Origin of the sequence: Flavobacterium sp. CECT 9288, from assembly GCF_918731615.1 — a bacterium.
Classification (GTDB): domain Bacteria; phylum Bacteroidota; class Bacteroidia; order Flavobacteriales; family Flavobacteriaceae; genus Flavobacterium.
Genome location: NZ_OU957226.1, coordinates 2162843 through 2220513, shown reverse-complemented (window position 1 = coordinate 2220513; position 57671 = coordinate 2162843). Strand labels below are relative to the sequence as shown.

Sequence of the window (57671 nt, the reverse complement as noted above, 5' to 3'; positions counted from 1 at the left end):
TTCGATTTTAATTCTGTTGTTAAATTAATTGTCGAGATGATTTTATACAAAAAATATAAAGGTCCGCTGAATAAATTTAGTTGATGACCAGTTGTGATAGTGAATGTATTTATATTATTTAAAGATTCAATATTTTGTTTGGTCAAAACAGAAGTTTCAACTTTTAAATATTGTTTTTGTAAAGTAGAAACTAAAATGGATCTGTTGCTATTGTCAAAGTTATTTTGCTTTTCAAGAATTTGCTCTTCAAAGTTTTCAAGATTTGGAAATCTGTTGTACAGAGTATTTAAATTGTTTTTTTGATCTAAATAATCGTTCATCAAAGTAGAGAAATATCCGGAATTTTGATAGCTGATACAGTCGGTTGGCATGTTTTGAGTTTCTAAATTTGTCGCTAAAGTAATAAAAAGTAAAGTTAGTTAATTTTGGTTTAAGATATGTTTAGGAAAAGTCTATTTTTAAATGACAAAGAATCCATTTTTAACCTTTATTTTTGTAACAAAACAATCTCTCTTTTGAAAACAAAACTTTTTCTAATCACGCCGCCTTTTACGCAATTGAATACTCCCTATCCGTCAACGGCTTATATCAACGGCTTATATCAACGGCTTTTTGAATACTAATTTTAGATTTCGATTTCAAGCTAAAAAGCATACATTTGCTAAATACAAAACATAGAATAATGTCATCAATTAAGATTAAAAATTTTGGACCAATAAAAGAAGGGTTTATTGATAATGATGGTTTCTTGCCAATCGATAAATTGATGATTTTTATAGGAGGGCAAGGTAGTGGTAAAAGTAGTATTGTTAAATTAATATCTACTTTGACTTGGATTGAGAAGGCATTGGCAAAGAGAACTATTTCTATTGATAATGTTGTTAAAGACGATGCCTTTATAACAGAATGGTGTAAATGGCAATCTATTCAAAATTATTTTAAGCCAGATTCTTATATTGAATATAGTGGGAAATATATTCATTTTAAATATGATACTGGTTCGGTAGAAGTAAATATAAAGGAGGTTGATAATTATGAAATTCCTAAAATAACTTATATTCCTGCTGAACGAAATTTCTTAAGTGTTTTAGAAGAGCTAGAGAATGTGAAGGGTCTACCAAAATCGTTAAGCTGGACTCTTGAAGAATATACAAAAGCGTGTCGGAGTTTGTCACGACCAATTTCAATTCATATTAATGACATAAAATTTGAATATAATAAATCAAATAAAATTTCATCTATTTCAGGAGAAGGATTTAATGATTTAAAGCTTTCAGAGGCTTCGAGTGGAATACAATCTGTAGTACCCATGATGCTTGTCTTGTACTATTTAAAGTACTTTATAAATAATCTAAAGACAAACAGTATAGATAATTTAAGTTTTGCCGAAAGAGAAGCATTGCGCTCTATGGAATCAAATCTAGCGTCAAATCCGAGTTTATCTCAAGAGGAATTTCAAATTGCTATGGATAACTTGCATAAGAAATTTTTACCACAAAACTTATTTTCGATTATCGAAGAAATTGAACAAAATTTATTTCCTGAAAGCCAAAAAAACATTCTATTTAAGTCTTTTGAATTTAATAATGATAAAGAAGATAATCATCTTATTTTGACTACTCACAGTCCTTATATTATTGCTTATACAACTCTTGCAATGAAAGCGTTCAAAATAAAAGAGAAAGTAAAGGGAAATACAGATTTATTAGAAAAAATAGAGTTGATTGTACCCGTGAAGTCTTCTGTAAATCCTGATTTGACTGGAATTTATCAAATTGACGATAAAGGGAAAGTTATTTCTATAAAATCTGAAAGAGGATTGATTTTAGATAATAATTTCTTGAATAATAGTTTAGAAGATACTAATGATTTATTTAATGAACTACTTGACATAGAAGAAGAATGCAGGAAATAAATTTTTTTAAAACAAATTGTGAATTTGAAACTACAAAAGTTAATGAATTTGGTATTCACGATGAACTTCATAATGATATTCCTGCCTACTTAGTCTTTGATGCTGAAAAAGCGAGTATGCTTCGAGTGTTAAATTCTACAGGAAAATCAATTAATTTTTACCCTATCGATAATTGCGTTAAAATTCACAAAGAAAATAGTAAAGACAAAGAAAGTATTTGCGATGGAATGTTGATTTACGATAATAATATTACATTCGTTGAATTAGCTGAAAGTCACCATAAAAGTGTAGAAGATTGTATAGGGCAAATTAAGTCTACTATTTTTCAATTTCAAAAATATCATCCTAATTTAGTTTTCGTTAAAAAGTATGCAATTGTTTCTAATTTAGCTAGACCAACGTCTACTATTTCTCACGAAAAATGTGAAAATTTTCGAGAAGAAAGCGGTTTTGGATTGTCTGTAAAAACGGTTTTAAAAATTAAATAAATTCCTTTGAAAACAAAACTTTTCCTAATCACTCCGCCATTTACGCAATTGAATACTCCGTATCCTGCAACAGCTTATATCAAAGGGTTTTTGAATACGAAAGGTATTGAATCTGTGCAGGCTGATTTAGGGATTGAAGTGATTTTGAAATTGTTTTCCAAAGAAGGTTTGCAAAGTTTGTTTCAGGTAGGAAGTCAAAAGTTTAAAGCTGGAGAGATCTCAGATAATTCTAAGCGAATTTATGCTTTGCAAGAAGAATATCTTAAAACAATTAATCCTGTTATTTCTTTTTTACAAGGAAAAAATCCAACATTAGCGCTTCAAATTTGTCAAGAAGATTTTCTGCCAGAGGCGTCACGATTTACACAGTTAGAAGAACTCGATTGGGCTTTTGGAACAATGGGAACACAAGATAAAGCAAAACATCTAGCCACCTTGTATCTCGAAGATATTTCGGATTTTATTGTGGAATGTGTTGATGCTAATTTTGGCTTCAGCCGCTATGCGGAACGTTTGGGTCGAAGTGCAAGTTCATTTGACGAGCTGTACGAAGCTTTACAAGGTGAGCCAACTTATATTGACGGAATCTTGCTTTCGATTCTAAAAGAGCGAATCGAAGCTATTCAACCTACCTTATTCCTGATTTCGGTACCGTTTCCTGGGAATTTATATGCTGCGTTCCGATCTGCGCAATGGGTGAAAAATAATTATCCCAATATTAAAATTTCAATGGGTGGTGGTTTTCCAAATACGGAATTACGTTCACTCTCGGATGCGCGTGTTTTTGAATTTTTTGATTTTATTACTTTGGATGATGGAGAAATGCCAATTGACGAGTTAATTCATTCTATTGAAAATCCAAATTACAATACCTACAAACGAACTTTTTTATTAGAAAACGGAAAAGTAGTTTATAAAAACAATTCTACAAAACCTGATTACAAGCAATCACAAGTAGGCACACCTGATTATTCAGATTTACTTTTGGATAAATACATTTCGGTTATTGAAATTGTGAATCCCATGCACCGTATGTGGAGTGATGGTCGCTGGAATAAACTGACCATGGCGCACGGATGTTATTGGGGAAAATGTACGTTTTGTGATATTTCATTAGATTATATCAAAATTTACGAACCCGTTGCTGCTAATTTATTATGTGATCGAATGGAGGAAATGATAGCCCAAACAGGGGAAACAGGTTTTCATTTCGTTGACGAAGCAGCTCCGCCAGCTTTAATGCGAGCCTTAGCTTTGGAAATCTTGCGTCGAAAATTAGCGGTCACTTGGTGGACTAATATTCGATTTGAAAAGAGTTTTACTGAGGATTTATGTTTGCTACTCAAAGCCTCTGGTTGTATTGCGGTATCTGGTGGTCTAGAAGTAGCCTCAGATAGATTATTAAAATTAATAGACAAAGGCGTAACGGTTGAACAAGTGGCTCGAGTAACCCGAAATTTCACCCAAGCCGGTGTCATGGTGCACGCCTATTTAATGTATGGTTACCCTACTCAAACCATTCAGGAAACTATTGATAGCTTAGAAATGGTGCGTCAATTATTTGAATTAGGTATTTTACAATCGGGATTTTGGCATCAGTTTGCCATGACAGCACACAGTCCTGTAGGTTTGTACCCGGAGCAATTTGGAGTTAAAAAAAACACAGAAAGCATAGGGACATTTGCTAACAATGATATTGATTATACCGATGCTACTGGAATAAATCACGACAAGTTTAGTTTTGGACTTAAAAAATCACTTTACAATTACATGCACGGAATTTGTTTTGAATACAATCTTCAGGATTGGTTTGAATTTAAGATTCCAAAAACAAAAATTCAATCTGATTTTATTGTTAATGCTTTAGAAGATGAAGAAACTTTCAATATAAAACCAACTGCCAAAATTGTTTGGCTAGGAGGAAAGCCGTTAGTGGATCATTTTACTAAAACTAAGAAAGGAAATTCATGGGAAATGACTACACTTACTTTTCATGATAAAAAAGAGCCTTATAGTATTCTTACCAATAAAAACGAGGGTGAATGGTTGGTGACAACTTTGGAGAAAATCTCCGTTTTGAATGTTAAAAATTATACTTTTCAGGAATTAAAAGCAGATTTTGAACTAAGTCTGGAAGATTTTGAATTGTTTTGGTACTCAAAGCCTATTAAAACATTAAGAGAATATAAGTTGTTAGTACTTTAAGTTTTTTTCAATAAACTATATCTAATTAGCATAAAACTTTTATTTTTCGATTACGAAAACGTTTTCTTTTACTTATTTTTACAACACTAAAATAAGAAGCAAATGAGTATTGATTATAAAGTTACTGTAAACGACACTTTTCATTTTGATTTGGATAGCGAGCGCGTTGCAAAAGTTGATGCTGTAAGTATCGAAAAAAAAAATTTTCATATTCTTCATGAAAATGTAGCCTTTAAAGCAGAAATTCTATCTGCTGATTTTCATCAAAAAAAATATACCGTAAAGGTAAATAGCAACACCTATACTGTTGCAATTTCTAGCCCGCTGGATAGTTTGATAAAAGAAATGGGTTTTGAAACAGGACTTTCAAAACAAGTTAATTTTATCAAGGCGCCTATGCCTGGTTTGATTTTAGAAATCAATGTAGTTGTAGGCCAAACAGTGAAAGAAAATGACAACTTGATTATTCTGGGTGCCATGAAAATGGAAAATAGCTTTCTTTCACCACGCGAAGGTGTTATTAAAAGTATTTCTGTGCAAACAGGTGATGCTGTAGATAAAGGTCAGTTGTTAATTGAATTTGAATAATAAAATACGGCTAGTTTGCAAATTGAAATTACAAGGTTGCATTACTCAATGCAATACATTTTAAGAAAGTAAAATTTGCGAATCTGCGGTTTAAAAGATATAAAAATGAAAAAAATATTAGTTGCTAATAGAGGTGAAATTGCTATTCGAGTGATGAAAACCGCTCAAAAGATGGGGATTAAAACAGTGGCGGTTTTTTCTACAGTTGATAGAAATGCGCCACATGTGAAATTTGCTGACGAAGCGGTTTGTATAGGAGAAGCACCTTCAAGTGAGTCGTATTTGCTTGGAAATAAAATAATTGAAGTTGCCAAAAACTTAAATGTAGATGCTATTCATCCTGGCTATGGATTTTTAAGTGAAAATGCTGATTTTGCCGAAGAGTGCGAAAAAAACAACATTATTTTTATTGGTCCAAAATCTAGAGCCATAAAAATTATGGGAAGTAAACTAGCAGCTAAAGAGGCTGTAAAACAGTACAATATTCCTATGGTTCCTGGTTTTGACGAGGCTATTACTGATGTTGAAAAAGCAAAATTAATAGCAAAGGAAGTTGGTTTTCCAATTCTAATTAAAGCATCTGCTGGAGGCGGAGGAAAAGGAATGCGTGTGGTAGAAAGCGAAGCTGATTTTGAATCTCAAATGGATCGCGCTATCAGTGAAGCAATTGCTGCTTTTGGTGACGGATCTGTATTTATTGAGAAATACGTGGGTTCTCCTAGACATATTGAAATTCAAGTAATGGCTGACAGTCATGGTAATGTGTTGTATTTGTTTGAAAGAGAATGTAGTATTCAACGCCGCCATCAAAAAGTAATCGAAGAGGCTCCTTCCTCAGTTTTAAGTCCTGAATTGCGACAAAAAATGGGTGAAGCTGCCGTATTAGTCGCAAAGTCTTGCGATTACCTAGGTGCGGGAACTGTCGAATTTTTATTGGATGAAAATAACAATTTTTATTTTCTCGAAATGAACACGCGCTTGCAAGTAGAACACCCTGTGACCGAGATTATAACGGGAACAGATCTTGTAGAATTACAAATAAGAGTTGCGAGGGGCGAAGCATTAGCCATGAAACAAGAAGATCTTAAAATAAAGGGTCATGCCGTAGAGTTGCGTGTCTATGCCGAAGACCCTATGAATGATTTTCTACCAAGTGTAGGGCATCTGGATGTGTATCAACTGTCTGTTGGCGAAGGTGTTCGTGTGGATAATGGTTTTGAACAAGGTATGGATATTCCTATTTATTACGATCCAATGTTGGCTAAATTAATTGCTTTTGGTGAAACTCGTGAAGAGGCAATTCAAATTATGATCAAGGCTATTGAAAACTATCATGTTGAGGGTGTTCAAACGACCTTAGCTTTCGGAAAATTTGTTTTTGAACATGAGGCTTTTCGTTCTGGGAATTTTGATACTCATTTTGTTAAGAAATATTACAATACTGAAGTTTTGAAACAACAAATGGAACAAGAAGCTAAAATTGCTGCTATGGTAGCTCTAAAGCACTATTTTGAAGACCAGAAAATCATACGCTTGTTGAATTAAACTATTTTTTATCCATTATTTAGAAATAGCTTAGTCAAGCCTTTTTTTAAGGGTGCTCAATTATTCTGGGGTCTTTAATAAAATTAGCGTTTAAAAAAAGAAAAACATGAAAGACAAAATAAATATATTAAACGAAAAAATTGCCGAAGCTCATTTGGGTGGAGGTAAAAATAGAATTGCAAAACAACATTCTAATAAAAAGCTTACGGCAAGAGAGCGAATAGAGTATTTGCTGGATGAAAATTCTTTTGAAGAAATAGGAATGTTAGTAACACATCGTACCAATGATTTCGGAATGGAAAAAGAACAGTATTATGGGGATGGAGTTATTACAGGCTACGGAACCATTAATGAAAGATTAGTATATGTTTTTGCTCAAGATTTTACGGTTTTTGGAGGTTCATTGTCTGAAACTCATGCCGAAAAAATATGCAAAGTAATGGACATGGCTGTTAAAATGGGTGCGCCTATGATAGGACTAAATGATTCAGGAGGTGCGCGTATACAAGAAGGAGTGAGATCATTAGGTGGATATGCCGATATTTTTTATAGAAACGTACAAGCAAGTGGTGTGATTCCTCAAATATCAGCTATTATGGGCCCTTGTGCTGGTGGAGCGGTATACTCGCCTGCGATGACCGACTTTACGATGATGGTTGAAGATACCAGTTACATGTTTGTTACAGGGCCTAATGTGGTTAAAACTGTGACAAATGAAACGGTAACTTCAGAGGAATTGGGAGGTGCAAGTTCACATTCAACCAAATCTGGTGTGGCTCATATTACATCAACAAATGATGTGGCGTGTTTAGATGATTTGAAACAATTATTAAGCTATTTGCCGCAGTGTAATAAAGAAAAAGCAGCTGATTTGCCTTATACACTTAATGACGAATATCGAGATAAATTGACCTCAATACTTCCTGATAATCCTAATAAACCGTATGATATGCACTCGGTTATAAGTGAAATTATAGATGAGGATTCTTTTTTTGAGATTCATAAAAATTATGCCGAAAATATAATTGTAGGATTTGCTAGGTTAGCGGGTCGTAGTATAGGTATTATTGCAAATCAACCTATGGTTCTTGCAGGCTGTCTGGATGTGAATAGTTCTAAAAAAGCAGCGCGTTTTACTCGTTTTTGTGATGCATTTAATATTCCGCTTTTAGTACTTGTTGATGTGCCTGGATTTTTACCAGGAACTGATCAAGAGTGGAACGGAATTATAGTTCATGGTGCAAAATTACTCTATGCATTAAGTGAAGCTACGGTTCCAAAAGTTACTGTTATTACTAGAAAAGCTTATGGAGGTGCCTATGATGTGATGAATTCTAAGCATATAGGAGCCGATATGAATTTTGCTTGGCCAACTGCCGAAATTGCTGTTATGGGAGCAAAAGGAGCTTCGGAAATTATTTTCAAAAAGGAAATCAATGAAGCTGATGATCAAGAAGCCAAACTGTTAGAAAAAGAAGCAGAATACGCAGATTTATTTGCAAATCCATACACAGCTGCACAACGAGGTTTTATTGACGAAGTGATTCTTCCACAAGATACCAGACGCAAATTGATAAAATCATATAGCATGCTTGAAAATAAGGTAAGTGTTACGCCAGTAAGAAAACACGGAAATATTCCTTTGTAATTTTCAATAAATTAAAAAAGTATTAACCACCAGAAATGGTGGTTTTTTTTGGACTTATTCTTTCAAAAGTTACTCTTTCAATTAATTGTGGCCTCTTTTTGATTTATTGACTTTCAGTTTTACTGTAAAAAGCACTCGATTTATAGATTTTACCGCAGCAATTATTTTTTTTTCCACAAAAAGCATTCAAAATAATTGTTTTTCCATGAAATACTTGAAACAATTATTGTTTTTAGAAAAGGAAAAGCTTTACCAGTATTTTACTATAGCCCACGTTTTCAGAAGTGTGCAACGTATTAATGTAGTTGTTTTTCAACTCTGGATGAATTATATCGCCTCCATAGGTTGAAACCGTTGGCTATAGTTTTGAGGAAAATGAACTGTTGAAATTCTTCTTTTTTTATAGCTTTACTCCGCTTTAAACCGAAACCCTATCCCGTGTAAATTCTCAATGGCTATTCCTTTTTCGTTTGCCAAAATTTTGCGCAAGCGGGAAATGAAAACATCGAGACTGCGTCCCATGAAATAATCATCGTCACCCCAAAGAGAGGTTAGAATTTGTTCCCGTTTTAGCACCACGTTTTTATTGTCGAGGAATAATTTTAAGAGATCGGCTTCGCGCTGGGTGAGTGGTATTTTTTCGGTTTCATTAAAAAGGATGAAATTTTTGGTGTCAAATTGGTATTTCCCAATTTCGTAGATTGATTTTTCAACCAAATTGTTTTTGCGGGAACGTCTTAGAAATATTTCAATTTTGAGGAGTAATTCTTCTATGCTAAAAGGCTTCACGAGATAATCATCGGCACCCAATCGAAGTCCTTTGAGGCGGTCTTCTTTTAAGGTTTTGGCCGACAGGAAAATAATGGGAACATCAACATCGAGTTTCCTGATTTCGGTGGCCAGTTCAAATCCATCCATTTTTGGCATCATTATATCTAGAATACAAATGTCAAAACTTCCTTTTTTGAATGCTTCAAAACCTGATTTTCCGTCTTCGCAATGTGTTACTTCATAGCGGTTTTGCTCCAAGTTGTCTTTGGTTAGGAATGCTAAGGTGGCATCGTCTTCGGTATACAATATTCGAACAGTACTCATTTAGTTTTGAGGAATTAATAATGAAAAAGTACAGCCTTTTTTTGGATTGCATTTTACGGTTATTTTCCAGTGGTGGAGGTCGCATACTTTCTTGGCATAGTACAATCCCAATCCAAAACCGGTGACTTCATTGCTTTTATGACTCGGAATTCTATAAAATTTATCAAATACAAAGGGAATGTTTTTGGAATCAATTCCAATGCCGTTATCTGTAAAATCGAATTGTAGATACTTTCCAACTTTTGCAATAGCGATACAAATTTCGGGTTTGTTTTCGCTATATTTTATCGCATTATCTAGCAAGTTGTAAACCAAATTGGTAAAGTGAAATTCGTCCGCTTCAATGGTTACGGTTGCTAAATCGGTTTTAATTTTAATTTGGGTTTCGGGATGTTTTAGGGTACTGTTTTCAATTACAGCTTTTAAAATTGGCAAGACATTCAGCGTTTTTTTATCCAATACCAAAGGAGCATTATCTGATTTTGCAACGCTTAGAATTTTCTCGATATGTTGATTCAGCTTGTTGCTTTGGTCAATAATAATGTGCGTGTATTTTTCCAGTTTTTCATCTTGCAGAATTGGATTTTGTTTGATGAGGTAATTGGAGGCAATTAATATGGAGGACAGCGGTGTTTTGAATTCGTGTGTCATATTATTGATGAAATCACGTTGCAAGTCAGAGTATTTCTTTTGCTGTAAAAGCGTAAAAATAGAATAGACATAAACCAGTAAAATGACAATTAAAGCAATCGAAAGCACAAACCAAAACCGTAAGGAACTGAACAAATAACTCGTTTCATTGGGAAACCGAATGGCAAAATAATAAACTAAATTTTTATGTTTGGGGAAACCTACAGAATGTTTGGTCCGTTTCTTTTCGGATAGCGAAATGTAGTTGCCATAGACCATTTCGTCGCTTTGGCAATTGTACATGGCATATTCAAAATCGGTGGTGATGTTCATTTTCTTGAACTCGGATATGAGATAAAACTCTAAAATTTCGGGTTCAAAATCATTATCAATATTCACAATATAATAATCATTGGAGATTTTCTGCACTGGATTTTTACCTGGAAGTTCTTGATTGGTTCCTTGATACAATTTTTTGGCAACTTCCAGTAAGGCAACATGTGCTCTTTGACTGAATTTTTTTTCCTCAACACTGAAGGCTTCTTTCGTCCAAAGCAATTGTGCTACAAGGATTCCTATAATGGCGATTAACCCGATTAAGATGCTGCTATTGAGTTTGGTCAGTTTCATTGTGTAATATTAATCAAAATTTGCTTGACTTTTTGGCATTAACAAGTCGTTAACAAAGATTGAATACCGCTTAACAAGAGTGTCTGTTTTTCTAATCTACTTTTGGATTTTTAAAAAACAGTAACCAATAAAACTAATTTATTATGAAAATGATTAAAATTTCAATGTTGGCATTAACTCTAGGATTAATGTCATTTTCGGCCATCGAACCTGTAAAAGCAATAGTTTCAAAAGTAGCTATTGCAGCTTCTTCAATTGTATGGAAAAGCGAAAGCATAGATGTGGGTTCCATTCCTCAAAACACTCCAAAACCAATTGTTTTTGAATTCAAAAACACTGGAAAAAAAGCTGTAATCATTACCAATGTGCAAGGTTCTTGCGGATGTACGGCAACAGATTATACCAAAACTCCAATTGCTCCAGGAAAATCAGGAACCGTTACAACTACCTATAATGCGGCTTATCCAGGGGGATTTACAAAAACGGTATCGGTAACTACAAATATTGAAACGACTGTAAAAGTTTTAACAATAAAAGGAACTGTTGTTGCGGCTACTGGAGTGAAAAGTTAATTTTTGGAGCTTTTTCTTGAGCTATTAAAATAGATAACAAGTTGGATACTTTTTAAAAGTAAGTAGAAAGATGATGGTTTAGCAGCATCAATTTAGATAATAGATAGCTTGAAAGTTATTAATGATGAAAAAATAATAGTTGGGCAATGTTTATAAAATCATTATTCAAGTCTGATCCAAGAGTGTCTTTTTGGAGTATAAAATATAATGCTATGTAATTGAATTTATAATAATTACACTTTCTGAATTTATGAATAGTAAATCTATTATTATTGGTTAATCCATGTTAAGTGAAACAAAAAACACAATCAAGAATCTAAATTGAATGGACAATATAGCCTTGATTGTGTTTTGTTTTAAATGGGACTAAAAGCTAATAAGAATACATCTTTGCTTTCAAGTTTTTTGTTTCCTTAGAAACAATAACAATGAACGGGTATCCTTTTTCTGCTGCAAGCTGTTTTAATCTTCTTTCTACTTGATCTTGAAATTCTTTGTCAGTTTCTCCCTTGGTTTTACCAAGAAAACTACTCGTTATACCTACTTCTTTTAGGCCTTGTGTTTGATAAGGTTCTAAAATAACAACTTTATCATAATCTTTTTTACTTGAAATGATAATTTTGTTTGAAACCGTTTTGGAATCAGAATTTGATTTTTCTATCAATTGAGCAACTGCAAATTGACTTATACTTTTTTCTTCTTGATTTACTTGACTATTGTAAAAAACTTGATCATTGGCCACTTTAATAAAATTAACATCAATTTTTTGACCGTCATGTTTTATGAGTTCATGAGTTTGAGCGTGAATAGTAACGCTTAATAAAAAGATACCAAGGACTATAATATTTTTCATTTTTTTATTTTCATTTAAATTGGTTAGAATTGCTTTATTTTTTTTATCATTTATGTATTTCAGGAGGAGGAGAAATAATATCAATATTTTTTTCCTGAAAATGAAAAGGGTTTTGTACACTAGGATTTTTGGTGCTGACAATTTCAAAAAATAGTACAACAAAAAACTCTTTTGTTGTATAACAAAACTTCAAAAAGTAATCTTCAATTACAGATTCTTCCTGATTCTTTTCAATGTTTTCAATAGGGCTTTTTTGTTTTTCTCTTTTGTAAAATTCAGAAGAGTTACCTATGAATACATTTACGGAAATAATCCACATTAGAATAGAAAAAAAATAATCTACTTATTTTCTCATATATTAAAATTACGAAAACAAGATTGTAATTATTTTAAAATTTTCTTAAAATAAATACATGTTTGTAAAGCCAAATGTAAATACTTTGAATTTAATGTTTTTTATTTTTGGATAAAAAATATTTAAAATCGACAGCCCCTATATTTTACAGGGTATTTTTGTTTTATTTGTTTTTAAATAGTAAAAAATATAAAATATTAATGTTTATTTTTAAAATAAGCCAAAATAAATAGGGGGTATTGTGAAAATTAAAATTATTAAATAAAAATAATATTCAATTTTAAATGCTAAAAAATTAGTTAATCAAGCTGTTATTTCCATATTCATAATTCTTTCATTTTCAGAGTATAAATGTTAGTAATTCTCTTTTTTGTAATATAAAAGACATTAAATTCGTCCTCATAAAGTGGATTATGCAGGTATTTTATAAAATATATCCTTTGACATATAAAGCTTTAATATGAGGTGTGAATTACCTTTTTTTTTAATCTAATTTTTATAAAATACTAACAAAAAACAACCCAACATGAAAAAACAATTTGCAACAATTGCTCTATTAGTTTCAATGAGTACTGTTTTAGCTCAAGAGACAACTACCGTTCCTGCTACTACGTTTGCTGGATCAGCCGACGCTTATTTTAAGTATGATTTCTCTGGTGTTGATAATAGTCTTACTAGTTTTACAAATTCTCATAACTCCTTTGAACTTGGAATGGCTTCTATCGAAGCGAGTCATAAAATGGGTAAAGCTTCTGTCTTTGTTGATTTAGGTTTTGGTAATAGAGCAGCACAATTTTCATATAATGATGAAGCTACTTCATTTATGATTAAACAGTTAAATTTTACTTATGAGTTTTCAGATAAGTTTAAAGTAACAGCGGGTAGTTTTGGTACTCACATAGGATATGAGCTGTTAGATGCTGTAGATAATAAAAATTACAGTATGTCGTATGCTTTTACCTATGGTCCTTTTTTTAATACTGGAATAAAAGCGCAATATACAACAGGGAAATTAAGTTTCATGGCAGGAATCGCAAATCCAACAGATTTTAAGACTGCTTTGGAGGCAGGTTCTTCTCAAAAAACTTTCATTGGTCAACTCTCGTATTTAGGAGATACAGGAAGTTTGTATTTGAATGCTACTTCGGGAAGTAGTAATCCATCTTCTGATGAAAACAAAACACAATTTGATATTGTGGCTACTAAAAAATTAAGTGACACTTTTTCTTTAGGTTTTAATGGTACTTATGCGCTTACAAATCATTATATCGATTCTAATCTAGATGGAAAATGGTTTTCTCTTTTGGGTTATGCCTCAATTGTTCTCAAAGAAAATTTGACTTTAGCTTACAGAGTTGAATATCTTGGTGCCAAAGATGCAACGCCTGGTCTAGGTTCTCTTGCTGGTACTAGTGTTTTAGGAAATACATTGTCGTTAAATTTTAAATCGGGTAATTTAACGGTAATTCCAGAAATTCGTTTTGATAAAGCTTCCGAAGATATTTTTACAAATAGTGATGCAGCGCCAAAAGGTATTACAGCATTTGCATTACTTGCTACTACGTATTCCTTTTAATTTTTTTTTTTTTTTTTTTTTTTTTTTTCTGCCAATATCGTCAAGGTATTGGCAGTTCTTTTTGGTAAACACAAGAATAAATACTTTGTGTCTTATTGCTTCTTGTAAATAGAGTAAATCGTGTTTTTAGTCAGCTCATCTATAATTCCGTTGACCTCATTTTGCATGAAATGAAGTTTAAAAGCGGTAACGGCTGCTACTAAATTTTTGGTATCATACCCAATTATTCGCAATCCTAGTTCAGGGTTAAAATCAGCGGGTGCTGTAACTAAAAATTCGTCAGGCCAAACTCCAAAACCATTTTCGGCTAAAATTTTCCAAGGAAAAAAAATGCTAGGGTCTTTTTTTCGAGTAGGAGCAATGTCTGCATGCCCAATGATATTTTGAGTAGGGATATTATGATCTTTTTTTAATTTAGTTAATAAAGCCAGTAAACTATTGATTTGCGGTTCTGTAAAAACTTCAGATCCATTATTGTCTAGTTCAATACCTATAGAGCTTGAATTTATATCGGTATTTTTACCCCATGAACCATTTCCTGCATGCCATGCTCTTAAATAATCATTAAGCATTTGAATTACTTTTCCATCTTCACCTACAACATAATGTGCGCTAACCTGTGTTGCTGTTTTTGTAAATGTTTTAATGGTTTGTTGAATAGAGTCTTGCGCGGTGTGGTGAATAATGATAAAGTTAGGTTTTCTTAAATTAAAATTAACAGTACCTATCCACTCTGTACTTATGCCATTTTGCAATGGCGTAGGCCCCATTTTAAAAAGGGTGTCTTTGTAAGTTTGTAATTGTTTTGTGTAAAGTGTATCAATATTAAGTGTTACATGAGCAATTGCAGGTAAGGTTTGAGGATCTTTATTAGCAATAGTCCCTTCTAGTGTTTTTAGCTTAGAATCGTAAATTTTTTCACTTTTTTTATATGGGTTGGTACCACATGAAACAGCTAGTGCAGCTAAACAAAAGAAGTAAAAAAAGTTTTTCATAAATTGGCTCAATTGTTTTATTTTAAGATTGTTCTTTAGACTTTTTCTTCTCTTTTTTCTTAGGATTTTTTGCTTCCTCGTTTAAGAGTATAAATTTTTCTTTCTGCTCTTTATTAAGCAATTCCAAAATTTTTTTATCTGTAGTTTCAGATAGTGCTTTTATGTTTTTTACTTTATCTTCATGACTTACTTGGGCCTTAATGAGCATTCCGTGTGTTTTACTACTTTCTGTTAAAATATTTGAAATTGCAATGGCTTGCAACTCATCAAGAACTAGTTCAGGTTTTAAACGCTCCATTACCTTGCCTACAGTTACTTCAACAGGAATTTCCTTTGGCTTTTCTGGAGCTCGGCTTTGATCCATTGTGTTGTTCATTCTACCATTACCACCGTAACCATTCCCATAGCCGTTTCCGTACCCGCCATTCCCATATTGTGCAAAAGATGTATTGGCAAAAAAAACAATAAGGCCTATTAATAGGTAAGAATTAAAGGATTGCATCTTCATTTTGTGGAAAGAATTAAAATCAATTAGAAATATTATATTGGTTCTCCGTACAAGTCAAATTCTGTGGCATCAATAATCTTAATCATGACAAACTCACCTGTTTTTACATAATGTTTAGAGGCGTCAATCAATACTTCATTGTCTACATCAGGGCTATCAAATTCTGTACGACCTATAAAGTGCGCACCTTCTTTTCTGTCAATAATACAACGGTAGGTTTGTCCAATTTTTTCTTGATTTAAATCCCAAGAAATTTGCGACTGTAATTCCATTATTTCGTTGGCACGATCTTGTTTTACCGTATCTGGCACGTCATCTTCAAGTAAATAGGCGTGTGTGTTTTCCTCATGTGAGTAAGCAAAGCATCCCATTCTGTCAAATTTCATTTCTTGAACAAACTCTTTCAAAATATTAAAATCTTCTTGAGTTTCTCCAGGGTATCCTACAATCAAAGTTGTACGAATCGCTATTCCAGGAACGGCTTCTCTGAAATCTTTTAATAATTTTGTGGTTTTTTGTTGTGTAGTTCCACGACGCATCGATTTTAAAACAGAATCTGCAATATGTTGCAACGGAATATCAATGTAATTACAAATTTTTGGTTCGCGTTTCATGATTTCAAGAACATCCATAGGGAAACCCGTTGGGAATGCATAATGCAAACGGATCCATTCTATGCCCTCAACTTTTACCAGGGCTTCAAGCAATTCTCCTAATGCTCTTTTTTTGTACAAGTCTAAACCATAATAGGTAAGGTCTTGCGCTATCAATATCAGCTCTTTAACGCCATCTTTAGCTAAACCTTCCGCTTCTTTTACTAATTTTTCTATAGTTTGCGAGACGTTTTTTCCTCGCATAAGTGGTATTGCACAAAAACTACATGGTCTATCACATCCTTCAGAAATTTTTAAATAAGCGTAGTTTTTAGGTGTTGTTGTTAATCGCTCACCTAATAATTCATGCTTATAATCAGCGCCAAGAGCTTTCAATAGCTGAGGCAGTTCAGTTGTTCCAAAAAACTGATCCACATTAGGGATTTCCTTTTCTAAATCAGGTCTGTAACGTTCAGATAAGCATCCGGTTACAAACACTTTGTCTACTAGTCCTCTCTCTTTTTTATCAGCGTATTCAAGAATCATGTTTACTGATTCAGCTTTGGCATTATCAATAAATCCACATGTATTAATGACAATAATATTTCCTTCCTCAGCCTCGGGCGCTTCATGAGTTACCTCTTTTCCATTTGCGCGAAGCTGACCCATAAGGACTTCACTATCATATACATTTTTTGAACACCCAAGGGTGATGACATTTATTTTATTCTTTTTTAAAGACTTCGTTCTCATAGTAGTAGCATCCCGATAATTTGGGAATTTTGCAAAATTACAATTTTTTATTCAAACAGAACTTTTTTCAACCCGTTTTCAAATTATTAGGAGCTATTTACTGCTGTATGATTCAAACAAAGTTCGCTTAACTCCTGAAAAATGGATGCAAAGTGAAGTAATCTCTTTGAAATAGAGAGGATTTCTCCTGACGCTTCGGGACCATCAGGGCAAAAAAAATCCGTCTTGTTTACATAACGAGACGGATTTGTAATGTTCGATAATTAAAATTACAATTCAAATAATAATGTTAACGACACATTATTATTGATATTGGCTATTTTGGCTCCATCAGTAAACCCTTGGTTAAAGAAACCTTGTTGGGTGTTACGAGTGGCATTGGCGTAAGACAAATCTAATTTTGTAGATCCAAAATTATATCCTAAACCTGCTGAATATCCCGTTAAATCGCCCATTATAGCAGTATTTTTGTATGGGCTTTGTTCGTATCTATAACCAGCTCTTAGACTTAAAGCTTTGATTTTATATTCACCGCCTACACGTACCTCTCCTGTATTGTCAAGAGTATTGCTCATGGCGTTGTTAAGTCCCATAAAAAACGCATCGTTTTTAGGTTTGAATGCTGTAGAGCTAAAGTTTCTCATAGCATAATCAACACTGATTAATCCTTTTTTACCAAACACATACGCTAAACTTACGGTTGTTTTACTAGGAGTTTGTAATTTATACGGTTGGTATACATTTATAACATTTGGATTAACAACATCAGCGGGTAAAGTTTCGGTACTGTTTCTGCTAATGGCTACTACACTTTGTGATAACTCATCAGTTAATCTATACCAAGTAGATGATTCATGTGCTAAACCAAAGCGCAGTTCCTTGGTTACTTTTGCAATTGCACCTATTTGAAATGAAAATCCAGTTCCATAAGTGTTTAAGTCATTGTCAAACTGTATTTGGCTTACTCTAAAATCATTGGTTACAGGAGCATCGTTTCTTTCAGTAAATCTTGTAGATCTAATATAATCTGTAAAATGCGAGTTTAAATTCAACCCAAAATAGAACTTATCTTTATATGAAGTTGCTATGTTAAAAGTTAGTTTTCCGTTATAGCCAGTATTAAAAACAGCGTTTTGATGAAAATAATTGGCTGCTGGTACATTAGAAGAAAAAGGTGAATTTGGATTATTTTCATTAACGGCATCAATGATAAAAGCTTGATATCCTAAAAAAGCTTGTTGAGCATCATATCCACTTAATCCCGGAAACTGACTATTTGGAAGATTGTTTCCTAAAAAAGAATATAAATCACTGATTGATTCCCCTTGCTCTGTGTTTACAAATTGTTGTGGGACAGGTGCTCCATTGTTGCCTCTATTGGCATAAAATAAAAAATAATCAGCTACGGTATTGTTTCTATTTGTGCCAGAGGAGAAAAAATCGTTAGTAAAATTATTCGCGTTTTCATAATTAATACCAATGGTGACTTTTGACCAGTTTGATTTAGCGTTATTTTCAAAAACAAATACCGCACCAGCTTGGTTTAAATCAATTGAGTTGTTCTTAGTGCTATTAGTGGTCCCAAAATAATTTGAATTGTTTTTGTTGCTAAAGTTTGTTAAGGTAAGACCCATTTGATTGTTAGCAAATATAGCAGAACCTGCTGGATTTACATTCAAAGATGATAAATCACCGCCCAGTGCGCCAAAGGCTCCACTCATGGCTCTAAATCTTGCAGTACCGTTTAAATTGTCTTGTGAATAGCGTACTGCATCAGATACTTCTTGTGCTTGCAATGTATTTATTGTAAGTCCTATAGCGAGTAACCAAATATATTTTTTCATACGTTTTTAAATAATGTTTGTAGTTCAAATTTAGGGATATTAACCTCTTCCGCCTCTTCCGCCACCGCCAGATGATCTTCCGCCACCACCACCGCCATAGCTTCCACTGCTTCTAGAAGATCCAGAATTAGAGCTTGGAGTGTATGATCTTGAGTTAGATTCGCTTCTTGATGGAGTGTAGGTACGAGAATTAGAACTATTTTCTGAACGTGTTGATGATCCTCGACGATTTGAATTGTAAGTTCCGTTGTCTTGAGATTGATTTCTAGAAAAAACAGGGCTAGTTCTACTCATTCTGCTTGAAGAGCCTCTTCCAAAATTTGTTCCGTTAGAATTGTAATAATTACCGTCAGTTCTTCTAGCGCCTACAGTATTACCATTTCTATTATAACCGGATGCCCCTCTGTTTGAGTTTGAAGCATTAGCATAACTAGATCCTCTTCTGCCTGCATTGTAGCTGTAGTTTCTTGGATTGTAATGAGGCGCATATCCCCAATTATTTCCGTACCAATTGTTCCAACCAAAACCGATGTTTCCACCCCAGCCAAAACCAGCATTCCAGCCCCAACCAGGATATCCGCCCCAGCCCCAGCCAGTATTCCATCCCCAATTGTTCCAACCCCAGTTATTCCAACCAAAGTTATTCAATCCCCAAGCAGGATTTCCACCCCATCCAAAACCGTTATTCCATCCCCAATTATTAAATCCCCAGCTGTTATCGTAAACATTTATGCTTACACTTTGCGGATTACTTCCCCAGCCAGCATAATTGGTGTAGGTTTGTATAGAGTCATTGTCAGTGTTATAATTGTCAATATCTGTTAAGATTTCGATAGGCTCATTGTTATTTTGTAAAGAATTAAAATAACTAGTGTAGGGACTTGAAGAAGTTTCGGCTGTTTGGGTACTTCTTTCAGGTCTATTTACTGTGCCTCCGTAAATCCCATCAGAATCATAATAAGAGCTGTTTTGATAAGAGCCACACGAACTAAAAATAATACTTATGAATCCAAACAAGTAAAGCATCATAGGTTTCTGCAAGGGAAGGGTATAAGTTTTCATATATATGGAGTTTTTATTGTTGCACATTACAAAAATAGTTAGTTTTGCGGAACTATTTATTTAAAATTATTAATGCAATATTTGTGCCAAACTATTCAGTATGAGTAAGAACATAACTACAAGAGCGGAAGATTATTCAAAATGGTATAACGAATTGGTTGTCAAGGCCGATTTAGCCGAAAATTCAGGAGTGAGAGGTTGTATGGTAATTAAGCCATACGGTTATGCAATTTGGGAAAAAATGCAAGCTGAATTGGATAAAATGTTTAAAGAAACGGGGCATCAAAATGCGTATTTCCCGCTTTTTGTTCCCAAAAGTATGTTTGAAGCTGAGGAGAAAAATGCTGAAGGTTTTGCTAAGGAGTGCGCCATTGTTACGCATTACAGATTGAAAAATGATCCAGACAAGCCAGGAAAATTAATGGTTGACCCAAACGCAAAACTAGAAGAGGAGCTTATTGTGCGACCTACTAGTGAAGCTATTATTTGGTCTACCTATAAAGGATGGGTACAATCATATAGAGACTTACCATTATTGATTAATCAGTGGGCTAATGTGGTGCGATGGGAAATGAGAACACGTTTGTTTTTACGTACGGCTGAGTTTTTATGGCAAGAAGGGCATACTGCTCATGCTACAAGAGCCGAGGCGGTTGAAGAATCTGAAAAAATGATGAACGTGTATGCTGATTTTGCAGAACGATTCATGGCTATACCGGTTATTAAAGGCTTGAAAACAGAAACGGAGCGTTTTGCTGGTGCCGAAGAAACATATTGTATAGAAGCCCTAATGCAAGATGGTAAAGCTTTACAAGCAGGGACATCTCACTTTTTAGGTCAAAACTTTGCAAAAGCTTTTGATGTGAAATTTGCAAATGCAGAGGGTAAGCAAGAATACGTTTGGGGAACTTCTTGGGGAGTATCAACACGATTAATGGGTGCGCTTGTAATGACACATTCTGATGATCAAGGTTTGGTTTTACCTCCTAGCTTAGCGCCAATACAAGTTGTTATTGTACCTATATATAAATCAGACGAACAGTTAGCAGCAATATCTGCAGAGGTAAATGTACTTATTGCAAGCTTGCGTAAATTGAACGTTTCTGTAAAATTTGATGATAGAACGACTCAAAAACCAGGATTTAAGTTTGCAGAATGGGAGTTGAAAGGAGTTCCTGTTCGAATCGCGGTTGGACCTAAAGATCTAGAAAATGGTACTTTTGAAATAGCTCGAAGAGATACATTATCAAAGGAAGTGGTCGCTAAAGAAGGAATAGAAAACTATATTACTTCATTGCTAGAGCAAATACAAAATGATTTGTTTGCAAAAGCACTAGAGTATAGAGATACGCACGTTACCGAGGTGAATAGTTTTGAGGAGTTTAAAGAAATTTTGGAAAATAAAGGAGGTTTTGTCTCAGCACATTGGGATGGTACAGCAGAAACTGAGGAAAAAATCAAAGACCTTACAAAAGCTACTATTAGATGTGTTCCTTTGAATAGAGTAGAAGAGACTGGAAATTGCGTGTTTACAGGCGCTCCATCAGCAGGACGTGTACTGTTTGCAAAGGCCTATTAAAAAAAGTAAAAAAAAAATGTACAAGCTATTGCTCGTTTCGAAAATAGTTGTATTTTTGCATCCGCATTAGAGAAGCAAGGCCCGTTCGTCTATCGGTTAGGACGCATGGTTTTCATCCATGTAAGAGCGGTTCGATTCCGCTACGGGCTACTATTTTTTTTGCGTTTCCTAAAGTAATAAGGGAAAAATGGCCCGTTCGTCTATCGGTTAGGACGCATGGTTTTCATCCATGTAAGAGCGGTTCGATTCCGCTACGGGCTACAATTCAATTCACATATTGATAAAAACTTAGGAGAATATGGTCCGTTCGTCTAGGGGTTAGGACGCCAAGATTTCGTCTTGGTAACAGGGGTTCGATTCCCTTACGGACTACAAACAAATTAGTAAAAGATAAAAAAGCAATATAATGGCAAATCATAAATCAGCTCTAAAAAGAATTAGAAGTAACGAAAAGAAAAGAGTGTTAAACAGATACCAACACAAAACTACTCGTAATGCTATCAAAGCATTAAGATTAGCTACTGATAAATCTGAAGCATCTGCAAAATTATCTAATGTTATCTCAATGATTGATAAATTGGCTAAGAAAAATATCATACACAATAACAAAGCATCAAACTTAAAATCTAAGTTAACTAAGCTTGTTGCAAAATTGTAATATTTAGATATAATAAAATATGTTAAAAGAAAAGTTCTCGATTTATCGGGAACTTTTTTTTATACAACTATTTCTTTTAAAAACTCTAACATTGATTTGCTAATGGGTTTTGGTAAAAAAGCAATAACCATAGGATAGGTTTGAGATTTCTTTAAATCGTTAGGATCTATTGTAGAGGATAAGACTACAATTTTTGTAGTATGAAAATCTTTGTATTTAGGGGTTTTAAATGCATCTAAAAACTCCCAACCTCCCATTACAGGCATATTTAGGTCTAGGAATATTAAATCTGGTTTTGATGCGGGAGAATCTAGTAATGTGTTGAAATAATGAAGTGTTTCCTCTCCATTAGTAGATGTGATAATTTCATTGCAAAACGAAAACCGCTCAACTACTTTTTTGCAAAGCAAGAGAGTTATTGGGTCGTCATCTACGCATAAAACTTTATTTAGCATCACTTTAAATTCTTAAATGTTAATTTTAGTGTAGTCCCTTTGTTAATTTCGCTTTCAATTTCTATGGTGCCTCCCATGATTTCCACTTGCGATTTAACCAAATACAAGCCAAGTCCTTTGCTATCCGGTTTTAAGTGAAACCGCTGGTAGAGACCAAAAATTTTATCTTTATTTCGAATTAAATCTATTCCAATGCCGTTGTCTTGAATGTGAATTACAGTTGTATTGTTTACTTTTTGTGATGCAATACTAATTTTTAAGTCTCTTGTATCGGATTTGTATTTAATAGCATTAGAGACCAGATTTACAAAAATACTTTCTAAATAAGGTTTGTGCGAGTAGAGTGTAGGAGTTTTAAAATCCAATTCAATTACTGGATGGTGTGTTGTTATGAGGGTGTCTAACTGTATAAAAACGTTTTGAAATAAATCATTTAAGACGATTTTTTCTTTTAAAATAGCTGGTTTGTCTTTAATCGTAATTACTTTTACCAAGTCGTTAACAGTGTTGTTTAATAGTAATGTAGACTGGTTAAATCCATTTAGGATTTCTTGTAATTCAGTATCGTGAATAGGGATTTCTTCTAGTAATTGTAATAATCCTGTGAGATTTGATAACGGAGCTCTTAAATTGTGAGATGTGATGTAAGAGAACTGTTTTAAATCGGTATTGTTTTGAGTTAGTTCTCTTATGAGTTGTTCTTTTTCTTTTTCCTGTCTTTTTTCTTCGCTAATATCTCTTAGGATGGAGATCCAATGGGATAGTTCTTTCTCGGTGTTAAAAATAGGTACCATTGATAATCGCACCCAGTATTCTTTTTTAGTTTTTGAGGATAAAATGGTTTCAATTTGGCATTCCTTTTTTAAATCAATAGCTTTGAATAATTGACTTAAAGCGTTGTCATCAGAATTGGGGCTTTTAAATAAATCAGGAGATTTGCCTGTTATTTCATCAGAGGTGTAGCCAGACATGATAGTAAATGCGGGGTTTACATATATTATATTTGGAATCTTTGACGTAATTGATTTCGGTTCTGTAATAATAATAGCATCTTTTGATTGAATAATAACCGTTTCAAGAAGTTTTAGTCTGTTTTCTTCCTCTTTTTGTTTGGTAATGTCTTGAATTGCGCCAATCATTCTAATGGCCTTTCCGTTTTTATCTTTTAATAAAAAAGCTCTGTCTAGCACGTATTTATAGGTGTTGTCAGCACATTTAAAACGGTATTGATCTTGCCATTTTTCTGTTTTTTGTTCGATAAAAGAGTATAAGCGTACTGACATTTTGATGCTGTCCTCTGGATGAATTTTGTCAAACCACCAGTTTGAGTTTACAGCTACTTCATTTTGAGAATAACCAAAAACACTTTCAATTCCTTTGTTCCATGAAAAATGATCTTCGTCTAGTTTCCAGTCCCAAATGGTGTCACTTGTTGCTTTTGCAACTATATCATATTTGTCATTAGATTCTCGTATTGCATCGTTACTTTTTTTAAGCCTATTAAAATTCTTACTTATGATGGCGTCATTTTTTGATAAAATTAATTTTAATAGAATGCTTGTCAAGACAACAAAAATGATGTCCTTAAAAAAGCTGTAAACAGACATACTTTGTTCTGCAACAAAGTGTTGGGAGAATTGGTGTCCTATTACAACAAAAGTCAGTGTTGTAAGAGTGTATATTAGGATTAATTTATTGGTATTGCTTTTCATTACTCAAATATAATTAAATAAATGTTTTAAAATAGGGCAGTCGAAAAAACTTATTTTTTAAGTTGCTAATCCATTAAGGATATGTAAACTATTGTATAAATATTTTTTATATCAAAATAAAGTGTACCTTTGCAGCCATTAAAAATCACAGATGGAATCTATTAGAAACATTGCAATTATTGCCCACGTCGATCACGGTAAAACTACATTGGTAGACAAAATTATGTATCACTGTCAATTATTTCGTGACAACGAAAATACAGGTGATTTAATTCTTGATAATAACGACTTAGAGCGTGAAAGAGGTATTACTATTACTTCTAAAAACGTATCAGTTCAATATAAAGGAACTAAAATCAATATTATTGATACTCCTGGTCACGCCGATTTTGGTGGTGAAGTTGAACGTGTATTGAACATGGCCGATGGTGTATGTTTACTAGTTGATGCTTTTGAAGGTCCAATGCCTCAAACGCGTTTTGTTTTACAAAAAGCGATTGACTTAGGTCTTAAACCTTGTGTAGTTATCAATAAAGTTGATAAAGAAAACTGTACTCCTGAGGAAGTGCATGAAAAAGTTTTTGACTTAATGTTTGAATTAGGTGCTCAAGAATGGCAGTTGGATTTCCCAACAGTTTACGGTTCAGCTAAAAATAACTGGATGTCTGACCACTGGGAAAACGTAACTGATAATGTGGAAGCATTATTAGATATGGTTGTTGCTAATGTACCTGCTCCTAAAGTTTCTGAAGGAACTCCACAAATGTTGATTACATCTCTTGATTTCTCAGCTTTTACAGGTCGTATCGCTATTGGTCGTCTTGAAAGAGGTGTTTTAAAAGAAGGTATGCCAATCTCATTAGTAAAAAGAGATGGTACTGTATCTAAATCTCGTATAAAAGAATTGCATACTTTTGAAGGACTTGGTCGTAAAAAAGTAGAACAAGTTATAGCTGGAGATATTTGCGCCATCATTGGTGTTGAAGGTTTTGAAATTGGTGATACTATCGCTGATCATGAAAATCCAGAAGGTTTAAAAACAATTGATATTGACGAGCCTACAATGAGTATGTTGTTTACAATTAATGACTCTCCTTTCTTTGGTAAAGAGGGTAAATTTGTAACATCAAGACACATTAGAGAGCGTTTGACAAAAGAATTAGAGAAAAACTTAGCTATGAAGTTAGGTGAAACTGATTCTGCTGATAAATTCATGGTTTTTGGTCGTGGAGTACTTCACTTATCTGTTCTTATTGAAACAATGAGAAGAGAAGGATATGAATTACAAATTGGTCAACCACAAGTTATTATCAAAGAAATTGATGGTAAAAAATGTGAACCAATTGAGGAATTAACTATTGATTTACCAGAAAATCTATCAGGTAGAGCGGTTGAGTTCGTAACTATGCGTAAAGGTGAAATGCTAAGTATGGAAACAAAAGGGGAGCGTATGATTGTAAAATTCAATATTCCATCTCGTGGAATCATTGGTTTGCGTAATCAATTGTTAACTGCAACTGCTGGTGAGGCTATTATGTCACACCGTTTTATTGGATATGAGCCTTTCAAAGGAGAAATTGCTGGACGTAACAAAGGTTCATTAATCTCTATGGAAAAAGGTAAAGCAATTCCTTACTCTATCGATAAATTACAAGATCGTGGTAAGTTTTTCGTAGAGCCAAATGCTGAAATTTACGAAGGTCAGGTAATTGGTGAAAACTCTCGTGGAGACGATATGTGTGTAAACGTAACGAAAGAGAAAAAACAATCTAACGTACGTTCATCTGGAAATGATGACAAAGCTAGAATCATCCCTCCAATTATTTTCTCATTAGAGGAAGCTTTAGAATACATTCAAAAAGATGAATATGTAGAGGTTACACCAAAATCTATTCGTTTAAGAAAAATATATTTAACAGAAACAGATAGAAAAAGATTCAAAATCTAATTTATTTGAATTGTATTTAAAACCATCAGCGTAAGTTGATGGTTTTTTTTTGAACCCAATCCTGCTGTACACTATATCTTTTATACCACCCCAAAAAAGGGGTGTTATAAAAGGATGCCATTCCCATCAGGGGTAAGAGAAAATATACTTTTATGAAGATAAGTGCTGATAAGGAACTTGAATTGTCTTTGAAAATCTTACTCTTTTTTATTTTGCCACTCGGTTTGTTTTGAGTTTTTATGGAGTATGCTTTCATTTTCATGGAATCCCATTGCAAATCCTAGCATTATTGCAGTAAGTATTACAATTATTTTCTTTTTGATTCCAGTAATTATTCTTTTACAAGTAGTTAGACTATTTGTATTTATAAGTTTACGCATTTTTATTTCGTTTAATTAAACACCTTTTTATTTTTTTAAATCATGTGAAAGATTTGAAAATAAATTTCAAACTAAGTTTGGAATTAAAGGGTATAATTAGTGAAATCAAATAATGCTTTTAAATATAGTTTTTGATACAGAACAGGTTGTAATGTTTGAAACAATGCACGCTGTATTTTAAATTTTGTAAAACATAAAACATCAGCAGGATTAAGATATTTGGGATTAATATCTAGGCTAATTTTAAAGCTTGATTTTACATCATGAATGGTGTCAAAAAGTAATTTTGTTCCTTTTAGATTTTCTGCTTCAGTACTTTTAGTGAGATTAAAGTCTTGATAATAGGAAGTAGAGCTGATTTCAGAATTAGGGAAACACTCACTCGTCATTGATCCTAAAATCAATATAAACATTGCGAGATATTTGATATAATTCTTCATATTTATTTTTTTATAACACCTTTTAAAGTAATAGACCGTCTTTTTATAAACTGTTCTATTACTTTAAATAGTGAATAACTTGTAGTTTAAAGCGTTTTAAACATTATCTTTTTAAACTGAAATGACCTTTCATTTCTCGTCCGTCATCAAGTTTTACAGTAAACCAGTAGTCATCTGCTGGCATGGGTTGACCTGTAAACGTTCCGTCCCATCCTTGGCTTGATGCCGTTATTTGTTTTATTAATTTTCCAAATCGATTGAATATATATATAACAGCATTCTTGTTAAAGGTATTGTTAATGCCTTTTATGTTCCAGAAATCATTAATTCTGTCCCCATTTGGTGTAAAAAATTTAGGAGCTCCTGTAACTGCAATTGTTTTGCTTACGGTACCGCAACCATTTTTATCATTAATGTACACTTCATGAATTCCTGAAGGAACATTATCAAACAAGTTGGAGTCTTGAAAAGGACCGTTAGGTAAGTCTAAACTGTATTCATAATCACCCTTTCCATTAGCATCAACCGTTACCGTATTATTTTCGGCTAGATCTACTATATCGACGCTTGCTATCGTAGCTATATCCGAAGCGGTTACTTTTATAGTTCTTGTTCTTTCGCATCCTAATAATGTTGCCACTTCTACACTATAGTCACCTTCAGCATTTACGTCAAGAGTTGGACCAGTTTCGTTAGTAATTATATTGGAATCTTTGTACCAAGTATAGCTATAATCAGCTGGATTAGTACCATTTGGTAAACCAGCATTTAGTTGAACAAAGAATGTTGGTAAATTAGAACATACTAATTCGTTATCTCCTCCATTGGTGTTTAATTGAATTGGAGGCAATGGATTAACTATAAACGGAATCGTTAAGATTGCTTTACAAGTTGGATTGATTGTATTTTCCACTTCAACTGTTATGTTTTGAGTAAGCGTTACAAATGGATTAGGAAGCGGACTTGTTAAAGGTTTTCCATCTTTATCAAAATAATTTACCTTCATGCCTGTTTGACCACCTAAAATGCTATTTTGAAAGGTAGTTGTATCAAATGAATATTTTCCGTCTTGTAAAAGAGGATCAACTTCGTCATCACATACTGTAGTCAAATTTGTAGGTATAGAGAACGCCTCTGGTAAATCATCAACAATAAATGCAATGGTAACTTCTTCACTACAAGCCAGTGTTGAATTATTTGTAACTACAGCTTTAATATTTTGGGTTGTAGTGGTGAATGTAGCAGGAAAAGGACTTGAAAGGGCATTATTGTTTTCGTCAAAATAGGTAACGTTTACATTAGTTTGTCCATTGAGTACTGTTGCATGTAATGTAGACGTTTCAAAAGTAAAAATACCATCCTGATTGTCATCACATTGTCTTGCAATGGTCACTGGATTTGCAAATGGAATTTGTTCAACTACCAGCTTTACAAAAGGTCCTAAACCAAAACAAGCATTTGTAACATCACTATCTACGCGACCCCAAATATCTTGTGTTCCAGGATAACCAATGTTTCTATAGTTTGTAATATCAGATATTTTATTGGTTTCGGCTAGTGCATCTGCTTGGTTTCTATAAAAAGATACCGTGTAATTTCCTGCTGGTAGTAATGTTTTTATAGCCGTTTCTGTTGCACTGAAATCAAAGGTACTTATGCCATCTCTTTTATTGTTATTAGCGTTGTCAAGTCCATTTAGATCTCTTAAATCATCACAGGCTGTATACACATTATTAAAAGTTGATGGAATTTGAGTAGCCAATACTTGAAGTGTAATTTCTGCAGTTCTAAAACAGTTATTATTGTTAGTTACTCTTGTCCATACGCGGGTTACTCCTGGTGTGGCGTTAGTATAAGCTAACGGATTTGTAATTTGTTGTGCAGCATTTGCAGTATTTGCTGCAGCAAGAGTTGTATAATAGGTAAAGGTTTCGGCACTCGCATTACTTGATATTTCATTATTTTTAACCGTAAGATTAAAAGTAGTGATTGCATCTAAGTCGTTGTCACACTGAACAATGGTTACATTGTTAATGGTAGGTAAGTCATATACTGTCAAGTTAGTTTTATCTGAAATTAAACCACATGAATTTCCTATTTTGTTTAAGATCACTCTGTATTGATAGCCGTTCATTGATTTTGTTACACTTGAAATAAGAAGTGTTTTTGTAGCTGTGCCCGAGTATGTGGAATTATTTGTTATTGTATTCCAATTAATACCATCAGTAGATAGTTCCCATTGGTAGGTGTTACCTCCATTATCATCGAGTGTTACCGTGGCATTTTGTAATTCACATGTAGGTAAAACATTAGGTTGCGTGGTAATTACTATTGGTGCGGCTGTTGAATAATTACTATTTGGGGCTGTGTAACCTACAGCACTTGTTACTTTACCTTTAGAATCAACTGTGACAGGATTATTTCCAAGAATACCGTCAGTATTTGGATCTAAAAAACCTGCTTCAACAACATCAAAACATAAATCTCCATCACTATCTATGTCTCTGTAGTTTTTTATTCCATCAGCATCAAGGTCATTTCCTGTTTCTACACTATCTTGAATTCCGTCATTATCACTGTCTAAATCTAGATAATCAGGTACGCTGTCAGAATCTGAATCTTGAGGTGTAAATCCTGGTTCAAAAGCATTGTCAAGACCGTTTTTATTAGCATCAATATTAGATAGAATTTGTGCTGCATTGACTTGTGCTTCTATGGTATCAAAAATTCCATCAGCATCACTATCTGAATCTTCCTGATCAGGAAATCCGTCTCCGTCATAATCTCTCGGAATACAAACGGCTTCAAATTTGAAAGTTCCTTTATTTAAATCGGTATCGGAAAGGTTTTTATGTTTAATGCTTAAAGAACTTGTTAAGTAGGATACAAATTTAAAGGTACCTGTACCTGCAGCTAAAGGAACAGCACTATTTAACCTAAATCGAATTTCGAAGGAGGTGAATTGGGTAACCCCACTTTCATAAATACCATCATAATTAGTATCAATTACAAGTTGATCATTAGGGTTTAATACCGTTATAGTTTTGTTTACATCAGAATTGATGATGTATTCCGCATCTGCGTTAAGTAAATCGCTACTATTTGCAGTATTTACATAACTCATTTGTACGGTGATAGGTTTAGTAAAATTCATTTGGTATGCCACGAAATTCTCTTTACCCGCTGCAACATCAGTACTAAAAACTCCATCATTATTACCGGTAAAAGGTGTGGGACGTGATGTGGCGGATGTTGATACTGTTCCAGTAAAAGAGTTAGAATAGGTGTCTTGGGTTATTACTCCAGCAGCTGTATTAGAAATGTCAATGCCTTTATTACCAAACGATTCGGTGCAATTGAGGATGCCGTCATTGTCCCAATCAATATCGATGTTGTTATTTGTGCCATCATTATCATTGTCTTTTGCACAATCACTTACAGGAATTTTATCCGAAAAAACATCGCTTAAACAGCCAGAAATACTTCCTTTAACTTGATAATAACCAGGTGTTGTAGGAGTGTAGGTGTTGTTAGTAGCCAACGGAATAGCTACATCATCTTTGTACCATTGAAACGTATCATAAGCGGATAAGCTACTAATTTTTAATACGACATTGGGAATGCAAGAGGAGGTACCAACTGCAATTTTATCCGATACAATTTCTGGTTTTATATCAAAACCAGAATAGTAACCGCCATACGTTGCTGCTCCGTTAGTAGCAAAATAAGACACATATACTTGTTTGGTCGATTTAACGGATATGTTTCCGTTTAGTCCAGAAACAGTGTATTTCACAAACCCAGGATTTCCAATTATTGATTGTGGACTAGCACTAATCGCTGAATTATTAATTAAAACTGTCGCCCCGGTTTCGGTAATAATATTCAATCCACCATCATAGAAAGTGCTTCCAATTTCTTGAATATTAGGGATGTTATCTACCACATTTGGTGTTGAACAATTCAAAGGCGGAACAAAAAACATATTTTGATTTGCTGGAGAAGCAGTTCCACCAATACTTTGATAAGCAAATACTTTTTCAGAAGAGGTGACATATAAACTACCATTGGTGAAATTTGTACCGTCAATTGCAACATATTCTCCTTTGTTTAAGGTAGTTAAAGGAGAAGTATTTCCGTTTAGAAATACTTTGGTTTGGTCCGTATGCGCTACAAGTAAAACACGTTCCAATTCGTCGGTTCCTAATCCTTTGGCAAAAATATATTCAGTTCCTGTACGTTCAATAGGTACAATTTGATCAAATCCTACATCTCGTCCTGTTGGAGTTCCGGCACCACTTACAACAGAGCTATTGCTTCCACAAAACGAACCCGCGTTGACCGCCACGGCTTTGTCAGATTCTACTAGTGCACCAATCATTTTAGCACTATTTGACGGTGTTGCGCCTGGGTTAGTGTTTTCTAATGCAAGTACGTAACTTTCATTTTTGTTTAGTGTCAATGTTATTGGACCGCTAATCACAGTTCCATCGGTCAAAACAGTTCCAATGGGCAGATTAGAAATCGTAACTTTTGTGCCATTTTCAGTAGCTAAAATAGACGCAAAATTTAATAAAGTAGTGTCAAAAAGAGGGTTCAACATCGCTCCTAACCGGAATGTTTTTCCCAAAGCACTATTTCCTTTTGAAACCAATCCACCAGCATGATTATAGGCTCCACTATTGGTTCTAGCAGCATTTACACGAATATTAGCATACACCAGATCCTCCGCTTCAATCACATAGCCTTTGTTCTTTAAAATCCCAATTGTATTTTTAGGAGTAAATAATTGAGTAAAATCTCCTGTTCCTATAAAATAGCGAAATGGATTTACATTATTCACTACACCCGTAATTACATTACCGCCATTTTCAATTATTTTAAAAGGGACGTCTTTCGTATTTGGAGTAGAAATATAAATGTAATGATCTTCAACCACATTAGATTGAGCTGTAATAGGTGGTATGTAGTGCGTTTTACTAAATTGTGCAAAACAACTAATTGAAAGTAGAATCGTTAGTAGTAGTAAAGTTTTTTTCATGCGCTAAAAATAGGAAAATTTAAATTATCTTTCTAAAGTAAATTGATCTTTTGATGTTCGGCTTTCAAATAATTGGAGTTGATCTAATAAATTTTGTATTGGGAAAAATGAAACCCGAATGGTAGGTTTGCAATTAAAATATAAGTAGCAGATATCCTTAGATAGATATTGTGAATTTAATATAAATTGAGGTCATCTTTTTTTAAACAAAAAATACTAAAGCATTCATACTATTACAAGTTATAGATAAGATTACTTCATATGTTAGAAAAATACTTGTAAATTACTCAAAATAAGAATGTTTTTTTCGCAAAACCGAAAAAGTATCTATTCTTGTTAAAGCTATTTTAGAAGTATATTACCAAAATTATTTGTACTATTTGTGATGCTCTAGAGTATAAATGTCAATATTCATATCTTGAGAACATTTTTGAAAATAAGCAAAAAAAAAGTAAATCAATACTGAATTTAAACCATTCGTCTTAAACTTATATTTTCTATAAATCCCTATTTTTTAAAATTTTATAAGAAAAATATATAAATATAACGGTCCAGCACAATACAATTGCAATTGAAAAAAGGGAAACTCCATAGTCCTTACTATTCTCTAAACCAATTTGAGTACCAATATTTTTTACAACTGATAAACGTGAAAAAGGCTCAATGATAAGATTTGACATGGATTGTAGTGGTAAAAACTGTGTAATACTAGCTGCAGTAGTTCCCTCTGGAAAAACTTTGAAAGTTAAAATTCCACTTATAATTCCTTCAATAATATTCCAAACCAACAAGAAACCTAAAGCAAATGCAGATCTCTTGATCAAAATTCCAAGAAATAAACAGAAAGAGAAAAAGCCAATTAGTTTTACAAAATAAGCCAATAGATAGTCTAAATCTGCAAAAACAATATCAATTTCAGTAAAGGATGAAAAACTATATCCAAGTATTAAGGTCAAAATAAAAAGGAACACCGTTGATACCGTAGCAAAAAGAAATACTGTCAAAAATTTTGATTGAATGAATTCTTTTTTGCTCATTCCGTCAATCAAGTTTTGTTTTAAGGTACCATAACTGTACTCATTGGCCATCATTGAAACAATTACAATTGCTAAAAAGAATTTCAAAATGGATGCAATGTAGGTATTGAAGTGCCATATGTATGGGAAATTGAAAATACCCATTTCGGCTAAATGAAATTTGAATGGACCTAAATCAAACTTGATTGATGCTATTAATGCAATGAACGTAAGTAAAATGAAGTAGGCTAGTGTTAAAACCCGACTCGCTCTATTTTTCCAGATTTTTTGTAACTCTATCGTAAGAAGTCTTTTCATAAGGTGTAATATTTTCTTTGTCTAATTAGCCAAAATTTTAAAAGGTTGTGTTTAGTAAGTAAAATGAAATAGACTTATTTATTTGTCAGTTCTAAGAACTGCTCTTCAAGACTATTTCTACGTTTTACAAGATGATTCAGGATAATATTTTTACTAAATAAAAATTGATTAAGATCTTTTGCTTCGAGTTCTTTTTGTAGATAAACAATTACTTTATCATTTGTTTTTACTACGTTTTTTACTGCTGGATGCGTTGCTACAAGATCAGCAAGTTGTTGCATATTATCAGCTTGCAATTCAAAGAAACCTTCGTTAGAGGACATTCCGTCAACCAGTCCGGTGTATAATATTTTTCCTTTTTGTAATACCAAAACATGCGTACATACTTTTTCAACTTCGTCTAGTAAATGAGAAGCAAGGAGTATTGTAGTTCCTTGTGCGGCAATGATTTTTATAATATCTCTAATTTGATGTATTCCTTGTGGGTCTAATCCGTTTGTAGGTTCATCAAGTATTAAAATTTCAGGATCGTTTAATAATGCTGATGCTATAGCCAAACGCTGTTTCATACCCAGTGAAAAGGTTCTAAACTTACTGTTTTGTCTATCTGTTAAGCCTACTAATTCTAGTTTTTCACTTACTTTGGCATAATTAATACCTTTTATTTGACACACTAGCTCCAAATTCTCCTTGGCAGTCATGTATGGGTAAAAATTAGGTCTTTCAATAATAGCACCTACTTTTTTTAGTGCATCGTGAGTTTGTATCGTACCGCCAAACCAGCTGTAAGAGCCAGAAGTTTTGTTAACAACATTAAGTACAATACCTAACGTTGTTGATTTTCCGCTACCATTTGGTCCTAGAATTCCGTAAACGTTACCTTTTTGAATATCAAGTGATACATCTTTCAAGGCTTGTACTGCGCCGTAACGCTTATTAAGATTTTGTATGGTTAAAATGGTTTCCAAGTGTCAAGTTTTTTTGGTTTAACTATATGACGTTGGAGAAAAGATTTTGTTACCACTTTTTAGGTTTACTTTGAAATAGCTATAAAATGTTTGATTGCTTCAAGTTTTTCAATGCTTATAGGTTTTTCTATATAATTTTTAACATTAGCGTATTTTTTTGCTTTTTCAATATCGGAAAATTCAATAGAGGAGGTCATTATGAAAACAAAAATATCCTTTTGTATGTTTAATTGTTTTAGTGCGTCTAGAAATTCCCATCCGTTCATTAACGGCATATTGAGATCTAGTAATATACAATCAGGTAGTTCATGATGGTTTGTAGCATTTCTTTGTAATAAGTCAAGAGCAATTTTAGCATTCGAAAAGGATTGAAATGAACTACTAAAACTTATCCGGTTAGCAAGCATTGTGGTCAGCCGGAGTGTTAAAGAGTCATCATCGATAAGGTAAGTTAATTCATTGCTCATAACTGTATCAGTTTAAATTTAGACTCTAAGCATTTGGTTGATTGGAAATTAAGATAGTAAAACAGAGGCTCAGTTTTTTATTTTGGTGATACATTTCTAAAAGTATATTTAATTTAACTCTAGCACTTGCTTTACCTAAAATTTACGACCATTTTTATATGAATTTTCAACAATATCAAATATAAAGTTTAAATTCTCAATTCCTACTTTTTAAAACTTATAATTTGTAATTATTTTCTCTTTATAATGTTATTGAAATTTAGTTAATTATTTAAAAAAAATCACATAGATATTAAATTAGTGCACTACTTTTAAGAATGTTTTGGTCTTTAAATGCAAGGTATTAGATAAGAATTAAGTTCTTCAGATACATTTTTATTGTATTTTTGAATAAAAAAGACTCATGAGTGATCCTATTATGGTTTTTAAAAAACCGTCTTATCCAATAAATAATTCTTTACAAGAATATTTAGAACGATTTGATAGGGTTTCAAAAGTAACTGTGTTTTATGATGATTTATTGCGTTTTACAGGCTCTGTGACCGTATATGATAAAAATGACCAAGATACTTTGTGGATAAGAGTATATTATAATGAGTTTGAGCGTGAAGAAATTGACTTAAATTTAAAAAAGATATATTCCTTACTACACTCTGATGGAAATTTAGGAATACTCAAATTTTTGAATATTGACTCTATTGATTATTGCACTTTTGGAAATTCTAAACCATTTCGAATCAAAGTTAGAAACATATTAAATGATAATTACACTCATTTTTATGTAAAAAAAGCGGATGCCTCACGAGTTTATGGGTTGGAATTAGAACATATTCTTTCACCTGATAAAATCAATTTCTTGGTTTATAATGATACTCTTATTGAGGAACACATTATGGGAATCCCGGGAGATATTTTTATAAAAACTTTGCTAGCTGATTGTACCGAAACGGAAAAGGCTCAAATAGCCAAAGAGTTTGTAAAGTTTAATGAACGATGCATGATTCGATTGTTGGGGGATATGCGTGCCTATAATTATGTCATTGTTCCCATACATGATTTTGATCACGTAGTTTATAAAATACGTGCTATAGATTTTGATCAGCAATGTTACGAAGGGAATTTTAAAGTATATAGGCCTCAATTTTTTAAAGAAAATTACCCTATGGTTAAACTGGTTAAAGAAAAGCTACAAACCAGCTCCATTGAGCAATACAAAGATGAAGAACGCGCAGTTCTTGCCAAAAGAATTTTATCTTCAGAAAACCGCATAAATAGGTTACTTGAGATTATGAGTGCAGATACGCTTTCCACCGAAATGCATCTGGAACAATTAAAAATGGAGTTGTACCGGTATACAAAAGATCTCAATTTTAAAAAAGCAAAATCAATGGGAAGTATTATGGTTGCCGCTTTTGAGTTTATCACAAGGAATTATAAAAACAGTACGGTTTTAAAAAAGTAATTGTTAAGTAGAGCGTATTGGTTATATTTGAATTGATTTTTATGGATTATCACATTTATGTATTATGAAAAAATATATTTTTATCAGTCTTTTATTAGCTTCTTGTGAGCAACCATCACATACCATAACAGAATTATATTCTTTGCCAAAGAAACTCAAAGAAGTTTCAGGGATCATTTATACTCCAGAAGATCAGTCCGTATGGGCAATTGAAGATAGCGGCAATGCTAGCGCATTATATAAAATTAACTCTACAGGTAAAATTACAAAAACAATATCCATAACTGATGCTCAAAATACAGATTGGGAAGATGTTACAATGGATAAAAACGGAAATTTATATCTCGGTGATTTTGGTAATAATGACAATGAACGCAAGGATTTATGTATATATAAAGTAGACAAAAATTCTTTATTGAATGCAACTGCAACACCCGTTTCAAAAATATCATTTTCATATCCTGAACAAAAACAATTTCCTCCAAATAAAAAAGAGTTGTTGTATGATGTTGAAGGTTTTTTTGAGATGAATAACTATTTTTATTTGTTTACCAAAAACAGAAGCAAAGGATTTGATGGTACTTCATTAATTTATAAAATACCGAATCAAGCCGGAAATCATACAGCTATTTTATTGGGTAGTTTTAAAACCTGTGACACCTATAAATCATGTGCAATTACAAGTGCAATTCTTAGCCCTGATCAGTCGGAAGTTGCATTGCTTACGCATGATAAAATGATTCTTTTCGAAAATTTTAAAGGCGATGATTTCTTGAGCGGTACCCAAACAGTTCTAGAATTAAACCATTTTTCTCAAAAAGAAGCAGCCACATTTATAGACAATGAAAGAATACTACTTGCAGATGAAAAATATGGCAGTGATGGCGGTAAGGTTTATAAAACTACTTTAACACAACTAAAAACCAAATCCTAAACCAAAGGCAATACGGGCTTCCTCGCTTGCACTTTTAAAATAAGTGATGCGAGCTGTAAGTGCATTGAGACCGTTAAGCCAAATCCCTCCGCCAATGGATTGATTCCATTTTTCAGAGTTTTCTCCTTTTAGCCAAACGCGTCCGTAGTCATAACCACCTAAAATACCAAAAGTCATTGGGATAACGCTTCTTTTTATTTTACCAAGATTCATACGGATATCGCTACTATGATAAAAAGATTGATTCCCCAAGAAACGTTCATTTCTAAAACCTCTTAAATCATAATCACCACCTAGAGTTGCGCCTTGATAAAATTCGAAATTATTATTCAGTACTGCTTTTCCTCTAAGGATTGTGGCAAGAACTAGTTTTCCTTTAGCATCTATTTTATGGTTAAAGTTTATTTTACTTTCTAAAGTAGGGAAATTTCTTTTTAAATCTTCTAGATTTATTTTCCAACTTCCGGTAAAACTAATTCCCATTCCCATGGATGGAAATGCTGGGATGTCATAGTTTTCATAACTGTATTTCACACTTGCACCAGCAAAATGCTGATTTTCAAAAGCTTTAGGATTTACTTCGGGAGAGGTATCTACAAACCTATTAGTAGTTTCCTCTACTGTAATTCTTTCATAACTAGATTGTATCTGAAACTTGCTACCGTTAAGACCAATTTTATTAATGGATGGCATCACTTTTATCATTCGAATTCGAACACGATTGTAATCCATGTCAAATAACTCCGAATCGTTTTTAGTTTCATTACCATACCCAAAATAATTGATTGTAAAGTTAGGGCTTGTAAAACGGGCTTCAAGATCAGCATCCCATTTGCCAAAGAGTTTTGGGAATTTCCCATTGTAAATAGCCTCATACCCACTTGTTGCAAAATAATAATTGGTTTTTAAAGAATGTTTATGAGTAAAAGGATTTTGCTTATAATCATTTACAATGTAGCCTGCTACTATTCCTATTTTTATACCATCATCGGGGTTAAACCCAATGTTGGGTAAGCCAGTAAAATAATTGTATTTTGGTTTTTTATAATCGTAAAAGCTATTGTCGTAATCGTCCATCAACCTTAACTTTGTTTTTGAGTCAAGAGTGTACGTATTGGTACGGGATTTAAAATCATGAATTTTTACTTTTTTGCCGTTTTCAATAGTGTACAAGTCTTCATTTTGACCGCCTATCAATCTTATTTTAATTCCTGAATTTGATGTTCCTTTTACTATGAATTCATCATCATCATCTAAGCCATAAATCCATATTTTTTTAGTTTTATTGGCAGTAAAATTTCTAGAATACTGCAGTTCTTCCCCCGTTTTCTTTACTCGAAATACTTGAATAGTTACTTTGTTTTTTTCTTCATTTAATACCACAAATTTGTCTTTTTTATCAGTACCTACAAGCATTACAGTGTGTTGCAGTACATCATAATAAGTTGAAGCTGCAGTTGTAAGATCTTTTTTTCTTGTTTTTAATTTTTGTTGTATGTCTGTAATTGTATAATCTAAAACTTCTTTAGGTAGTACTTTAAAAGCATCATCTATAGCACTATCTGTCAAGTTATCTTGAATGAATTTTGCTTGTTGTATCCATTCCTCCTTAGTAGACTTCCTCAAAAAAGCCAAATCCAGTGGATAAGCCTCTCTATTCATTAGTTTTACATTTTTCAAATTATTTTTAAACGACTGCATGTGTCTTAGTTGTACGTTTTTCATTAACACATAAACCAATGCACCATCATATTTACTGAATGCCTGATCTCTATCTCTAGGAATAGGTTTGTAAATAACTTTATCATTTTCGTGATATTCGCCCCAGCGCCATTGATCTTCATGCCTATCCCAATCTCCTATTAGCATATCAAATAATCTAGCTTTGATGTATTCACTTTCATCTACCGCGTATTTTTCATCCTTTCGCATGTTTTTTAAAACATCCTCTGTACTGACTATTGCTAGTGGTGTTCCAAAACTAGAGGTACCAATTTGATTTGTAGTTGCGCGTTCTTCGACCATATATAGTTCATTGCCATAAGTACTATTAAAATTTTGAAGCGCTGTGTGTTTAGGTATATAGTATAAAACGGGGTTAGTATGTGCAACACCTATTTTTGAGGCCAAGTTACCAACTGCCAAAGGGGTATACGGATGTGCTGTTGTGTAAAAATCAGCCAATAAATTTTCAGCGTAGGTGTCTTCAAATTCATCTTGAATAAATTGTTTTTTGAATGCTACCGCTTGTAAAAATCGAGTAGGACTCTTTTTTAAACTGCGCATCACATATTCTTTCCCAGCAGAATCAAAAAGTTGAAGGGAGTTAGATTGATGTCCACCTCCAGCACGTTTGGGCTGTAATCCTCCTAAAAGTGTATCTATAGTTGCTACAGGAACGTTGATGAGTTTGCTGTAATAATTGCGGTAGTGATTACCGAAAAAGAACTTATAAAACCCAGATTTTTTTGTTTGGTCAGGACTGTAAATGCTTGTATTTATAGTTTTTGGAAACGATTTGGAAAATACACTGGTGTCAAAATCTTTTTTTTCTTGTAACACTATTTTTTCATGAATGAGAGACTCTTTTTCTTTGCCAAAGTACATTACTTTCGACATTCCGTTTTCATACACCACTAACTTTGCAAATCCATTTTTACCATACGAAAAATCTCCTTCTAAAATTGCTCTTGCTGCCTCAGATTTAGATCCAGCACCGCTAATAATTTGTTTGATATTATCTCTTTCTAAATATTGTAAGTTGTGATCATGACCAGAAACTACTATTAAATTTTCATGGTTTTGAAGCAATGTTTTAACGCGTTTGATAAACAGGTCATACTGCTTGTTTTGAATGTCTTGCGGACTTATACCAGATGTTTTTCGAACTAAATTGATGAGTGATCCTACTATTGGCAATGGAATTTTTTGCTCTAATGGGAAAAGTTGTTTTTCTAATGAAAATTGTCCACCATGAGAACCATTACTCATTAATGGATGATGCATTGCTATAATTACGGTTCTTTCTTGATTTTTTGACAATACATTTTCAAGTTCAACAAAAAAAGCTTCCCTTGTTTTAATGTTACAGTCCTCATTTATAGTGGGGCTTTTGTCCCAGTTTTCTAGAAACCATTGGCTGTCAATTGCAATTAAAATGAGGTTTTTATTGATTTCTAGTTCATCAATACCGCAACCATTGTTGGGCATAAATGATTTTTTTTCTTTCAAATATTCTGTAACAAATTTACCTTGACGCTCTAACCCTTTCAGGCCATTGTACCAGTCATGATTTCCTGGTATAAAAATAGTTTTTCCTTTAAAATTTTGAGATAATTTTAGTTGATTTAGTAGTTTCTCTTCAGCAATTAAGCGTTCATTTGCCGGATTGGTGTCTGGTAATCCTTTTGGGTAAATATTATCTCCTAAAAATAGTAATGTGCTGTTTGCATTTTCTTTTTTTAATTGCTCTTCAAGTAGGCTTAATGTTTCTTTCGCCTTTGGTTCATTTGAGTTTCCTGCATCTCCAATTAAATAAAAAGTATGTGCAATTTTTAAGCTATCTGTTGCGTTCTCAGTTAGGTTTTTTGCATTTTTCCCATATTGTGCATGATGCGTTGCACAAGACGTGAAAAGAATAAAAACAAACAAAGTTGAAATTCCAGTTATATAAAAAGGATTAGAAGATTTATCCGAAAATAATTTCATAATTTAGTAGTGTAAAAATATGTCCATGAATTTAATTGAACAAGCCAAAGAGTATGTTGAAAAACTCTTCAAAGATAAACTTTCTAACTCATTTACCTATCATAATATACAGCATACTGTTCAGGTTGTTGAAGCCATTTCATTACTTGCAAAAATGGAAAATGTAAGTGTAAAAGATTTTGAAACTTTACAAATTGCGGCTTGGTTTCATGATACGGGATATACAAATTGTTATGATCATCATGAAGCAGTTAGTGTATCTCTGATGCGTGATTTTCTCTCAGATAAGGTAAATTCATCTGAGTTTGTTGATCAGGTAGCCTCACTTATAATGTCAACTAAATTTGGGTATGAACCGCAAACACTCTTAGAAAAAATCATGAAGGATGGTGATTGTTATCATCTTTCGGCACCTAATTATGCTACTACTTGTAATGATTTGCGAGAAGAATGGGCGTGTTTAGATCAAAAAAAATACTCAGATAAAGATTGGATTCTCGAAAATATTGATTTCCTTTCCAATACGCATCGTTATTACACAGATTATGCTCTCAAACATTGGCAACCACTAAAAGAAAAAAATAGTAAAAAACTTCAAAAGAAAATTAAAAAAATGGGATTGTCCAAGGCCAAAGATTTAGAATTTGTTCCAAATAAAAAAGAAAAGGAAGATAAACCAGACCGTGCCGTTGACACACTTTTTAGGGTTACTCTTAACAATCATACTACTTTGAGCGGTATTGCTGATAGTAAAGCCAATATATTATTATCTGTAAATGCAATTATTATATCTATTGCGTTATCAATTTTAATTCCCAAATTGGATAGTCCTAAAAATGTACATCTCATGATACCTACCTTTATCATGCTCATGTCAAGTGTAACAACTATAATTTTTGCCATTTTATCTACTAGGCCCAAAGTAACAAAAGGTGTTTTTTCGCGTCAAGACATTGAAAATCAAAAAGTTAATTTGCTTTTTTTTGGTAATTTTTATAAAATGCCTTTGGAGGAATACCAATGGGCTATGAATGAAATGATGAAAGACAAAGAGTATTTGTACAATTCAATGATTAAAGATTTATATTACTTAGGGGTAGTGCTTGAAAAAAAATACCGCTTTCTTAGGCTAACATACAATTTTTTTATGATTGGAATAATAATTTCTGTAATTTCATTTGTAATTGCATTTAAAATGGGATAACATTAATTCCCTTTATATAAATTATTTTCATAAAAGTCATAAATAGAATTAACTTGAGTTTGGCTAGTATTACTTACTTTAACGCGTATTGCTCTTAATCCAGATACACCCTGTAGCTCTTCAACTTCAAATTGTTCGATGCCAGGTTCAAGTATTTTTTTGAATTGTAGAAATTTAATGTAGTTGAGATATTCTGTTTCTTCGTTATTGTGTGAGTATACAATAGTTATTTTCTCTTTTTCGGTAATTCGTTCTGAGGTTCCTTTTATATGGGCTTTATCAATTCGTTTTTTAACCACTTCATAGCGAGCATTGTAAGTACCATCTACATCAAATCTTTTTTCATCCATTCTAAACCGTATAGAAATTGGAGAACTAAAAACTAGAATTAGCGATGTTACATCTAGTTCATAAGGCAGTGAATATTTCAATTGATGGTGCTCTTTTTCCATTTCACATAAAGTTTGTAATTGCCATAACCTTAAATTGTGCAAATACAAGGTGTCAAAAGTTTTGTTTGGTGCAATGGTAGCGCCTATGTATAAGTTGTGTTCTACGCCATCCGTTTTAAAACGTTCGTAATAGTGAGGATAAATATTTTGTGCGTCGGCTTGTTTTTGATCTAAAATTGATGCCAGTTTTTTATTAATGATTGACAGGGCGTTATCAAACTTTTTCCTAGCATGATAAAACATTCCCGTTTTGGGATCTAGACTTTCAAAATAATTTTTTTCGAGTGTATTTTGATTCTCAGCCTGCAGAGTATTTCTTAAAATAGGATGGATTTCATTTTCTATATACAACTGCATTTGTTGTTCTGTATCGGCTTTTAACGGAGTATCTAGTTGCGTTAATAAAGTTTGCAATTCATAAGTGCGCTGCTCTGATAATACAAGATTAGTGTTTGATTGTTGGTTTTCAAATATTTGAATCAATGCGCTTAATTGATTCTTCAAATCTTCTTTTACGGTTTCATTCCTGTGATTTGAGGATCCCTTGATATCAATTTGTCCATACAAAGGATAGACTTCTTTGAAAACTATTTCTTTAAAGTTGTAATCTTTAGTTTGAGTTTTAAAATAAGTAACTGCTTCTTTTTTGAATTTCCAGTACACACTTGGGTGAATGGCAGTGTATTCCCGCTGAATTATGGCTTCAATTTGATTTTGCATGTCATCATTATACCGTTCTAAGGTATCAATAACATAGGGTAAAATCATATTTAAATTATTGACATTAATGCTGTTTAACGCTCTAGACTTGCTAGAAACAAGCTCAATAATACCTAATAGTTTACCATTTTTTGTTACTGGTGCTAGTATGCAACTCTTGATTTCTTGTGATAGCAAATAGTTTCCTAGTTTTTTATTGTTTATCTCTTGGGCAAACTGCTCCACATTAGAAATAATAAAAGGTTTGTTTTGATTTAGAATACTCTCTAATGAACATCCAAATAGGGAATTATTACAATCTACCTCTGGTAAATCTTGGAGTACGAAACTTCCTGTGACATCATAAGGTGGTTTGACAAATTTTTGTTCTTCTTCGTCAAACATTATAAATCCAACTTTTAAGTCTGAGATTTTAAAAATAGAACGAAAGATGCCTTCAAAATCTCCTGGATCTTCATTTGGTTCAGTTTTAGTTTTTAAAAGGTTACTTTTTAAGTTTGATACTGCATTTTCAATTGTAGCGTCAAATAAGGATACAATTCCAAAACCTTTCAGGATCCAACTTTCTTTAGGGAATTTTTGTTTCCATAATGCGATGTCATCAAAGTTATCCATTAATAAATCTATTTCGCTAGTAGTTAATGGGAGGACATCTGAAGTTGGAATGATTTCCATAAAATCAGCATTGTACAAAATTCGATAATGCTTCATAATCCCATTTTTATCTGGAATATCATAAAACAAAGGCTTGTTGTATTCAAAATTTTGTTTGTAAAACGAATTTAAAATTAAAATACAACTCATGACATAAAATTGATCTTCATCAAAATCCCTAATGGTCATGTCAAAGGGTGTTCCTGCGTTTTCTATTATTTTTTGAAACCGCTTGGAATAGTTAAATGTAAAATTTTGAAACGGAATAGTTACAGCTTTTATTTCATTTTGAGTTAATACCGTAGGAAATAAATCGGCTAATATGTTTTCTAATAATTCTTTATTTTTAAAAATCATTTCAAAATCTTCAATACCTGTTTTAAACTCAGGAAATGGTGCGATTTCTTGTAGCAATGCCTTGGCGTAATTAGCTCTATAATCTATAGGGCTATTTGCAATTTCCTCAAGCCCATCAATGAGTTTATGAAACGAAATAAGAGTTTTGAAAGGACTTTCTTTGAAAAAAAATTGTGACATTTAGAACTGATTTTTGAATCTGTAAATTTAGGAATAAAGTAAGTTTCAAATACTCGTTTTTTTTCTTTTATTTCACAAATCAAAAGGCCCGCTATTACGGTTGTAATGGCGGACCTTTTTATAAAATCTTATTAAGATATTAATGCGATTAGCTTTTCTCCTCTTTGTTAAAGTAAACTAAATAGTAGTACATTTGTTTCTCTTCATCCCATCCTTTTTCTACAAATTTTTCTGCACTTTCGGGATTAATAAAGTCCATTTTAATTTGAATGTGGGTATCTAAATTGATAACATTTTTTATAGATTTTCTGGCATCAGATACTGCTGCATTAGCAATAGGGAAGGAGGTAACGTCCTCAATACTGTATTTCTCGCCTTTGTCAGTTTTGTAGTTTTTGAATTCAGGGATCAAATCAGGATTGTCTAAAACTTCATTCAAAAAGTTAGTTTCTTCAAACTGATCGTTTTTGGCAAAATAATTCACAGATCGGTTCATGAACATCACTTCTTCTTTTTTGTCTTCGGCAGGGAAAACAACATCTTTCGCAAAGTTTTGACAGAATTTCAAATACTTTTTAGTGATGAAATTTTCATCTTCAAAAGCATCTACTGATAAAAAATGCTCTAACCAGTAGCGTGCGTCATAACGGTTGCTATCTACGGTCAAAATTTTATATCCTTCTTCTTTTTTGTAATTAAAAATCAAACAACCTTTGTCAAGCTTGTTCAAACTCACACCTTGCTGTAAAATCATTTCAAGTTGAGAAGCTTTCTCTTCAAATTGTAAAAAGTCAGCCTGAATTTCACTCTTAAAAATACCTATAGCATCTACTACATTGTTGTCAATGCTTAAATTGGTTAAATAGGTTACGTACACCTCACCGTTTTTGATATGTGGGTGATTGGACTGCTCAAACAAATGCGTGGTGATTTTTTTTGAAACCTCGTGTACATTGTTCGGATTGTCAAAAATCTCAGTGGCGTATTTGAACATGTCATTGTAGTCTAAGTCAATTTCATGAGCAAATTGATAATAATTTTCTTCTTTTTCTCTAAAAGGTTTAAAGAAAAATTCTTTCATCAAAGGCACAATTTCGTCTTGCAACGCATACGGTTGCTCAGATAAAAAAATAGCTTCGTTTCTACTCTTGTTACCCACTCTGTGAATGGATAAATTTTCGATATGGGTGTTAAATAAGTTGATCATATTATTTGGTAAGGTGCAAAGCAGCAAAGTGCCAAAGAAACAAAGGTTTTAATTTCGTTCCTTTATTTTTCTAATAAAAGAACACATCATTCTTTCTAGTTCTCTACTTGCTTCGTATATATTGTTAAATTGTAATTCAGTGATGTATTTTAAATTGAATGCTATTTCAATTTGCATTTGTATTTCAAACAAAGAGGGGGTTGCAATATTTAAAAATTTCAAATAATCCTTGTTGCCATCTCTTCCGTATCCTTCAGCAATATTATATTACTTGGAATTGATACTGCACACCTTCTAATTTGTGAAGTTAATCCGTAAATTTCTTCTTTGGGAAATATATTTGTTAACTGATAAATATCCGTAACAAGAATCATTAATTTTTGCCAAATTAGTAAATCTCGAAATGTACTCATTACTATTTATTTAAAATTCTTTGAATCTTTGTTACTTCGAACCTCAGAACCTTTGCCACTTAGTCCCTCAGTCCCTTTTAAAGTTTAATTCCAATTCTCTTCAAAACCGTAGTCTTCAAAACTGTCATCGCCTTCAAACATGTCCAAGTCATCGTCATCAAAACCATCTTCAAATTCATCATTGTAATCATCAGCATTATCGGCTTCAAAGTTTTTTTCCATCGCTTCATCGGGCATTTCACCGTGAGAAAATAAAGTTTCAGGATAGAAATTTCCAGGAACTTGTTCTTCAATAGCGGCAAGCTCTACAAGGAACGTCCACATGTTGATGAAGTCGTATACGTAAATGATTTTCGTATTTTCTTTATCTAAAATCTCTGATAATTTGTAGTCACTCATGGTTTTTTGTTCACCAGGAACATCGCCAGTATCAAACATCGGAATCTCATCCTCTTGATTCCACGTTTCATCACACGTATAAAAAGAAGCAACCTCCATCCCGTCAAAACCAAAGGAATTGAAAATAGCATTATGTAAATCCTCTAAAGTATCGTCTTCAAGTATTGCAATGTCTCTAAAAATATCTTCCTCGGCGTCTAGAATGACTCTAAATTTATAAACCATAATCGTTGTTTTTATTGAAAGGTCAAAGGTAAAATTTAATTTCAGTTTTCGATTTTAGTTTTTCGATTTGTTGATAAGATTTTTATTTTACTTGTTATCTTGGTAGTCAAGGTAGCTACATATTTGCTTTTTCTTTTTTGGATAAAAACTACTTTTATCAGTTATAAAATAAAACTAAATAAGATTACTTCTAATTGAGTTTATGTCAAAAAAAAAAGCCTAATCACTTGATTAGGCTTGGTGTTTTATTTTTTAGAGTCGGAGCAGATACCAACAATTTCATGAAAAATATCGTGTAGTCCCGTGATCGATTTTACAATCTCAGCATCTGTACCTTTATTGGTAACAATTTGGTTCAGTGATTTGCTATTGGCTTGCAAGCGGTTTACCAGTTCAGTAATAATTTCTGTTTTAAATTCAGCTGGAATTTCAGTTTTTTGCACTTTCGTAGCTTTTGCCAATAATTCATTAGAACGTGCTTTTATAGGTGCTAACTTTCCTTCTTCGGCAGGATGAAACGTTTCAGATAATACTTCGTGAAATTCTTTTATTGCAGGCCATTTATCAAAAGTTGATTGTGCAGAAACTGAGTTTGCAACAACAATAAGTGCTAATACTAGAAATGTTTTAAGGTGTTTCATGATGTTTGTTTTTAATTTACAAACAAATATAATAAAATTTATTTAAGGAAATTCGCTTTGATGCATTTGACTAAACGTTCAGTTCCCGAATCACCCGTGCTGGATTTCCCACCGCAAGTGAATTGTTCGGAATGTCTTTTGTCACTACAGATCCTGCGCCAATTACACAACCCGCACCTATCGTTACACCAGGGCAGATAACACTATTGCCACCTATCCAGCAATCATCACCAATGGTTATTGGCAAAGCGTTTTCTAGCGTTTTGCGCAATTCTGCATCAAGTGGGTGCGTAGCGGTATACACTTGCACATTAGGTGCAAAAAATACATTCGAACCTATTACAACAGGCGCACAATCCAGCACCACACAGTTTACGTTAAAATACACATTATTGCCACACACAATATTGTACCCGTAATCACAATGAAACGGAGGTTCAATATATAAGTTGGTCCCTGCATTGGGAATCAATTCCTGAATAATTTCGCGCGCTTTTTTAGTCATCCGATACTCCGTCACGTTCAAGCGATGCAATAATAACTTCGCACGTCGTCGGTCTTTAACCAACACCAGATCACCAGCCAAATAATATTCGCCAGCAATCATTTTTTCCTTCTCTGATTTCAAATCCATTGGGTTTCATTTTTTTGGGCGTGCCCTCCGCAAAAGCTCCGGTCGGGCTATTCGTTACAATCTTTGCCGCCCCTTTTTGCAACGGGTCAGCAAAGGATTTTCACTGCTATCCCTCACGCGACTCGCTTTTTATTTTGTAGAAGTGTTGTATTAAGGTAGCCTAATTGTTTTGTGTAATAATGCCTTGACAAATACAAAACTTTCTTTCAAGTAAGCAAATCTCACTATGCTTGTAAACCGCTATTGGTGGCAGTTATTTTTTCAGTAGGTTACTATTCATTACAATTTCTCTAATTTTAATTTCAAACTCGTATAACAAGTCTATGTTATCATTAGATTGATTTTCTAAAATAACGATGTCCACATCAGTTTCTGGAAAATAAACTTTGAATGACACAAAACCTGAGCCACCACCAGTATGACCAAAGTAGTGAATAGGTGTTTTATCACTTACTCTTATACCATAACCATAACCTATTTTTTCTTTCCCAAAAGCTGCATGCTGTGCTGTAATACTATACGTGGTCATCAATTTATAGGTTTCTGGTTTTAAGATTTTTCCTTTGTGTAAAAGGCTATCCCAAATATTTAAATCTGTTACATTTGAAATAATTCCAGCAGCAGGAACCATATCATTACTTTTAAATGGCTTTGCTACCAATTCAAAATTATTGTTTGTGTTTTTATAACCTTGAACTCGATTTTGTACTTTGTCATGTTCGTAGCAAAACGTGTTTTTCATTTTTAGTTCTCTAAACAATTCATTTGCAACATCAATATATTTTCTGCCTGTAACTTTCTCAATAATCTTTCCAAGTATTATATATGCTGTATCACCGTACTTAAAATCAGTTCCGGGTTTAAAAAGTAATGGTTTGTCTAGATCGGTTATTCCAGCAGAAAAATTTAGTAAATGGTGAACCGTAACCGTATCTGCCCAACTCTTTGGTAAATCTGGTAGATAGGTACTTACTGGACTTTGCAAATTAATTTTCCCTTTTTCAACCTGTTTTAAAATCAATACAGCTGCAATTTGCTTACTGTTTGACATGATTATAAAATTATCGTTGCTTGTCAAAGGAGTCTTTTTTTCAAAATTTGAAAATCCGTAAGCATTCTTGTATTTTATTTTTCCGTTTTGAGTAATTAAAACCACTCCATTAAAACTTCTAGGGACAGTTGTTTTAATTAGATTGTCAATTTTATCGCTGTAGTCGTCATTTTTTTGCGCGTAGCCCGTGCAATTTGTAAAAAAGCTTACTGTAAATATGCTTAAAATTATAAAGGTATTTTTCATTAAAATTATCTTGAATAATTATTATTCTTGTTGCACTCGTTTTTCATTATTAATACTAGTGTCAGTTTGTAGTAAAACCTCCATTTTTGATATTTGGACGTAAATATAGCTGATTTAAACTACAAAATGATCTTGCTGCAAAATCTATCGTGTTGCTACGTCACAAAAAAAGGACACTAATTCCTCTTGAAATCCTCTTTGAATATTTGTAGAAAACTCTATAGTTACTAACCGTAAACTATTCAAGGTTATTTGCTTTTTAGAATCTAACTGCAGTTTCATTGCATTGATGTTTTTTAAATGCGAACTTAGATATAGCAATTGCTAGTAGCGTTTTCTAATCAATCTTTATAAAATTCTTTTATTTTGTATTTTTTAATCTTAGTTTTCCATTTGTTCTTAATTAATTCTTTAGTCGTTACTTCCACAAATTCGCCACCTGTCGCATTTTCCTCTTGCGAATAGACTAATTTTAATCCTATTTTGGGTATAACAATGTATTCCGAGCTTTGATGCCAACAACAACCAGATTTAGAATTTGTAATTATTCTTTTTCTTTTACTATCAATTTCAAACATTCCTAAGTTTCCAGCGGCAAGGTCAGTTAATTCATCACTCAAGATAAACTTTGTTTTTGAAGAGTTAGAAACGTAAACATCATACGAAGGTCCTCCGTAACTACTGTTGTTTCCATTTCTTATTGCCAAATCTTCATTTTCATCAAAGTTAAAATCAAGGAAAATTAATGGACTTTCTTCATTAGAAAGTTCTTTACTGTTTAAAGAACGATTTTGATCAAGATAGAAGAATAAATCTTCTGATGTAAAAGTTTGAAATACTTTTTTACTCGTTTTATCAATTAATTTTATCGTTCCAGAACCTTGACAGTTTTCTTCGGAGCAATTTTCTACAATAATATCTGCGATGTATTTCTTTGAACCATTTTTACTTTCAAATTTATTTTGTCCAAAAGATAAATTGATAAACAAAAACATCAGCAAAAAAAAGGTAAAAGATAATTTCATTATTCAATCTGTTTTTTGGTATTGCCACTACCTTTATTAGGACTTAAAATCTTAGTTTTCTATTGATTTCAACGTAAATATAATTGATTTAAACTACAAAATGATCTTGATGCAAAGTCTATTGTGTTGCTACATCACAAAAAAAGAGGACACTAATTCCTCTTATGATTCTCTCTCAAAATTTTACGACAACACCATCGTTACTGTAAATGAAAGGTTGCAGGCTGTCCGTCGATTAGGATTCAGCAAAAGTTTTAATGTTCGTACTGCGTACGCAACGAAACTTTAGTCATTAGCTATAGTTTTTTAATTAATCTTATATCTTATTCCTATGAACCCTCTAATAAATAAATCCTCTAAATCTGTCTCATATAAAGGATTACACTCAATGTTTATTGATAAATTCTTAAGATTTTCAAATGGTTTTATTCCAACTCCGATAGGAACAACTACACCATTGATGTTATTTAGTATTATTCCTCCACCAATATATGTGTAATAATTTTCTTTTCGCAAAAAATTATAATTTAAAACTACTTCAGGTGTAAAATTGTCAATATTTGTTCCTGAGTAAATTCTTAAATCAGTCCATAATTTTTCATTAAATTCATAACCAATTGCTATTTTTGAATTTGAATCATTAGTGTAAAATGCGGTAGTTATTTGAGAATAACTAGTTGTAGCAATTGTCCCTAATATCAAAGTAATTAGCATTTTTAAATTTTTCATAATTATAAAATTAAAGTTTAAAGGTTTAATTCATTTTAGCTATATTCTAGCGTGTAGCTATCATAAATAAAGTCAGACTGTTAAAAAAAAATCAACCATAACGACAGCGAATAGGCGGAGTAATCTTTCAAACAAATATATCAAAATTTTTGTAAGAAAAATATTTTTTTTGATTGTTTAATAATTACTTGGAGCACACCATAACCAACTACAAATAGTTAGTCACAGAAACACAATCAGCTAATACAATCCAGTTCTCTTGAAGCATCGGGATTATCGATACATTTGTAAATAGTACCCACTTATAGAAAATAGGATTTATTTCAATAGTTTAAAAACCTAAGGTCACCGCAGTTTGATAACAAAATTTTCTTAAAACCTCTTTTCGCTTTTGAATTCTTTGCAAAACTCACTTCCACTTTCTGTACTTTAAATTCTTTTTTTTCCTGCACAAAATAATAAATCACAACTCAGCATTCATTTTCAACAGTTGAGTAAGGTTCTGTTTTCAAAGCTTTTTTTCTGAGATACTTTTGGTTCATCAAATTATCACAACAATATGAAAACCACACTCACATTTTTATTTTTAGTAGTTAGCTCTTTTCTTTTGGCTCAAAAAACAATCTCAGGTAAAGTAGTAGATGAAAAAGGAAAGCCTGTTGCAGGAGCTAACATTTTTATAGAAGGAACCTATGACGGCGCCACAAGTTCTGATTCTGGTAGTTTTAGTTTTACAACTACAGCTACGGGAAATCAAACCTTAGTAGTGAGTTTTTTGATCTATGAAACTTCAAGAACTGCAATTGATGTGGCTAGTTTTACGGATAAAACTATTAAACTAAGTTCAAGTGTTACAGCGCTTGATGCCGTTGTAATTACTGCAGGAACATTTGAAGCGGGCGATAAATCGAGAGTTTCGGTGTTAAAACCCTTAGATATTGTGACCACGGCAGGATCAGCAGGGAATATCATTGCGGCTTTGCAAACCTTACCTGGAACGCAAACAGTAGGCGAGGACGGAAGATTGTTTGTTCGTGGTGGCGAGGCTAATGAGACACAAACATTTGTAGATGGCATTCGTGTAGCGCAACCGTATGGAGCAACAGCTAACAATTTACCTACTCGCGGTCGATTTTCACCGTTTTTATTTAGCGGAATCGCTTTTTCTACCGGTGGCTATTCTGCCGAATATGGCGAAGCATTATCCAGTGTGTTGTTACTCAATACGCAGGATAATCCAGATCAAAACAAAACCGAAATTAGTTTGATGACCGTAGGTTTAGGAATTGGGAATACCCAAAAATGGAAAAAAAGTTCCTTGAGTGTGAATGCTAATTATTTGAATCTTGCTCCTTATCAAGCTGCGATTCCTCAAAACGTAGATTGGAACAGTCCTTTTCAATCCCTTTCTGGAGAAACGGTGTATCGCTATAATTTCAATAATGGTATTTTAAAAGTATACGCTGCATTTGACGCTTCAAAATTTGATATCAATCAAGAAAACATTAATTCTCCAGAGAAAATAAGAGTAGATTTAAATAACAACAATTTCTATTTTAATACGTCCTACAAAGGAGTTTTTGGGAACAACTGGCAAATTACCTCTGGATTGAGTTATGGCTACAGCAACAATGCCATAAACTTAGATACAGATAAAGTGACCAATGAAGAAAATGCAGCTCATTTAAAAGTGAAGTTGAAAAAAAGTTTCTCAGATCGATTAAAACTGTCTTTTGGAGCGGATTATTTTGTTACCCAATTCCATGAGAATTTCAACCAAAATTCGGGTATGGTTTTTAACAGTGGATATGATTCAAACATAGCAGCAGTGTACACTGAAGCTGATATTTTCTTCTCTAAAAAATGGGCGGCAAAAGTGGGAATACGCGCAGCAAATAATAGTGTTTTAAACGAAAACGCTATTTCGCCAAGAGTTTCTTTTGCCTACAAAATGGCTAAAAACAGTCAGTTTTCATTTGCTTATGGCGATTTTACTCAAACTCCTAACGCTGATTACCTCAAGTATACCGTAAATACTCCTTTAGAAAGCGAAAAAGCATCACATTATCTTTTAAACTTTCAGTATGCTAAAAACGGAAAAACTTTTAGAGCCGAAACCTATTACAAAAACTATCGTGACTTGGTAAAATTTGATACTGATGTAGCTGCTTTCAATTCAAATTATGATAATTCTGGTTCAGGATACGCTACAGGCTTAGACTTGTTTTGGAGAGATGAAAAATCAGTTAAAAATTTAGTATACTGGATTTCCTATTCCTACATAGACACCGAAAGAGATTATAGAAATTTCAAGGCCGCAGTCACACCAAGTTTTGTTGCTGATCACAGCTTGTCGATCGTTACAAAATACTTTATTACAAACTGGAAATCGCAAATAGGATTTACGAATTCCTACAGTTCAGGTCGCCCGTTCAACAATCCCAATGAAACAAAATTCATGAACGGTAAAACGAAAGATTTTAATAATTTAAGCTTTAATTGGGCGTATTTATTGGCTCCACAGAAAATTTTATATTTCTCTGTCTCAAATATTTTAGGAACTCAAAATGTATTTGGGTACGAATACGCTAAAAATCCAAACAGCGCTGGCATTTACAACCGTAGAGAAATCATTCCAACCGCAGATCGTTTTTTCTTCGTAGGATTCTTTTGGACCATCAGCAACGATAAAAAAGACAATCAGTTAAAGAATTTATAAAGGTCCAAAGTCGCAAAGAAACTAAGATGCTAAGCCTGCAAATCTTCAAATTTATTACTTTGAACCTTAGAACCAAAGAACCTTTGCAACTAAAAAATACAACTCATCCATTAAATTCTACAGTTCGGTAGGAATCAATTTTTAAGCTTTAAAAAGCAATCTACTTTTGAAGTGTAATTAAAACAAAGCGTTTCAAACATCATATCAAATAATCTTAAAATCAAAAAATTATGAAAACAACAATGAACCAAAATCCAATTAAAACAACTAAAGTTATGAGTAAAATTATTGTTACCATCGTATTGTTTATCAGTTCTTATATTTCGGCTCAAGGCCAATTTGAACAAGGTATGGGTAAGGCACTTCAATTGTGGGGTGAAGGAAAAAGTACCGAAGCATCGGCTTTATTTGAAAGAATTGCAGCTGCTGAAAAATCAAGCTGGTTGCCAAATTATTATGTGGCACTGGTAAATACAAATGCAGCTTTTGGCACAAAGGATAAAGAGCAAGTAAGTTTATTGCTTGATAAAGCTCAAAAAGCCCTTGATGTTGAAATAGATAAAAACCCTAATAATGCAGAGTTGCTTGTGGTTCAAGCCATGATTCATACCGCTTGGATTGCTTTTGATCCCATGACAAACGGACAAAAATTAGCTGGACCCGTAATGGAATTGTATGGAAAAGCAAAGGCTATTGCTCCTGAAAACCCAAGAGTTGTGTTTTGTAAAGCCGAATTTGAAATTGGAGGAGCGAAATTCTGGGGAACGGATACTAAACCAATGTGTGCGCAAATTGAAAAAGCTATTGGACTTTTTGCTACTTTTAAACCTGAAACAGTTTTTTCACCTTCATGGGGATTAGAAAGAGCACAAACGGCTCAAAAAAATTGTAAATAAAATTAAAACAATTGACGTTGCTGTGACTAGCAGGAAACTAAAGAATTTATAAAATGAACTTATTTCTTCAACAATTACAAAAAGCATTCAAACTAACCTTAGTAATTTTTGTCTTAATGCAATTATTTACGGTAGTTATGGGCGGTACAATAGGATTTAACCAGCGATTGCTAACTCACTTTTTGTTCACGGCTTTGTATACGCTCACATTATATGGTACCAATGCACTTTTTTTTATAAAATTGGACGCTTTATTTGTGGAACGTTTTTCTAAAAAGAGATTGTTTGTTGGTTTCGCGGGCTCGGTTGTCCTGTCTTTAATCGTAATTTTTTTATTGCACTTGTTTGAAGAAGTAGTCTATAACAACAAAAGTTTGCAAGAGTTTTTGGAAAATGAAAACCCAGAGAGCTACATTGTATCCAGTATTATAACTTTTTTTGTTACGCTAACCATACATGCCATCTATTTTTACAAAGCGTACAATGAGAATAAAGTTAAAGAACAAAAAATTATTGCTGGTACAGCCAATGCCAAATTCGAAAGTTTAAAAAATCAAATTGATCCTCATTTTTTATTCAATAGTTTGAATGTTTTGAGTTCACTCATAGAGGAAAATCCTGAAAATGCACAGCGTTTTACAACCTCTTTATCTAAAATTTATCGATATGTTTTAGAACAAAAGGACAAAGAGCTTGTAAGTGTTGCCGAGGAATTGGCTTTTGCCAAAACCTATATGAATTTATTGAAAATGCGATTTGAAAACAGCATCACCTTTCAATTACCAACTGATTTTGATAATTTAGAAGCTAGGGTAGTGCCATTATCTTTACAGTTATTACTTGAAAACACCATCAAGCATAACGTAGTAAGTGAAAATAAACCCTTGCAAATTACCATATTCATTCAGGATAATTACCTGGTTGTTCAAAATAATTTGCAAAAAAAAGAAGTATTACAAGACCGTCAAGGAGTAGGATTGCAAAACATTGTGAGCCGTTATGCCTTGCTATCAAAGAGAAAAGTTTTAGTAGAACAAACGGAAACACACTTTAAAGTGCTGATTCCTATATTAACCAAACAAATAGCCGCTATGGAAACAAATACAATTAGCAACGAAAATTTAGCCTACGCTAGAGCTAAAGAAAGAGTAGAAAGATTAAAAGGATTTTACGGAAATTTAATTTCGTACTGTATTGTAATCCCCATTTTAATCATCGTTAACCTGAGTTCGCCACATCCTTTTCAATGGTTTTGGTTCCCGCTTCTGGGTTGGGGAATGGGACTTACGTTTCATGCACTCGAGACCTTTGGGTACGGTAAAAATTGGGAAGAGCAAAAAATTCAACAAATTTTAAACAAAAACAAAACAAACAAATGGAACTAAATAAATCAAACAATAGCGAATTTGAGCAGTATCAAAGCGCTAAAAAGCAAGTGGAGGAGTTAAAAGGGTTTTATTCACATCTTGCTTCATTTATAATTGTAAATGGAATTCTGATCCTAATAAATTTTAGGTATTCTCCAAATTACATTTTTTTCCTTTGGACTTTCGGAAGTTGGGGAATTGGACTTTTATTTCACGCCATTAGAGTTTTCAATTGGCTTCCATTTTTTGGACAAAATTGGGAAGAAAGAAAAATGAAACAATACATTCAAGAAGAGAAAAACAAAACTAATACCTACGAGTAATCATGACTACAACAGATCAAATAGCGTACGATAATGCACTAAAAAGAGTTCGAAAAATTAAAGGTTTTTATACGCACCTTATTGTTTATATAGTCATTAATATAATGATTATAGTGTTGAATACACAAAACCTGAAGCCAGACGAAAGCTATTTTCAATGGAAAAATTTTGCTACTGCTTTATTTTGGGGAATTGGTTTAGCCGCACATGGATTATCGGTTTTTTTACCGCCAGTATTTTTAGGACGCGATTGGGAAGAGCGTAAAATCAAAGAACTAATGGAGAAACAAAAAAACTCGAATTGGGAATAACTAAATTCTTATTTTTACTCAGCAATAAAAGCCAAACAATCATTTATAAAGCAAGCATAACCATTCATGACAACATTAATTATAGAAGACGAGAAACCAGCTGCACGACTTTTACAACGTAAAGTGGAAAAGTTAGGCGTACAAGTTCAAACGATGCTTCACTCTGTAGAAGAAGCGGTGCAGTGGTTTTCTGCAAACGAACATCCCGATTTGATTTTTTTAGACATTCAGCTATCAGATGGATTATCGTTTGAGATTTTCGAAAAAGTTGAAATTAAAAGTGCTGTAATTTTTACAACGGCTTATGATGAGTATGCATTAAGGGCTTTTAAATTGAATAGTATTGACTACCTCTTGAAACCAATTGACGAAGATGATTTAGAAGTGGCTGTTGCCAAATTTAAATCGCTTTTGCCTAAACAAGAAGTACCTATTCAAAACCTCGCAATTGATTTTGAACAAATCAAAAAGATGCTATCCAATCCTTTTGAAAAAAATTATAAAAAACGTTTTACCGTAAAAATAGGGCAGCATCTCAAAGTAATTTCAATAGAAGAAATTGAATGTTTTTTTAGCGAAAACAAAGGCACATACATTCACACGTATGACAACAGAAATTATTTAATAGATGTTACTCTAGAAAATTTAGAACAGGGATTAGACCCCAAAGATTTTTTTAGAATTAGCAGAAAGTTTATAATTCCTATGAAAGCAATTAAGGAAATTGTCCTTTATAGCAACTCTAGATTGAAGGTTGTTTTACCCACTTACAAAGAGGATGAGGTAGTTGTAAGTCGTGAAAAAGTAACTGATTTTAAGACTTGGATAGGATAGTTTTTTTGTAGTCCAAAAAAAGTGTTTCTAGCACTGTTTTTAAAAAGAATTCAAATCAATAATATTTTAAAAACGGTACTATAAACACTTGTCCCTGTAATCAAAAACTAGTCAAGTAAAGATTTAATTTCTTTTTCTGTCTT

49 protein-coding genes and 3 tRNA genes (2 of these 52 running past the window's edge) are annotated in these 57671 nt (G+C 33.0%); 23 read left to right on the top strand and 29 right to left on the bottom strand.

Going from position 1 to position 57671, the window contains the following annotated elements:
• Positions 1-371: the start of a bacillithiol biosynthesis cysteine-adding enzyme BshC gene (gene bshC / locus LQ189_RS09785; protein ID WP_230156275.1), read on the bottom strand. It extends 1222 nt beyond the left edge of the window; only the first 371 of its 1593 coding nucleotides appear in the window; the start codon lies at positions 369-371; its stop codon lies beyond the left edge, outside the window.
• A gap of 311 nt (positions 372-682) precedes the next feature.
• Here bshC and LQ189_RS09780 point away from each other — a divergent pair, with 311 nt between their 5' ends.
• The 6 genes from LQ189_RS09780 (at position 683) to LQ189_RS09755 (ending at position 8389) form a co-directional block, all read left to right on the top strand.
• Positions 683-1915, top strand: coding sequence for an AAA family ATPase (locus tag LQ189_RS09780; protein ID WP_230156273.1), 1233 nt, complete (start codon positions 683-685; stop codon positions 1913-1915).
• Positions 1903-2403 (top strand): hypothetical protein, encoded by a 501-nt coding sequence (locus LQ189_RS09775; protein WP_230156272.1) that lies wholly within the window; start codon positions 1903-1905, stop codon positions 2401-2403. The genes LQ189_RS09780 and LQ189_RS09775 overlap by 13 nt, the downstream gene beginning before the upstream one ends.
• Before the next feature lie 6 nt (positions 2404-2409).
• Positions 2410-4608, top strand: coding sequence for a radical SAM protein (locus LQ189_RS09770; protein WP_230156270.1), 2199 nt, complete (start codon positions 2410-2412; stop codon positions 4606-4608).
• Between the two features lie 102 nt (positions 4609-4710).
• Positions 4711-5196: an acetyl-CoA carboxylase biotin carboxyl carrier protein subunit gene (locus LQ189_RS09765; RefSeq protein WP_230156268.1), complete on the top strand. Its 486-nt coding sequence runs from the start codon at positions 4711-4713 to the stop codon at positions 5194-5196.
• A gap of 105 nt (positions 5197-5301) precedes the next feature.
• Positions 5302-6741, top strand: coding sequence for an acetyl-CoA carboxylase biotin carboxylase subunit (gene accC / locus LQ189_RS09760; RefSeq protein ID WP_230156266.1), 1440 nt, complete (start codon positions 5302-5304; stop codon positions 6739-6741).
• Between the two features lie 106 nt (positions 6742-6847).
• Positions 6848-8389, top strand: coding sequence for an acyl-CoA carboxylase subunit beta (locus LQ189_RS09755; RefSeq protein ID WP_230156264.1), 1542 nt, complete (start codon positions 6848-6850; stop codon positions 8387-8389).
• Positions 8390-8797: 408 nt separating this feature from the next.
• On the opposite strand, the gene LQ189_RS09750 is transcribed toward LQ189_RS09755, so the two are convergent.
• Together LQ189_RS09750 and LQ189_RS09745 are read right to left on the bottom strand one after the other, a co-directional pair.
• Positions 8798-9484 (bottom strand): response regulator transcription factor, encoded by a 687-nt coding sequence (locus LQ189_RS09750; protein ID WP_158728878.1) that lies wholly within the window; start codon positions 9482-9484, stop codon positions 8798-8800.
• Positions 9485-10744: a sensor histidine kinase KdpD gene (locus tag LQ189_RS09745; RefSeq protein WP_230156262.1), complete on the bottom strand. Its 1260-nt coding sequence runs from the start codon at positions 10742-10744 to the stop codon at positions 9485-9487.
• Between the two features lie 143 nt (positions 10745-10887).
• Here LQ189_RS09745 and LQ189_RS09740 point away from each other — a divergent pair, with 143 nt between their 5' ends.
• Complete coding sequence (locus tag LQ189_RS09740) at positions 10888-11316, top strand: DUF1573 domain-containing protein (RefSeq protein ID WP_230156261.1); 429 nt, start codon at positions 10888-10890, stop codon at positions 11314-11316.
• Positions 11317-11689: 373 nt separating this feature from the next.
• Here LQ189_RS09740 and LQ189_RS09735 read toward each other — a convergent pair whose 3' ends face one another.
• Positions 11690-12169, bottom strand: coding sequence for a hypothetical protein (locus tag LQ189_RS09735; RefSeq protein ID WP_086454376.1), 480 nt, complete (start codon positions 12167-12169; stop codon positions 11690-11692).
• 881 nt (positions 12170-13050) lie between these two features.
• Here LQ189_RS09735 and LQ189_RS09730 point away from each other — a divergent pair.
• Entirely contained in the window at positions 13051-14100 is a 1050-nt protein-coding gene (locus LQ189_RS09730) for a porin (protein ID WP_230156258.1), read from the top strand.
• Between the two features lie 92 nt (positions 14101-14192).
• Here LQ189_RS09730 and LQ189_RS09725 read toward each other — a convergent pair whose 3' ends face one another.
• The 5 genes from LQ189_RS09725 to LQ189_RS09705 all read right to left on the bottom strand — a co-directional run bounded on the left by LQ189_RS09725 (position 14193) and on the right by LQ189_RS09705 (position 19855).
• The gene (locus LQ189_RS09725) at positions 14193-15095 is read right to left on the bottom strand and encodes an N-acetylmuramoyl-L-alanine amidase (protein ID WP_230156251.1); all 903 of its coding nucleotides are present in this window, start codon (positions 15093-15095) and stop codon (positions 14193-14195) included.
• A gap of 22 nt (positions 15096-15117) precedes the next feature.
• Positions 15118-15597, bottom strand: coding sequence for a hypothetical protein (locus tag LQ189_RS09720; protein WP_230156249.1), 480 nt, complete (start codon positions 15595-15597; stop codon positions 15118-15120).
• Between the two features lie 38 nt (positions 15598-15635).
• Positions 15636-16949 (bottom strand): 30S ribosomal protein S12 methylthiotransferase RimO, encoded by a 1314-nt coding sequence (rimO, locus tag LQ189_RS09715; protein ID WP_230156247.1) that lies wholly within the window; start codon positions 16947-16949, stop codon positions 15636-15638.
• Between the two features lie 269 nt (positions 16950-17218).
• Positions 17219-18793, bottom strand: a complete 1575-nt coding sequence (locus LQ189_RS09710) for an OmpP1/FadL family transporter (protein WP_230156245.1) — start codon at positions 18791-18793, stop codon at positions 17219-17221.
• A 39-nt stretch (positions 18794-18832) separates the two neighbouring features.
• Positions 18833-19855 (bottom strand): hypothetical protein, encoded by a 1023-nt coding sequence (locus LQ189_RS09705; RefSeq protein WP_230156243.1) that lies wholly within the window; start codon positions 19853-19855, stop codon positions 18833-18835.
• 100 nt (positions 19856-19955) lie between these two features.
• Between LQ189_RS09705 and proS the strand changes: the two genes are divergently transcribed.
• The 5 genes from proS to rpsT all read left to right on the top strand — a co-directional run bounded on the left by proS (position 19956) and on the right by rpsT (position 22092).
• The gene (gene proS / locus LQ189_RS09700; RefSeq protein WP_086453800.1) at positions 19956-21434 is read left to right on the top strand and encodes a proline--tRNA ligase; all 1479 of its coding nucleotides are present in this window, start codon (positions 19956-19958) and stop codon (positions 21432-21434) included.
• A 78-nt stretch (positions 21435-21512) separates the two neighbouring features.
• Positions 21513-21584, top strand: a tRNA-Glu gene (locus LQ189_RS09695).
• 39 nt (positions 21585-21623) lie between these two features.
• Positions 21624-21695: transfer RNA gene (locus tag LQ189_RS09690), tRNA-Glu, on the top strand.
• A gap of 39 nt (positions 21696-21734) precedes the next feature.
• Positions 21735-21806: transfer RNA gene (locus LQ189_RS09685), tRNA-Glu, on the top strand.
• Between the two features lie 34 nt (positions 21807-21840).
• Positions 21841-22092: a 30S ribosomal protein S20 gene (gene rpsT / locus LQ189_RS09680; RefSeq protein ID WP_086453799.1), complete on the top strand. Its 252-nt coding sequence runs from the start codon at positions 21841-21843 to the stop codon at positions 22090-22092.
• Positions 22093-22151: 59 nt separating this feature from the next.
• On the opposite strand, the gene LQ189_RS09675 is transcribed toward rpsT, so the two are convergent.
• Both LQ189_RS09675 and LQ189_RS09670 read right to left on the bottom strand, forming a co-directional pair.
• Positions 22152-22547: a response regulator gene (locus LQ189_RS09675; RefSeq protein WP_230158659.1), complete on the bottom strand. Its 396-nt coding sequence runs from the start codon at positions 22545-22547 to the stop codon at positions 22152-22154.
• Entirely contained in the window at positions 22547-24259 is a 1713-nt protein-coding gene (locus LQ189_RS09670; RefSeq protein ID WP_230156241.1) for a PAS domain S-box protein, read from the bottom strand. The genes LQ189_RS09675 and LQ189_RS09670 overlap by 1 nt, the downstream gene beginning before the upstream one ends.
• A 151-nt stretch (positions 24260-24410) precedes the next feature.
• Here LQ189_RS09670 and typA point away from each other — a divergent pair, with 151 nt between their 5' ends.
• The gene (gene typA, locus LQ189_RS09665) at positions 24411-26207 is read left to right on the top strand and encodes a translational GTPase TypA (protein ID WP_086453796.1); all 1797 of its coding nucleotides are present in this window, start codon (positions 24411-24413) and stop codon (positions 26205-26207) included.
• Positions 26208-26404: 197 nt separating this feature from the next.
• Here typA and LQ189_RS09660 read toward each other — a convergent pair whose 3' ends face one another.
• The 6 genes from LQ189_RS09660 to LQ189_RS09635 form a co-directional block, all read right to left on the bottom strand.
• Entirely contained in the window at positions 26405-26587 is a 183-nt protein-coding gene (locus LQ189_RS09660; RefSeq protein WP_086453795.1) for a hypothetical protein, read from the bottom strand.
• Positions 26588-26670: 83 nt separating this feature from the next.
• Positions 26671-27027, bottom strand: a complete 357-nt coding sequence (locus LQ189_RS09655) for a hypothetical protein (RefSeq protein ID WP_230156230.1) — start codon at positions 27025-27027, stop codon at positions 26671-26673.
• A gap of 103 nt (positions 27028-27130) precedes the next feature.
• Positions 27131-32068: a T9SS type B sorting domain-containing protein gene (locus LQ189_RS09650; RefSeq protein ID WP_230156228.1), complete on the bottom strand. Its 4938-nt coding sequence runs from the start codon at positions 32066-32068 to the stop codon at positions 27131-27133.
• Between the two features lie 497 nt (positions 32069-32565).
• The gene (locus tag LQ189_RS09645; RefSeq protein WP_230156226.1) at positions 32566-33402 is read right to left on the bottom strand and encodes an ABC transporter permease; all 837 of its coding nucleotides are present in this window, start codon (positions 33400-33402) and stop codon (positions 32566-32568) included.
• A gap of 74 nt (positions 33403-33476) precedes the next feature.
• Positions 33477-34370, bottom strand: coding sequence for an ABC transporter ATP-binding protein (locus LQ189_RS09640; RefSeq protein WP_230156224.1), 894 nt, complete (start codon positions 34368-34370; stop codon positions 33477-33479).
• Positions 34371-34435: 65 nt separating this feature from the next.
• Positions 34436-34837, bottom strand: coding sequence for a response regulator (locus LQ189_RS09635; protein WP_230156222.1), 402 nt, complete (start codon positions 34835-34837; stop codon positions 34436-34438).
• A gap of 403 nt (positions 34838-35240) precedes the next feature.
• Between LQ189_RS09635 and LQ189_RS09630 the strand changes: the two genes are divergently transcribed.
• Together LQ189_RS09630 and LQ189_RS09625 are read left to right on the top strand one after the other, a co-directional pair.
• Positions 35241-36299, top strand: coding sequence for a hypothetical protein (locus tag LQ189_RS09630; protein WP_182650324.1), 1059 nt, complete (start codon positions 35241-35243; stop codon positions 36297-36299).
• Positions 36300-36363: 64 nt separating this feature from the next.
• Complete coding sequence (locus LQ189_RS09625; protein WP_230156220.1) at positions 36364-37233, top strand: SdiA-regulated domain-containing protein; 870 nt, start codon at positions 36364-36366, stop codon at positions 37231-37233.
• Here LQ189_RS09625 and LQ189_RS09620 read toward each other — a convergent pair.
• Positions 37216-40941, bottom strand: coding sequence for a metallophosphoesterase (locus LQ189_RS09620; protein WP_230156217.1), 3726 nt, complete (start codon positions 40939-40941; stop codon positions 37216-37218). The two genes, LQ189_RS09625 and LQ189_RS09620, sit on opposite strands and share 18 nt — an antisense overlap.
• A 25-nt stretch (positions 40942-40966) precedes the next feature.
• On the opposite strand from LQ189_RS09620, the gene LQ189_RS09615 reads away from it, so the two are divergent.
• Entirely contained in the window at positions 40967-42145 is a 1179-nt protein-coding gene (locus LQ189_RS09615; protein WP_230156215.1) for a Pycsar system effector family protein, read from the top strand.
• 2 nt (positions 42146-42147) lie between these two features.
• Here the strand turns inward: LQ189_RS09615 and LQ189_RS09610 are convergent, their stop codons facing one another.
• From LQ189_RS09610 to LQ189_RS09570, 10 genes are all read right to left on the bottom strand, one after another.
• Positions 42148-44508, bottom strand: coding sequence for a GAF domain-containing protein (locus LQ189_RS09610; protein ID WP_230156214.1), 2361 nt, complete (start codon positions 44506-44508; stop codon positions 42148-42150).
• Positions 44509-44656: 148 nt separating this feature from the next.
• On the bottom strand, positions 44657-45715 hold the full coding sequence (locus tag LQ189_RS09605) for a nucleoid-associated protein (RefSeq protein WP_086453513.1): 1059 nt from the start codon (positions 45713-45715) through the stop codon (positions 44657-44659).
• A 48-nt stretch (positions 45716-45763) separates the two neighbouring features.
• Positions 45764-45937 (bottom strand): four helix bundle protein, encoded by a 174-nt coding sequence (locus LQ189_RS16300; RefSeq protein WP_370634840.1) that lies wholly within the window; start codon positions 45935-45937, stop codon positions 45764-45766.
• A complete protein-coding gene (locus tag LQ189_RS16295; protein WP_370634893.1) occupies positions 45934-46089 on the bottom strand; it encodes a four helix bundle protein in 156 nt (51 codons plus the stop codon). Before LQ189_RS16295 ends, LQ189_RS16300 begins: the two co-directional genes overlap by 4 nt.
• A gap of 123 nt (positions 46090-46212) precedes the next feature.
• On the bottom strand, positions 46213-46752 hold the full coding sequence (locus LQ189_RS09595) for a plasmid pRiA4b ORF-3 family protein (RefSeq protein ID WP_230156212.1): 540 nt from the start codon (positions 46750-46752) through the stop codon (positions 46213-46215).
• Between the two features lie 245 nt (positions 46753-46997).
• The gene (locus LQ189_RS09590; protein WP_086453510.1) at positions 46998-47393 is read right to left on the bottom strand and encodes a hypothetical protein; all 396 of its coding nucleotides are present in this window, start codon (positions 47391-47393) and stop codon (positions 46998-47000) included.
• Positions 47394-47463: 70 nt separating this feature from the next.
• Positions 47464-48021 carry a sugar O-acetyltransferase gene (locus LQ189_RS09585; RefSeq protein WP_230158657.1) on the bottom strand — a complete coding sequence of 186 codons (558 nt, stop codon included), beginning with the start codon at positions 48019-48021 and terminating at the stop codon, positions 47464-47466.
• A 259-nt stretch (positions 48022-48280) separates the two neighbouring features.
• Positions 48281-49324: a serine hydrolase gene (locus LQ189_RS09580; protein WP_230156210.1), complete on the bottom strand. Its 1044-nt coding sequence runs from the start codon at positions 49322-49324 to the stop codon at positions 48281-48283.
• 341 nt (positions 49325-49665) lie between these two features.
• A complete protein-coding gene (locus tag LQ189_RS09575) occupies positions 49666-50349 on the bottom strand; it encodes a hypothetical protein (protein WP_230156209.1) in 684 nt (227 codons plus the stop codon).
• Positions 50350-50655: 306 nt separating this feature from the next.
• Positions 50656-51078 carry a hypothetical protein gene (locus LQ189_RS09570; protein ID WP_230156207.1) on the bottom strand — a complete coding sequence of 141 codons (423 nt, stop codon included), beginning with the start codon at positions 51076-51078 and terminating at the stop codon, positions 50656-50658.
• A 559-nt stretch (positions 51079-51637) separates the two neighbouring features.
• Here LQ189_RS09570 and LQ189_RS09565 point away from each other — a divergent pair.
• From LQ189_RS09565 to LQ189_RS09540, 6 genes are all read left to right on the top strand, one after another.
• Positions 51638-53797, top strand: a complete 2160-nt coding sequence (locus LQ189_RS09565; protein WP_230156205.1) for a TonB-dependent receptor — start codon at positions 51638-51640, stop codon at positions 53795-53797.
• Positions 53798-54072: 275 nt separating this feature from the next.
• Positions 54073-54693 carry a hypothetical protein gene (locus tag LQ189_RS09560; protein ID WP_230158656.1) on the top strand — a complete coding sequence of 207 codons (621 nt, stop codon included), beginning with the start codon at positions 54073-54075 and terminating at the stop codon, positions 54691-54693.
• 53 nt (positions 54694-54746) lie between these two features.
• Positions 54747-56078 (top strand): 2TM domain-containing protein, encoded by a 1332-nt coding sequence (locus LQ189_RS09555; protein WP_230156203.1) that lies wholly within the window; start codon positions 54747-54749, stop codon positions 56076-56078.
• On the top strand, positions 56069-56383 hold the full coding sequence (locus LQ189_RS09550) for a 2TM domain-containing protein (RefSeq protein WP_230156200.1): 315 nt from the start codon (positions 56069-56071) through the stop codon (positions 56381-56383). The genes LQ189_RS09555 and LQ189_RS09550 overlap by 10 nt, the downstream gene beginning before the upstream one ends.
• A 2-nt stretch (positions 56384-56385) precedes the next feature.
• Positions 56386-56694: a 2TM domain-containing protein gene (locus tag LQ189_RS09545; RefSeq protein WP_086453505.1), complete on the top strand. Its 309-nt coding sequence runs from the start codon at positions 56386-56388 to the stop codon at positions 56692-56694.
• Between the two features lie 66 nt (positions 56695-56760).
• A complete protein-coding gene (locus tag LQ189_RS09540; RefSeq protein WP_230156198.1) occupies positions 56761-57528 on the top strand; it encodes a LytTR family DNA-binding domain-containing protein in 768 nt (255 codons plus the stop codon).
• Between the two features lie 107 nt (positions 57529-57635).
• Here the strand turns inward: LQ189_RS09540 and LQ189_RS09535 are convergent, their stop codons facing one another.
• Positions 57636-57671 carry the 3' portion of a CsbD family protein gene (locus LQ189_RS09535; RefSeq protein ID WP_086453503.1) on the bottom strand. 147 nt of this gene lie beyond the right edge of the window, so 36 of the gene's 183 nt are visible here — the last part of the coding sequence; its start codon lies off the right edge, out of view; the stop codon is at positions 57636-57638.

Excerpts from the sequence above, each read along its gene's own strand:
- LQ189_RS09645 (WP_230156226.1), bottom strand. The coding sequence starts at position 33,402 with ATGAAAAGACTTCTTACGATAGAGTTACAAAAAATCTGGAAAAATAGA.
- LQ189_RS09565 (WP_230156205.1), top strand. The coding sequence starts at position 51,638 with ATGAAAACCACACTCACATTTTTATTTTTAGTAGTTAGCTCTTTTCTT.
- LQ189_RS09615 (WP_230156215.1), top strand. The coding sequence starts at position 40,967 with ATGAATTTAATTGAACAAGCCAAAGAGTATGTTGAAAAACTCTTCAAA.
- LQ189_RS09635 (WP_230156222.1), bottom strand. The coding sequence starts at position 34,837 with ATGAGCAATGAATTAACTTACCTTATCGATGATGACTCTTTAACACTC.
- LQ189_RS09720 (WP_230156249.1), bottom strand. The coding sequence starts at position 15,597 with ATGCAATCCTTTAATTCTTACCTATTAATAGGCCTTATTGTTTTTTTT.
- LQ189_RS09740 (WP_230156261.1), top strand. The coding sequence starts at position 10,888 with ATGAAAATGATTAAAATTTCAATGTTGGCATTAACTCTAGGATTAATG.
- LQ189_RS09555 (WP_230156203.1), top strand. The coding sequence starts at position 54,747 with ATGAACTTATTTCTTCAACAATTACAAAAAGCATTCAAACTAACCTTA.
- LQ189_RS09710 (WP_230156245.1), bottom strand. The coding sequence starts at position 18,793 with ATGAAAAAATATATTTGGTTACTCGCTATAGGACTTACAATAAATACA.
- LQ189_RS09705 (WP_230156243.1), bottom strand. The coding sequence starts at position 19,855 with ATGAAAACTTATACCCTTCCCTTGCAGAAACCTATGATGCTTTACTTG.
- LQ189_RS09590 (WP_086453510.1), bottom strand. The coding sequence starts at position 47,393 with ATGAAACACCTTAAAACATTTCTAGTATTAGCACTTATTGTTGTTGCA.
- LQ189_RS09540 (WP_230156198.1), top strand. The coding sequence starts at position 56,761 with ATGACAACATTAATTATAGAAGACGAGAAACCAGCTGCACGACTTTTA.
- LQ189_RS09675 (WP_230158659.1), bottom strand. The coding sequence starts at position 22,547 with ATGCTAAATAAAGTTTTATGCGTAGATGACGACCCAATAACTCTCTTG.
- LQ189_RS09580 (WP_230156210.1), bottom strand. The coding sequence starts at position 49,324 with ATGAAAAATACCTTTATAATTTTAAGCATATTTACAGTAAGCTTTTTT.
- LQ189_RS09780 (WP_230156273.1), top strand. The coding sequence starts at position 683 with ATGTCATCAATTAAGATTAAAAATTTTGGACCAATAAAAGAAGGGTTT.
- LQ189_RS09735 (WP_086454376.1), bottom strand. The coding sequence starts at position 12,169 with ATGAAAAATATTATAGTCCTTGGTATCTTTTTATTAAGCGTTACTATT.
- LQ189_RS09545 (WP_086453505.1), top strand. The coding sequence starts at position 56,386 with ATGACTACAACAGATCAAATAGCGTACGATAATGCACTAAAAAGAGTT.
- LQ189_RS09655 (WP_230156230.1), bottom strand. The coding sequence starts at position 27,027 with ATGAAGAATTATATCAAATATCTCGCAATGTTTATATTGATTTTAGGA.
- LQ189_RS09650 (WP_230156228.1), bottom strand. The coding sequence starts at position 32,068 with ATGAAAAAAACTTTACTACTACTAACGATTCTACTTTCAATTAGTTGT.
- proS (WP_086453800.1), top strand. The coding sequence starts at position 19,956 with ATGAGTAAGAACATAACTACAAGAGCGGAAGATTATTCAAAATGGTAT.
- LQ189_RS09750 (WP_158728878.1), bottom strand. The coding sequence starts at position 9,484 with ATGAGTACTGTTCGAATATTGTATACCGAAGACGATGCCACCTTAGCA.
- LQ189_RS09625 (WP_230156220.1), top strand. The coding sequence starts at position 36,364 with ATGAAAAAATATATTTTTATCAGTCTTTTATTAGCTTCTTGTGAGCAA.
- rpsT (WP_086453799.1), top strand. The coding sequence starts at position 21,841 with ATGGCAAATCATAAATCAGCTCTAAAAAGAATTAGAAGTAACGAAAAG.
- LQ189_RS09550 (WP_230156200.1), top strand. The coding sequence starts at position 56,069 with ATGGAACTAAATAAATCAAACAATAGCGAATTTGAGCAGTATCAAAGC.
- LQ189_RS09725 (WP_230156251.1), bottom strand. The coding sequence starts at position 15,095 with ATGAAAAACTTTTTTTACTTCTTTTGTTTAGCTGCACTAGCTGTTTCA.
- accC (WP_230156266.1), top strand. The coding sequence starts at position 5,302 with ATGAAAAAAATATTAGTTGCTAATAGAGGTGAAATTGCTATTCGAGTG.
- LQ189_RS09755 (WP_230156264.1), top strand. The coding sequence starts at position 6,848 with ATGAAAGACAAAATAAATATATTAAACGAAAAAATTGCCGAAGCTCAT.
- LQ189_RS09620 (WP_230156217.1), bottom strand. The coding sequence starts at position 40,941 with ATGAAATTATTTTCGGATAAATCTTCTAATCCTTTTTATATAACTGGA.
- LQ189_RS09630 (WP_182650324.1), top strand. The coding sequence starts at position 35,241 with ATGAGTGATCCTATTATGGTTTTTAAAAAACCGTCTTATCCAATAAAT.
- LQ189_RS09745 (WP_230156262.1), bottom strand. The coding sequence starts at position 10,744 with ATGAAACTGACCAAACTCAATAGCAGCATCTTAATCGGGTTAATCGCC.
- LQ189_RS09765 (WP_230156268.1), top strand. The coding sequence starts at position 4,711 with ATGAGTATTGATTATAAAGTTACTGTAAACGACACTTTTCATTTTGAT.
- LQ189_RS09605 (WP_086453513.1), bottom strand. The coding sequence starts at position 45,715 with ATGATCAACTTATTTAACACCCATATCGAAAATTTATCCATTCACAGA.
- rimO (WP_230156247.1), bottom strand. The coding sequence starts at position 16,949 with ATGAGAACGAAGTCTTTAAAAAAGAATAAAATAAATGTCATCACCCTT.
- LQ189_RS09575 (WP_230156209.1), bottom strand. The coding sequence starts at position 50,349 with ATGAAATTATCTTTTACCTTTTTTTTGCTGATGTTTTTGTTTATCAAT.
- LQ189_RS09660 (WP_086453795.1), bottom strand. The coding sequence starts at position 26,587 with ATGCGTAAACTTATAAATACAAATAGTCTAACTACTTGTAAAAGAATA.
- LQ189_RS09560 (WP_230158656.1), top strand. The coding sequence starts at position 54,073 with ATGAGTAAAATTATTGTTACCATCGTATTGTTTATCAGTTCTTATATT.
- LQ189_RS09730 (WP_230156258.1), top strand. The coding sequence starts at position 13,051 with ATGAAAAAACAATTTGCAACAATTGCTCTATTAGTTTCAATGAGTACT.
- LQ189_RS09595 (WP_230156212.1), bottom strand. The coding sequence starts at position 46,752 with ATGGTTTATAAATTTAGAGTCATTCTAGACGCCGAGGAAGATATTTTT.
- LQ189_RS09570 (WP_230156207.1), bottom strand. The coding sequence starts at position 51,078 with ATGAAAAATTTAAAAATGCTAATTACTTTGATATTAGGGACAATTGCT.
- LQ189_RS16295 (WP_370634893.1), bottom strand. The coding sequence starts at position 46,089 with ATGATTCTTGTTACGGATATTTATCAGTTAACAAATATATTTCCCAAA.
- typA (WP_086453796.1), top strand. The coding sequence starts at position 24,411 with ATGGAATCTATTAGAAACATTGCAATTATTGCCCACGTCGATCACGGT.
- LQ189_RS09670 (WP_230156241.1), bottom strand. The coding sequence starts at position 24,259 with ATGAAAAGCAATACCAATAAATTAATCCTAATATACACTCTTACAACA.
- LQ189_RS09775 (WP_230156272.1), top strand. The coding sequence starts at position 1,903 with ATGCAGGAAATAAATTTTTTTAAAACAAATTGTGAATTTGAAACTACA.
- LQ189_RS09610 (WP_230156214.1), bottom strand. The coding sequence starts at position 44,508 with ATGTCACAATTTTTTTTCAAAGAAAGTCCTTTCAAAACTCTTATTTCG.